Consider the following 50,142-nt stretch of genomic DNA (forward strand, 5'->3'; position numbering starts at 1 on the left):
CGTCGCATCCGAGAATGCGATATTCGTCGGCCCCTCCGGATCACCGGGTCCGGACCCATTCCATTTTTCGATCTTTTCGATACCGAAGCTCTGGAAGTATGTCTCGATGCGGGTCCAGTCGTTCCCCCAATCCGAGTGAAGCGCGAAGAGAGCGGCGGCCACATCGTCATGGATGTAAGCCGTGTCGTTGGTGCTGATGTTGACACCGTCCGCATTAATTTCGCCGGAGATCAGGTCATTGACGTTCCGAACGAAGTAGACGTCGTTTCCAAAGCCGCCTTGCAAAGTATGGGCGACAGCACTGGATCCACCGTCCAGAGTATCGTCAAGGTGACTTCCCCGAAGGGTATTGGCGTAGTTATTTCCGATCAGCCATGAACCTTGGCTCGCCTCACCGCTCGCAGCCAGGAGTTCGATGCCGACATCGTCCGCGAGATGATACTTGAGACCGGAGACATACGCGACGTCATTGCTGCCGCCTGCAGTATCAACGCTTTCGATGATGATATCGCCGCTATGAGTGATGAAGTAAACGTCGTTGCCGGCACCGCCCGCCAGGGAATCCTGGCCGCCGTTGGTGGCACCGCCTCCATCGAGCGTGTCGTCAAAGCCGCTTCCGATGATCGTGTTCGCCAGGTTGTTACCCGAGACGCTGCCGCCGATCGTCGAATTGGGATCGATGATGAGGAATTCGACGCCGACAGTGTCATTCAGATCATACGATGTGAAACCTTTGCTCGCATCGAAGAGGATGTAGGCCGTGTCAATGCCGCCACTCTCGTCCGTGGTCTCGACAATAACGTCACCGACATCGTCGATGTAGTAGATATCATTGCCGGAGCCGCCCACCAGCTGATCGTTGCCGGCGCCGCCGTTCAGCACATCGTTTCCTGATCCACCAATGAGGAGATCGTCGCCGCCATTGCCGATGATGAGGTCGTTGCCCTTGCCTCCGTCGAGCGTATCGCTGCCTTCGCCACCGATCAGCGTGTCATCTCCGTCGCCGCCGGTCTGGGTCGTTTCTCCCGTCAAAATGATGACGTTCTCGACATTCTTCAGGATGTTGCGCCAGTCTTCTTCTGAACGGCCATCGACCATGACATAGGCCGTGTCGGTTCCACCGGCAGCACCCGCTTCTTCCCTCACGACGTCATCGAGACTGCGAATGATGTAAGTATCGTCGCCGGCACCACCAACGAGTGTGTCGCCACCCCCGCCACCGTCCAGAATATTGGCGGAGCCATTTCCGGTAAGGACGTTCTTGCCCTGATTGCCTTTCAGAGTAATCCCGGGGCTCACAGCGGTTTCGTCAAGCGTCAGGTTCTCAAGCGGGGAATTGTCGCTGAGCGTATAGTTTCCAAAGACAATCGCCGTATCAATTCCGCTTTCATCGATAATGGTCGGGGCCGGGACACCCACTTGATTCCTGATGTAATAGGTATCGTTGCCTCCGCCGCCATCGAGCGTGTCGGATTCCATCCCGCCATCCAGGACGTCGTTTCCTGAACCACCATAGAGCTTGTCGGCGCCAGTGCCTCCATAGAGGGTATCGTCGCTGTCATCACCGTAGAGGACATCATCCCCGGCATCGCCATAGATCAAATCGTTGTCGTCGCCGCCATGGAGGGTATCATGCCCCCCATTACCGGTAAGGGTGTCGTTTCCGTACCCGCCCTGAATTTCATTGTCATTGTTATCGCCGATAAGCTCATCGCTATATTCGGACCCGATCAGGCCTTCGATTGAAGTATAGGTGTCTCCGCTTGCGTAGCCCGTGCCGCCCCCACCCAGAAGGCTCGCTTTGACACCGGTATCATTGTCAGCAGCGATCCAGTCGCCATACGAGGCAAAGTCGAACCCCTCGCCGCCGTCCATCGCGTCTTTACCGGCCCCGCCTTCGAGCACGTCGTTGCCAAAACCACCTTTCAGCAGGTCGTCGCCGTCGGCGCCGAAGAGATAGTCATCGCCTTCATCACCATGGAGTGCGTCGTCACCGTCCTCACCCATGAGATAGTCGTTGTTAGTGCCGCCGTTCAGAACGTCGTTGCCGGTCCCGCCTTTGAGAAAGTCATCGCCGCTCTCGCCGTAGAGCTCGTCCTTGCCATTGCCGCCGTCAAGCAGGTCGTTCCCAAGTCCGCCGCGAAGCGTGTCTTCACCGATGGCACCGTAGAGGCTGTCATTTCCCAAGCCGCCAATGAGAGAATCGTTACCGTCCAAACCCTGGAGGTTATTGTTGCCAAGATCTCCGACCAGGACGTCATGAAACTGCGAGCCAATCAGGCCTTCGATGGAAATATAGCGATCATTGAGAGCATCGCCCACATTTGTGACCGATCCATCAAGATAAACTTCAACACGCTCGCGTGCCGTCACATAGGACGCAAAATCGTTTCCGAAGCCACCATCGAGGGTATCAGCCCCCGTACCACCGATCAGCACATCGTTTCCGGAGCCGCCACTGAGAGTGTCGTTGCCGGCACCGCCATCGAGGGAGTCGTTTCCGAGGTTCCCTTTCAGATCATTGACTTCGCCGCTGCCGATGATCGTGTCGTTTCCGCTGCCCCCGCTAACGCCTTGAATGTTGACGAGAACATCACCTTCCGCTTCGCCCCCGAATCCCTTCCCGGTCGAGAGATCAACCTTGACGGCAGTCCCGGCATAATGGGCGAAGTTAAAGCCGCTCCCACCACTCAGAACGTCGCCGCCTGCGCCGCCCTCAAGTGTATCGTTGCCCTCATCGCCCTCAATCGTATCCGCGCCTCCAAAGCCAATCAGGAGATCATCGTCGCGGTATCCATTAAGGACATTCGCATTGTCATCGCCGCCGAGCGTGTCGGCAAACGCCGTTCCAATTAAGCCCTGGATATCAGAATAGACATCGTACTGGGCATCTTCGGTATTGAGACCCGAATTATCCAAGTACGCGGCCAGCCCCTTACCGCTTGTCAAATAGACGGCATAATCGAAGCCTGCGCCACCATCGAGCGTGTCAGCTCCCGCACCGCCATGCAGATAGTCGGTATCACCACCGCCTTTGAGTATGTCGTCTCCGTCACCACCATAAAGAGCATCACTCTTATCGGCACCTTCGAGAGTGTCGGCGAACTTCGATCCTGCCAATCCCTCGATCGAGGTGTAGGTGTCGTTTTTGGCGTCACCGCTGTTCAGGTGGGGAGAGGTGAAACTCGCATATACGCCTTCGCGCGATGTGGCATATGAAGCGATGTCAATGCCATCACCTCCATCGAGAATATCAGCTCCGTTACCGCCACGCAGCGTATCGTTACCCTCGTTTCCGTAGAGCTTATCGCTGCCGGTGTTGCCGCCGTCGAGAATGTCATCGCCAGTTCCGCCAGACAGATAGTCATTGCTATCGCCGCCGGACAGGTCATCGTTTCCGTCCCCTCCAAGCAGCGTATCGTGATAAGCCGATCCAATTAGCGTGTCGTTATCAGGCGATGAGGACGTCATGACAAAACCCGTTTGGGTGCGGGTATCAAAAATCTGTCCGTGGATATCAAAGCTCGAGAACTGGTTGTCTGGAGCCGTGGCCCAGGTGACCATAAAACGGCCGTCAGCAAGCTCCGCAATGTCGTAATGCGACTGAGTGCCAGTCGGATTCGTGCTAACGATGAAGTCAGACCTAATAAGCGATCCGTCTTTGTCCAGAATTATTGCATGTATGTCGGTAGTATACTCATAAGCAAATACGATATGTCCGTTGGACAGAATTTTTATCTTGTAGTCACCATCCGTATTAAGAAGTATAGGGTTGCCACCACCAATTTTTACATATAATTTGCCAGCGTGATTGAAGACATAAGCATATTTTCCACCTGCGAGTGGTATTAGTTCTCTAAGGCCGAATCCAGCATCGCGAGCGACATCCATACCGAATACAGGATCGGCCGAGCCTCCGCCGGATACCAGAACCCCGTTCGCGTCATAAATTTTTATCTTGGTATAATAGTTAGCCCTATTACCGCCGAAGTAAGCCGCCCCCCATTGAACCAATGCTATCCTGCCATCGCTCAATGTTACCGTAACGCTTCTGCCCTGCGCATCGGGCAGATCTTCCGTAAAGCCTGTGAGAGTCTGTACCTGGGCGGTTTGAGATGCCTTCAAATAAGCCGACGTGAGCGTCATGCCTGGACCCCAGGCATCAACGAGAATACCGCTGTCCCCAACAGCGCTCACTTGTCCTAACAATCTATCATCCGTCTGCGACGACACGATAATGTCGGGTATTCCCAGGACGGTTCCCGTCAACGGGTCAAAACTCTGCGCCATGATGCGCGTCGGACGCAGGTGCCCAACAGACTCATCCTCGAAAACGAGGGAGACCTGGCCGTTGCCAAGCTGCACGACGTCAAAATTGCCGAGTGTCGCCGTCGCGGGAATCTCGCTGTAAATTGTGAATGCGGATCCGGTGCGACCTCCGTACGGATCAAGAAGCTGGCCCTTGATCGTGCCATCACTCCCATCACGGTAAACAACCAGAATATTCCCGTTGCGAAGACCAATAACCCGGGACTCATACTCACCCGATCCCGATTGCGAGGTGATCGTCCGTTCAATCCCCCACGCGAATGGAGGCACGAGCGACGCGGACGCCGTGGCGATTGAAGCGGAATCGCTTTCCTGGATTGAAGGATAAGACACTTTACGCCCCCTCGTATGGTGTATGGCAAATTTGCTTGCTGTTATTGACTACGCAGCAAGGCGAGAGAGCCGCTGATGCGGCGGAATTAACGTACGGCGACGGCTCGCTTGTGTTTTCGGTTGTGAGCCGATGCATACTGATAAGAGCATCACGCCACGGCGCGCTTTCGCGCCGCGGGGAACTCTCCCATTCAAAGCATCGTGCAACCAAGTCTGCCCCCGCCACATCGATATCAATCGATGTTTATTCATTCACCGGGCATCAATGCACGAAAGACAAAATTTGAAACCAGTCATTTAAATGGAGTTTTGGCTCTTAAACATCAGCATTCGCAGCAGGCGGGCATTTGACGGGAGCCAACCACATGCTCGAAAGATCAAGGTCTTGAGAGGGAAACATTGCGCTGCAAAGAAAAACGATCTTTTCTTTGCTTGAACGAAGGAAAGGCCATCAAAAGGGCCGTATAGGAGAAGGGCTTTCCTTTTGTCTCACGGCAGGCCAGCCTCATCAGGCCGCCTGTCGCCATTCACCAGACGAGCAGCCGCGACTCTTGGACCATGGCAGAGGACGAGGTTGGCAAAGGCGGACGGAAACCGTCACCTGAGTGCAGGCCGGTGGCGGCGACGCGACGGGCCGGCATCGGCTAACGTGAGGCCCCGCGCGAGGCTTACGGTCAAAAAGCCAGAGTAAAGATGGGGAGGGTCGCTGCATTTGAGATCATCAAACAATGCCGAATCTCATTGAGATTGTTCGGGCGACGCAACTTCTTTCCAGGTGTGATCGGGATTGAACGACGTCATCTGGGCGGCGATTTTTGCCGTCTCCAATCCCAGATCCTTCTCATAAACCTTGCCGCCATGGCTGACGAGGAAGGTCATGACGCCTGAGTTTCCGTATTCCGCCGGGTACGCGACAAGGGCAAAGCCGCCGATCATTTTTCCGTTCACCACATAATCAAGCGCGCCACCGGGAGCGGCGGGGCCTTGCCTGGTGAGAATTTTGTAATAGTAGCCGCGAAGGGGTGTCCGCTCGCCGGTGATGCGATAGCCCTCGCGGGTCGCCAATCCGACGAGAGCACCGAGCGGGCTGGGGTCATCCCCCTTGGAAATAGGCCAGTACAGGCCATCCTTCTTTCCCTCACTGCTTATGAAGCGCTGCGCATAGATACCACGGCCCGCACCTGTGCGATCCTTTTCGGCGTAGTCACTCTGCGCGTCGACATAGGCGAGGGAACTCTGGATCGCATCGAGCTCATTGCGGCCGATACGGCGATAGACAATCTCCCGGCGACCGGCGGTCGTATCGAACCGCCATTGCCCGTCTTTTTTGACGAGCGGAATAGGGAACGGGAAATCCTCCGCCCCGACCATCAACGTCGCCTTGCCGCCGTCCACGGTGACCTGATGACGGGTATCGAAGGCTGCGAGGAAACGCTCGCGCGTTGCGCTATCGGCCACCGCGTCACCGGATGACACGATATCTTCGCCAGACGAGCCCAGAACCTTGAGCATGCCATTGCTGTCGCCGCGTCTGGCTGCCGCCACAAGCGCATCGGCGGCCTCCTCCGGCGTTCTGAAGGATTGCTGCGCATTGGCTGCAGGTGCCATCACGATCAGCGCGACAGCCGCAATCAGAAAGACCGTGCTCATGCGGCATGAGTTTTGGAATAGAACAATCGACATGGCCTTCGTGTCCTTATGACGCTGAATGCTGACGGGCCCCTTCTCGCGCCTCGTCCTTGCCGGCTAATGCGAAATTCGAGGTACCCGTGCGCCGGAGACGACCCATTGGTCATAGGTCTGGAACGGCAGTCCGAGCTTGTCGTAGAAGACGCGCAAGTAACCGTCCCGACCGCGCGTGACGGCACTGGGGATCACGTTCTCGACTTCCTGCGCGATGACGCCGACGTAAACCTTGTCACTGCCGTTGTATGCGAAGCGATAGAAGCCGAGACCGTTGCTGAGATAGCCGAGGAGAACGACATCGTGCTTAAGCTGAATATCGGATCGCCGCCCTCCACCTCGGAAGCCCCCTCCTCCACCCCGGAAACCTCCTCCGCCACGGAAACCTCCGCCTCTGACGGCCCCCGAGAAACCTCGATGAGCGCTCGCGCTCCCGAAGCTCACCCGTCCGCGCTGGGCCTGCATGTTCGCCACCCGTCCGGATTGAATGTTGCCGAACGCGTTGTCGCGCCCACGTCCAGGCGGCCTTGCGTTACGCGAAGGGCCTCTTGGAGCATTGGCACGCGCAGCAGGCCTTTGACCCCGACCGCCGGCGGCAACGTTTTGGCGGGTCGTCGGCTTGCGCGCCGCGCGGTTTGCGGCTGAGCCACGATTGGCGACGTTGGACTGTCGCCCGCCAGCCGGATTGAGAGCCTGCTCACCGCCGCGACCGCGAAAGTCCATTCGTGCGTCGCGTCCCGCCTGAATGTTCCTGTTCGCAAACCGCTGCTGCACATTGGCGTTGTCGTACCTGACGCCTTGGCGGTGCTGCGGATTGTGCTCCCAATGCGTCACGCGATTACGATTGTAATAGATATTGTTCCCGCCCCATCCGATTCCACCGCCCCAATAAGCTCCGTTCGATGCCCAGCGCCCGAGAGCATAGGCTCCGCCGAACGCAAGACCGGTCGCAATGGCTCCGGAAGCGATATAGCCAGGAGCACCGAAGTAGTATGGCGGATACTCCGCATAAGGCCACCCGCCATAGACGACAGCCGGATCATAATAGGGGACGGAAATCGTATTGGGATTGGCGGGTTCGATGACGATTATCTGCCGGTTCTGTTCCTGCTGAACCGTGACGGTCTGCTCCTTGTTCGATGTCAACCTCTTGTTCTCATGCGCCTTCGATCGCAACCGTTGAACCGCGTCCATCACGTCCGTTTGCTGCGCCAGAACGGCATCGCCAAGGTCTTTCGTCCAATCGAGATTCTTGCTCATCATTTGCAGCACGGACGGCGTTGCGACCAGCGACTTCACGCTGGAATCCCAACCCTGTTTCTCCGCCGCCGACTTGAGCTGATCTCCCTTTAGCTTCTTGTTGGCGCTGAGCCAGCGGTCAGCCTGAACCACTTCAAGCGGATAGGTCGCTGCCATCATGACCTCGGCCAGCAGTGAATCCGGGTAGAGCGCGATAGGCGCGAGAAGCGCATCGAGCTGTCCAGATTTGCGGAGTGGCTGGTCAACTGCCGGGGCAGGGGCCGGAGTCGAGCCAGAGCCTTGCGCGAAGGCCCCGAAGGACGAAGAGAGAACGAATGCGATCACCAGCAGGTATTTCATTTGGAGGGTCATCCAAACCTCCCGATCATGGCGACATGCGATCCTCGTTGGGAACAGGCATCATCGAGCCACAAGAATTCGTGCCGCTATCCCATAACTAGCTTCGCCATCCCCGCCGGCAAGGCTCTTTACGTGCGATGCAGACTGCAGACGGTGCACATGAAGCAAAGCGAGCAATTTTCCCCGGCATCGCATTCGTCAAACAGAGCCGTTTAAAAAGACATCATCGCGACGATGACTGGCCCCCAGGCCGTCAGCAGAATGTTTCCGATGGCATAGGGGATGGTATACCCCAATGCCGGAACATTGCTTTGTGCCTCATCCTGCACAGCACGCAGCGCGGCTGTGATCGTCCCTGCGCCGGCACAAGCGCCCAGCACAATGAGCGGATTCATCTTCAAGACGAAGCGCCCGAAGAGAATGGCGAGCGTGTGCGGCGTGAGAGCCGAAATCAGACCCACAAGAACAAGGCTTAAACCCGACGCCCGCAACCCGGATACGAAACTGGGACCGGCGCTTAGACCAACAATGCCGATGAACGCACAAAGACCTACAGTATCAAAGATCCAGATTGCCGCTTCGGGAATGCGGCCGAAAAATGGATAGACCGATCTGAGCCATCCGAAGATCAGACCCATGATCAACGCCCCTCCGCTCGCAGTAAGCGTCAACGGCACCTTCCAGACCACAATGGAGAGAAGACCGAGTAGACCTCCCAGGAAGATGCCGATCCCGACGAAGACCATGTCCGTCGCCGCTGTTTTCCGGTCAGGATAACCCAAATCCTTCGCCGCCCGTTCAACTTCGGGCATGGTTCCGATCAGGCGCATCACATCGCCCCGGTCGATCTGGGTCTCCGGAGAGATTGGAATATCAATTCCCGAGCGCGTGAATTTCGAGAGAAACACGCTGCGCGCAAAAGGAAGCCGCGACAACTCCGTGAGGGACTTTCCTTCCACGGACCGACTTGTGACGACAACATCCAATGACTCGAGTGGGATATCGAGAAGGTCGGGGTCGCTCACTTCAGGACCGATTGTGGCGCCGCGCGTGACGTGAATTTCCTGTCGGCCGATCACCGCAATGGCATCCCCTTCCTGGATCACAAGATCGGGGGCCGATTCCAGAATCTTTCCGCCCCTGCGAACACGCACGATGAAGACCCGGATCGTCTTCGGCATGCTCTCGAGCTCGGCTACCGTCTTGCCGACCAGATTGGGATTGGCGACGCGATAGGCCCGGACGTCGAACGAACGCGAAGCGGACGTGACGCCGTCTTCAGCCTCGGCAGTTTTCTGTCCGGCCGTGCGAAGAGCTTCCTCTCGAAGATCGATCCCCATGAGCCTGGGGCCGATCTTGGGGAGGAACCAGACCAGCGTGGCCGTTCCCACGAGGTAAGTCACGGCATAGGCGACCGGAATGTTATTAACGAGAGCAGTTCTTTCCGCCTCCGGAATGGCCAGGCGCTGGATCGCATCTCCGGCGGTGCCGATCACAGTCGACTCCGAGAAAGCCCCGGCAAGGAGCCCTGCGGCGGTGCCCACGTCGTACCCCATCAGCTTTGAGAAACCGAAAGCCGTCAGCAGGCACGTGACGCACAAAAGAACCGTCAGGGCCACTTGAGGAAGAGCATCGCGTCTGAGACCACGGAAAAACTGAGGCCCGACCTTGTATCCCGTCGTGAAGAGAAAGAGATCAAAGAAAACGGTTTTGACGAGGGGATGAACCTTGATGTCGAGCTGGCCGATCAGCACGCCAGCCAAAAGACAGCCGACGACCGTTCCGAGAGTAAAGCTCCCCAGCGTGATGCGGCCGATCAGGAAACCGAGCGCCAGCGTCAGGAAGATCGCAAGCTCCGGATTGTTGCGAAGAGCCGACACGAGGAAATCCATGCTTCACTCTCCTCACGCGTCTCGCCCGTCTCGGCTCCCTTACGCTTTTCAAGCAGTCTGCATTTTCTTGGACGCCAGCGTGTAGGCGTCGAAGACCTGTCGGTAGCTTCTGGCCACGTCCCGGGTGGCGCGGGCTCGATCACAACAGGCTATGCGGGGCGATAAACTTGCGTCTTTCGCCAGGACTACTGGAAACATTCTTTCCCAATTCACTTGGAAGAAGCCCGTCTGTTTTCAATGGCACAAACGGAGTAGCTGATTTTTAGGAGGCCGCAGAACCGTCAAACTTCGAAGGCGGATTGATAATTTTGGCAAGAAAAGGCCATTTATTGCTCGCGCAAGAACAGGCTTCTTTCGAAAGAAACGCATCACACCAAGGGCGGCAAGAAAGTCGAAAATGCAGATCGCAAAAGTCTGCACGGCAACCGCCGGCCACAGCAGCACGCCAGTCAACCCACCTGCAACGCCGAGGTAGGCGAGATATGGAGCAACAACGTACTGTATGTCAGCATCCCGGCAGGCGATGCCTCTCCCGGCTCCGGACCCGCCGGAAAACCCAAACTCTCCACTGAGGGAGCGGTTCCGACCTAAATATCTGCGTCGGGTCAAAAGGAGACTTTCCTCTGCTCTCTATGAGGGTCTGCTTAGCGCTGCAATTCGGAATCTCATTAGTTAGGGTTGTGCCGTGAAAGGCTATTGCGGGCGTATGCTACGGAACTGGTCGCAATGTGCGGCAGGCCACCGCCAAGTGCGAAGCGCCTCACATGCCTGAGGCACGAAGGCGCTTCACACATCTCCTCATCGCCCTAGCAATCACATACTATGAGCGCTCCTGCTTCTTCTTGCGCCAGGGTGCATTCGCCTCCCAATCGCCGGCCATGATGCAACCATGGGGCAACACCTCATCGACGATCTCGGCCAGCCTTGCAAAGCAGGTCATCGACGACATCGCGCAAGTCTCGCCGGCGACGGAGGTGAGATCGCACATCGTCGAAATGAAGGATCCATGGGATTTCAGCGAGGTCTATACGAGCCTGCGCGATTTCGCCCATTCCTATGTCTTCGATCCCGAACGTGAGGACTATCTGGTCAACATCACCACCGGCACGCATGTCGCACAGATCTGCTGGTTCCTGCTCACCGAGGCGCATTTCATCCCCGCTCGGCTTCTGCAGCTGTCCCCGCCGAAGAATCGCGAAGGTGACGACTGTTCCGGTACCCATTCGATCATCGACCTCGATCTGCCGCGCTACGACGCCATCGCCACGCGCTTCGCCGCCGAGCATGAGGAGGCAACCTCCTTCCTGAAATCCGGCATCGCCACACGCAGCGGCGCTTTCAACACCATGAGCGCGGCCGGCCGCGAGCTTTTCGCCATCTCGCGTCTGCAGAAGAGCAGCGGCAACGACGCAGATCGCCTGCGCAAATATCTGCTGCGCTTCGATCTGAGTTTCGAAAGCCTGAACCGCACATAATCCGTTGAGAGTGGTGGAACGCTTCCGCCAGCAGAAGGATGCCAAAAACAGCGTCAATCGATTACATCACGCCAAAACACAATCCACGTCGTGCGGGTTCCAGGATTATGTATCAGGAGAGCCTCTCTCCGTACCGTCACACCTTCAATCGTCGCCTCAGCTTGCGCGCGGTAGATGGGCCTTTTTGCTCCAAGAAGAGGGCCGAAACGGGCGATGAAGGGCGATAATTCGGCATATACACCACGGTCTCGCGCCTGCACAAGAAGTTCGGCTTCACCTTCTTGAAGACCTGGCAACTGACGCAGCACGATCGGAGGGGCGAATCTCGGATCGACGCCACGCAAGTTTGTCCATACCGTAAAGACAGCTTCGAGATCACGAGCGAGAGGGCTCGCACGATAATCGGGATCCAGAAGGCCACGCACAGTTTCGAGATCCTGACGAGTTCGACGCAAAGCGTCCAGCCGCCGCACAAGTCGCTCAGCTACAGCACCGTCCTCAACAACAGCACGCAATAAATTGACGACAAGATCTGGATCACCGGAATTCAGGTCGACCTTTCCGGTTTCAGGAACGAGCGATATGAGCACATCCCCGCCTGTGAAACGCCAACGTGCGGGCTCTGACCTGTTGAGCAGACGCGCCCAAAGACGATCGTCCGATGTCTCTAGAGCCGCGATGGCTCGAACCAAGCCTGCATCCGCAAGAGCCGTCGCTTGCACGAGCCGACGTTCGGTGGAAGCATTTGCGCGGCTCGAACGAACTTCCATTGTCAACGAGACCACAAGAGCCGACACTACTCCAATAACGAGCACTACTGAGAGCAACACAAAGCCACGCGTGTCGTTGTTGTGAGCTTCTTCGAACAGGCACTCAGCGCTGGTCAACCGGCGGATCCAACAAAACATCGATGTTCTGCTCTTCACTCTGAAGACGAATTTTGCGCGCCGCGATCATCGTAACCTGCCATCCGTCCAGCATATCACCTTCTTCGACTCGCAGCGCCACCCCGGCGCGTTCTACCACCGCGATCCGCTGCTCCTCTGTTAGAATAACGCCGAGGAGTCGCACGTTGGAGGTTGAGCCCTTCTCGGGAGACAAGCTCTCTGAATCAACAGGCAATGGCCGGGCGTGAAAGAGTGTGCGGGCGAGCTCCGGATGCTCAGGTTTTTGAACAGGGGGCGGCAAGGAAACGGAACTTACCTTAAAGGTCGAACCCGCCGACAAGTCGGTAGACAGCAACTCGCCTATGAATGGTCCGAAGGTAGCCACAAGCACTATGTTGATGCCAATAAGTAGAATGCGTCGCAATCTCATGGCATGGCTCCCTCGGCTACCTGTGTCTCACGATAGACGAGAATTGATGCCATCAAATCGAGCATAGGCGGTTCGTTGTCGGCGTTGGTCCCCAGCTTATAGGCGGCTCGAAGTCGCTCTACGAAAATTGCGGGATTTCCAGTCTCCAAGGATTTCACAAGAGATCCAAAGTCTTCATCGCGGACGACAAGATGCAGGCTTCCGCGAACGACAGAAAGTTTTCCCTCTGCCATCCCCTCCGCAGCAGAAATCGCCAGAACCTCAGCGTTGTGGTTCTGCGCAACCGATCGGATATAAGTTTCCAAGCGGGACACGGCATCGCCGTCCCTCGCAACAAGAAGCCCCGCTTGTGGATCTGGCGCAGCCGCGAGCACACGCTTGATGGTTTCGACATCACGTGGGTCAAGGCGCTGCGCTCGCAGCTCAGAAAGACGAAACTGTACGGAGGCAAGCGCGGAACGCCGATCCACCCATGCCTCCCCGAGCGCAAAGAAACCAACGCCAGTGAGGAGAACGGAAATGACGACGGATAACGCGAGCGATCGATGCCACTTCATGGGACTTTTCTCGCTAGCTCAAAGGTTACGCCGCTCGAATGCGTCGCACGCATCGGTTCGATTTTCAGATCGCTAAGGATCGATATCGTTCGAAGCGCCTGCAAGATTTCATCTGGATCGCCGCCCGAGAGCTCGAGTCGCCCTTGTCCATTACCGATTTCAAGCGTCTTGACGGCCACACCATCAGGTAAATGCTGAGCAAGAACCACTAGAAGCTCATATACGCTGATCTCTTTTGCTCGTCTCTCCGATACAGCTAAACGGCGCGCCGCAAATGATGTGTAAGCCGCCTGGAGAGCTTCCGCTTTTCGAAATTGAGCTATTTCTGATCGAAGCACGATCTCCGCATTCTCAAGCCTGCTTGAAAGAAGAGCCACCTGAAAGGAACCAAGAAGGACAGCAAGCGAAACTGCAATGGCAGCCAGCCCCCCATCAACGCGACGTGCTCGCCGTATACGGTCCAACTTGGATGTTGGCAGCGTTACGGAACAGTTCGATTCAGTGTCGAGAACGATTCGGTCTACGGTAAGACCGATGGCATCGAGACGCGCGAGCACAGGGTCGATCTTAGCTCTCAAGGCATAGTGGAGACAGACCATGGCTTGTTCTGACTGAACCCGAGTCACGCTTCCATTCACGTATACGTCGTTATCTTGAAACGGGCTCCAAGACGGAAGGCCATATTTAATTGCGTCAGACAGATTTGTGAGAGCGGCCCTCGGAAACGTTACGCTATGAGAGAGGATAAAATCCGGTGGTAGTTCGAGATCGACTGGTCGCTCCTGCGCAATGCGGAGAAGCTGGCGAAGGGAAGCTTCGGGCTGCCAGCGGCCGCCCTCCTCTTGCCAGTGAATTTTAGAGGCTTTCTTGAGCCGCGAAGACATGGGAGTTGCTGTAAATCCCCCCTGTACGATCCGGACCACCACGCATGCGCGCTCTCGTTGCACGATGCGTTTGAACGCCAGTGGAAGAAATGACGCCCATAGATTTACCTGCTTCTGCACGACAGAGCGCTGCTCAATCAGGCTCGTCCGCGAAAACGTGTTCATCGACTAACCCCTTCTCCGATACAGCCTACCTGTCGTGGATTGCGCAGACAGGTCGCCGGGAGATCCGCCTGTATAGGGATTACGACCTCGCGGGAGGTTGCAGCCCTAGCGAAACGAAGCGCTAAGCGTATCGCTGTCAAGGATCCATCCTCAGCGCGCCACCATGATTTCCAGAGTGGCGCCGAGGAAGCGCGCGTAGAAGGCAAATAAGCGAAAGTGAAATCAACTACATCCTGCGCAATAAGCTCGCGTTGCTCTCGCCCCACTTCGTCGACCCACACGAGGATTAGATCCGATACGGAACCTCGCGCCTCCCTGCGCAAGGTGAACGGCCTTGCTTGCGCAAGACCAAGGATCGGAGGCCCCATCGATATCACAGTGAGTTTCTGATCATCGCCCACAATTCCGGATCGCAGCGATGTCCCAGGCACGAATGGGAGAGCACCCTCCAAAAGAATACGCAAAACTCGTTCTACAGCGAGTGTTTCTTCATACTCCCGCATACGCCGTGTTGTCTCGGCATTGTTGCGATCGAGAAAAGCCACCAGGCCCACGAGGACAGAACCGGCAAGACCAGCCACAGCGACAGCGACTAGGAGTTCGACGAGCGCGAACCCCGTCTGGCCCGCGATCCGTTGCCGGCGTTTCATTGGGACGCTCTCCTAAGCGTGAATACCTCAACCGGAGACTGTCTAGAGGCGCTCTGCGGCAGGCGGACATGAACCTCTAGCAATGGTAACTTCGGTTCGCTCGGTGCTTCTGCGTCCTTAAACGGCGTAATGAGAACGGACCAAGTCTGACCGTCGTCGAATGTGCCGGATTGCGTGCCAATCTCCAACGGAAGATCGCGGCCAATTCGCGCAAGAAGACTTCGCACATGCAATGTAGCGGAGAGATCAGCGTCGGCATAAGTTTGAGCACGCCGGTTCGTCGCAATGAGCGTCATGATTGACGCGGTCGTGCCCGTCAAAATTGTCAGAGCGACAAGCGCTTCAAGCAAAGTAAAGCCGGCATGGAATTCATTAGTGGTTCGCACGGCGTATCAATCCGGTGAGCCACCCGATGTGTCGGACGGATGAATAGGCTCCTGCCTGCATAGTAATCACTACTTCAGAGCCGGTACCGTCAGGCAAAAAGGCGATGACAGGGGTTGATCCAGTCGCCGGCCTGCGATGCTCAAATGACAACGCCACATCAGGCGGTAGAGCACGCCATGCAGCATCGGAGACCCGATAGCGTCTCGCTTCCATGTCAAACTCCACCCAACGCATGCGCCCCTCTCTCCGCGCCTGCCCACGAAGATCTGCAAGCATGCTGTCAAGCCAAGCGCCGACCTGTGTGAGCCTAACGCGATCACGTGCGTTCGGCAGGCCGAGCGCGGTCACCGTTCCGACGAGCGACAAGATCACCAGAACGACAAGGACCTCTAGCAATGTAAAGGCTCCTTCACTGCTCGATCCAGTTCGCCACATCACGATTCTCTTTCTCACCCCCGACGGTTCCATCAGCCCCCAAGGTGACAAGGTCGTACTCGCCATGCTCGCCAGGCGATTTGTATTGATAGGGGCGGCGCCAAGGATCCGCCAGGATTCCCTGACTCCGAAGATAGGGGCCGCGCCAGTTGCTTACATTGACGGGTTCGACGAGCAGAGCTCGTAAGCCCTCGTTTGTCGTGGGCAGGCGACCAACGTCGATCCGGAACAAGTCAAGTGCGGTCATAAGTTCTTGCACTTGAAGACGGGCTGTATCGGTCTTTGCGCGACCCAGATAACTCATTAGCTGAATCGATCCGAGTGTCGCAAGAAGACCAAGGATCACCATCACCACGAGAATCTCGAGGAGCGTCATGCCACAACAATCGTCACGAAATCGACCACACGCTCGGCTAACGTTGCGAGTTCTGACGGAGGTGAGTCGAGATCTGATCATGAGCTTGCAAGTTCGTTGATGCCAAGAATGGTCGACAGCATGGCATAGACGATGACACCCGCTAGGGCCCCGAAGACTATGGTCATGACAGGCGTCAGCATTGCTGTCAGTGCTTTCAATTTCCGTGTAGCGCGTGCCTCGTAAAAACTTGCCATTCGCTCTAGAGCTTCAGCGAGGCGGCCAGTTCTCTCTCCGACCCGGATCAAGCCGATCGCATCTTCGCTAAACACGACGCTCGCCGCGATCGCATCAGCGATGGCTGCCCCAGAGACAACGGATTCGTGAGCCAATCCGAGGCCAGCACGTATTTGACGGTTCGTAACCGTTTCAAGAGCAATACGCATAGCAGGAGATACTGCCACACCCCCGGTCAACAAAGCTCCGAAGGTGCGTGCGAAGCGGCCCGTCTCGATGATCTTGATCAACGACCCCAAGAGAGGTGTTTTCAGGATGAATGCGTCGAGACGCGTACGTCCCGTGGGCGTCAGAATGAGAAGCGAAACAACGATCGTCGACACGACGGTCGCGGTTGTTAATACAACTCCATAATCACGCAGGATATGGCTGATTGCGAGAACCAGGCGCGTTACTGCGGGAAGCCTCTCATCGCCTCCCTCTCCTATCAGGCTCTCAAGAGTGGGCACTACGACGAGTAGAAGAACCATGATCCCGGCGGTCGCCGTGACGAGCAGGAACAAAGGATACAAGAGCGCATTACGAATTTCTTCGGCAATCGCTCGACGGGCGATTAGATCGTCTCCAAGACGTCGAAGGGTCGGCCCGAGATTACCTGCCACCTCCCCAGCCTGGACAAGGGCCCTGTACACTGGCGGAAAAGAGCCGGGGAACCGACTTAACGCCTCGTGGAGAGCCATACCTGCCTTGACCGCCTCCCTGATGGTAGCGAGCACTCGCCGGGTACTGGATCGGCTCGTATGATCGAGCAGCGCGAGACTCTCTTCGAGAGGGAGACCGGCTTCGACGAGGCCAGCCCATTCCTGAGACAAACGAGCCAATTCCGCAGATCGGACCTGGGGACCCAAGGTCACATCTTGATTGAGGATGTTCCAGAGTGACGAGAGACGAGTGGGTTTTCCTATACGAATGACATAGAGTCCACGCCCTCGCAGAACCGCGAGAGCCTCCTGCACGGTCCCGGCTTCGATAATGCCGTCGCGTATCTCATTTCTTCCCGTGGCTGCCACATATCGGAAGTTCGTCATTACATGGACCCGATGATCCGGACGAGTTCGTCCATCCCGATGAGCCCTGCAGCGACTTTTGCAAGACCGTCGTCGAGCATTGTCTCGAATCCTTCGCTCTGCGCCTCTCGGGACAAAGTCGTTTCATCCGCCTGCCGCAAGAGGTGCGATCTAAAGGAAGCCGTCATAGGCATAAACTCAGCAATAGCGACGCGGCCCGCATGACCCAATCCACCGCAGGATGCGCAGCCCACCGAGTGGAAGCAGAACTCACTTTTCAGACGCGAGCCCCAGAGGTCCTGGAAGAAAGGCGTTATAGGTTGAGGTTCGCGACAGGATTGACAAAGCCGCCGTGCAAGCCGTTGCGCCATTGATGCACGAACTGTCGAAGCAAGGAGATAAGGTTCGACCCCCATGTCGATGAGCCGCGGCAAGGCCGCCAACGCATTGTTGGTGTGAAGGGTCGCTAGCACCAAATGCCCCGTTAATGCTGCCTGGTTAGCGACAGCTGCCGTCTCGCCGTCACGAATCTCTCCGACCATGATCACATCTGGATCTTGCCGAAGAACTGCGCGGAGGGTGCTGGCAAAATCGAGGCCAATTTTTCGATTGACCTGGATCTGATTGACTCCTCCAAGTTGATATTCAATCGGATCTTCCACCGTTACGACGTTCAGTTCCGGTGATGCGATAGCCTCGAGGGCTGCATAGAGCGTCGTAGTTTTTCCTGAGCCAGTTGGCCCCGTAACGAGTAGGAGCCCGTGAGTCTGCGACAGGACATGGCGAAGCAACCCGATGAGCAACGGCGACAGACCAAGGTCTTCAAAGTCCAATCTTATATTTGATCGATCCAGGACGCGCAGTACTGCACCCTCGCCGTTCAGGTGCGGCATAGTGGAAACGCGAAGATCGATCTCACGTCCACGCCAGGGCACACGCATGCGTCCATCCTGAGGCAAGCGCCGTTCCGCGATATCGAGACCTGCCATGATCTTCAATCGGGAGATAATGGCGGCGTGGAGGTGCGCCGGAGGCGTTTCGGCATCCTGCAGAATTCCATCGATGCGATAGCGAATACGAACTCCAGTGCGAGTGCCCGAAATATGGAGGTCCGATGCCTTTCGCTCGATTGCTTGATCGATAAGGCGGTTGACGATTCGGATCACAGGTGCGTCGCTAGCGAGATCACGAAGCCGCTCTACATCGAGGTATAGACCCGATCCGACATCGAGGCCTTGCTCGATGTCTCCTTGATCGGCAGAGGAGTGATAGAGGCGTGCGAATGCGGCTGCGAAATCACCCGGTCGTGCCAAGAACGGGATAACGGTGAGGCTGGCCTTCTCCTCAATAGCGGCAGGAGTAAACCGGTCTAGCGGATCGACCATAGCAAGATGAAGGGTCTCTCCATCGACACGGATCGGCATTGCTTTCGCATGATCAAGGAATGGTACCGGCAACGTCTCGGTCAGAAGAGCCTCTTCCGGATAATCGTCGATCGTAACGATTCTCAATCCCGTGACAGCGGACCAAGCCTCGGCGAGCGCGGTGTCAGGAACTAGTCCCAGCTTATTAAGAGCGCGATCATGACGTTCACCGCTTTCAACGGCGGCCCGGCGGCCACGCTCCAATGCCTGGACGGTCAAGACCCCGCGCGTGACGAGAGCGTTCAGTACACGCTCAACCAGCACATCATCAGCTTCATGAGAAAACTGATCCAGAACCGCCGTCATGGAGGACTGACCCATGGAGCGTGCCCCGCCACCTGAATGCTCCATACAATCATGGTCCCGGCGCAAAGGAATGGACCAAACGGTAATTTCTTCCGCCAATTAGAATGCCCATTCACAACTGCTCGAAGCACAAAGAAAATGAGCGCTGACAGAGATGCAACCAACAACAGCGGAGCGAGCCCTTGCCAACCGACCCAAAGGCCCGCTCCAGCCATAAATTTTACGTCGCCTAATCCCAATCCTTCTTGCCCCCTCATGTTCTGATAACTTGATCGAAATACCAAGAGTGCCGCGAATCCAACTGCGCCGCCGATCATCGATGAAAGCAGCGATGTTTTCAGAAGAGCTGCGAAGGCGAATCCGCCACCAAGATTCGCAACGTTCAATGTATTCGGGATCACCAAGCGACGCGCGTCGACAACAGAGATCGCTAGCGACACAGAAGCGAGGTAGAGCGCCGCGATAGATAGAAGAACGTTGTCATGCGTCACGTTGAATGCACACTCAATTCGCTATGATCGTTCAATCTCTTGACCATCAGATGATGAAAAAATCTTTCAGGCCCAAGTCGGGTTTGTTCTTGAAGATTGCGAGAAGAATTGCCGGCTTGCTGCCTGTGCCATCCAAATCAGCATACAAAAGGCCCTTGCTCCGATCATAAATGATGCGGTCATCTGAATCCGCAGATACCGGTGAACCGCCATTGATTTTTAGGAATGACTTAGCCTTCAGCGTTCCCTTTTTGAGGCCGAACGCCTTTCCGGAAAGGTGGATCTTGTCTTCCTTGACCTTGAAGTCGAGAACGGTGTCACCGACGCCGTTGCGGCTATCGAAAACAAAAACGTCCTTTCCTTTATTGCCTTTGAGAGTGTCTATACCGCTAGCGCCGTTGAGAGTATCGTTCCCTAAACCGCCGTCGAGTTTGTCCCGTCCTGCACCGCCGAGCAGAATGTCATTCCCGTCGCCACCGTAGAGACGATCATTCCCCCCGAGGCCTTTGAGCACGTCAGCACCGCGGCCGCCTGTCAGGATATCCGCCGAAGCGCCACCGATTTTAATCTCGTCTGCACCTGTGATTTCGAACGTAACGGTGGTCGACGCCTCATCACCGGTATCGTTCCTGGCTAAATAGGTGAAAACATCGCGCGCTGACTCGCCGAAAATCAGATCGTCCGCATGATCAGCACGATAGATGAAGCTCCCGTCCGAGCTCAGAGTGAGCGTCCCATAAAGACCGGTCAGAACGAGTGGGCTCGTCATAGATTGAGGAGATGGGATTGTTGTGCCAGACGCCGCACCAAGTACCGAGATAATTGGACTCAATGGAGATGGCCGGTCTGGATCGATATCGTTCCCCACGACATTCCCAGAGATCGTAGCATCTTCCAAGACAACGTTCGCATCAGCAACCGGCAGCAACGGATCATCGACTGGGGTAAGCTGGAATGTAGCCGAATCGGATCCGAAAACTTGGGTGCCGATGCTGGCAGTTACTACGATCGTCCGCGCTGTCGGGGTTAGGATCTCGAGCAGATTGTTATACTGGACGCTTCGCAAGACCGCGGAAATCGCAGCGTCGCTCGCAGTCTCATTGAGACTGAGCTCAAGGGATGCGGCTGAGGATTGAACCAAGGTGCCGATCGTGTCCCCGGAAAAGCTGACATTCGAACCTGAGACGCCAACCTGACCTGCACCTGATCCCTGGTTCAACAGCCCTAAGCTTTCGCCTGACACTGCTCCACCGATACTGATTGTGAGCTTGACCCCACTCCAACCGATTCCGTCCGCCGTGACGACAGCGTCCTGATCAACCAGGATCGGGCCTGATTGCTCCCTATAATTGAGAGCGTCACCGTCGAAATTCGAGAACGTGAACAAAGTCACCACTGGAGGGTTTTCGACAGTAATCGTGATCTTGGCTGAGGCCTCTCCTCCCGCAGAGCTCACAATCCTGTAAGTGAACACGTCCTGCGCGGCGCCACCCACTGGGATCGAGCCGGAATTGTTCGCAAAATAGGTGTAGGTACCATTCTCATTCAGTATCAGAGTGCCGAACGCGCCCTGGACGCTCGCGCCTGGCATGGCTTGCGGGTCTGCAGCTGACGAACCCGCACTAAAGCCGATCACGGTCAGGGCTGCCCCAGCATCATCCGGGTCGTAGTCATTCTCCCCAACTCTGCCGGCTAGAGAGCTTCCAGCGGTCACTGTCCCGATGTCGTCGCCAGCGACGGGATCGTCCGCAGCATTCTCTGCAAGAACCGTCAGATGAGAGATCGACAAGATCGTATCGCCCTGAGCCAACGTGATGGCCACAGCTTTGTCGGAAGGGGCTTCACTCGCATCGGCATATGCGATGCGACGAAGCAAAGCCGTGAGCGCGTCTGCGCTCGCAAACGCATTGAAGACAACGCTCAGGAGCCCACCCGGCTCGCTCGTCAACAAGCCGATCTCCTCGCCCCCGAAGGTTAAAACCCCTCCAGTCAAAACGTTTATCTGACCGGCTCCACTGCCTTCAGAAATCACGGAGAAGACTTCGGAGCCCGAGGCCTGATCTACGGAGACCGTGAGAACGACGCCATCGAAAGTTGCCAACGTGCCGTTAACAAGGGCGGCTTCGCCGGTATCGAGCAAAAGGGGAACCGAGTGCTCCGGATAAGTCAGAGTATCGCCGTCAAGGTTTGCGATTTGAAACGAATCCGATCCAGTCACATCGAATGTGATCTTCGCCGTCGCCTGCGAACCGTCCAGGCCCTTGATCGCATAACTGAAAACATCGATCGCCCTTTCTCCCGCAGGGATCGAGCTCGTGTTGTCTGCTGCATACGTAAAACTTCCGTCCGCATAAAGCGTCAGCGTGCCGTAGATCCCGACAATGGGGACCCCGATCATCTCTTCCCCGGGTAATGGGTCCCGGTAAGTTTCGCCTGCGTTGAAGCTCACGACATCGAAGAGAGCAGGCTCTGAAGGCTGGTCCGGATCGAAGTCGTTGTCCGTGACATTGCCGATCCTGACATCGCCAGCAGCAAGGGCAAAGACGTCGTTACCGGCCTTCACCGGATCATTCACCTGAGTGGTATTCACGCTCACTTCGGCGTTAGCCAACACGCCAGAATCGTCCGAGAACGCAATGCTGATGCGGCTGGTCGTTTCAGGTGCATCACCGACATCCTCATAAGTCAGATTATGCAGCAATGCTTCGACCGCGCCGATGTCACTCGTCGACAGTGTGATCGTTAGCGGAGTACCCGTGCCACCGGTCACCTCCCCGATCGCGGTGCCATTATATTTGATGACCCCATTTTGAAAACTGATCTGCCCTGGCCCTGCCCCCTGATCGCGCACAGAAAGGATCTGAGTTGGCGCCATGCCGGCGATCGCGACAGTCAGGATCACCTCGGCAAAGCTCTCGATCTCCGTGGAAAGAGAGGCGGCTGCCCCCTGATCGACAAGGACTGGCCCCGATTGTTCAGAATAGGTCAGGATGTCACCGTCGAGATCCGAGATCGTGATGTTCGAGGTCAACGCAACAGAACTCGGGCTCAGAACAGGACTCATCGAGCATTCTCCAATGCAGGCTTCGCTACAACCGTAGTTAATGGTATCGTATAACAAAACCTAAAGTTGTGACTTTTCAACAAGAAGGCACGGCGAGTCCCGGATCTCGATCGGGCGGTTCTCCCCGTCCCAGATGATATTCCGCCCGCTCCCGCCAAGCAGGTTGCCGTTGTTGTCGTAGAACTGCGTCTCGCCGTTGACCGTCAACGGTGCATGCGGGTGCGGCGACAACGGCGAGGGGAAGGCCGCGCCCATCGGCGTCGGGCCGGACTGCGCCACCATGTTCCCCGCCACGTCGTAGACGAAGTTCTGCCGCTCCCCGCCCCGCGTCGACGACAACAGCCAATCAGACGGGGTGTAGGTGAAGGTGCAGAAAGCCAACCCGCAGCGCCTTAGGTCCAGTGAAAAATCTATAACTCGCCTTCAGAAGGGTCGTCTCCAAGATCGTATAATGCGATCTTGATTTCGACGCCCATTCTATAGCAAAGCGCCAGCATCGATTGAGGAAGCATGAGTTTAGGAAAATCGAATTGCTTTTTTACAATGATCTCGAGCTGAACTTGGTGTTTTAAAGCCTTGATGACTTCAACTCTCGACTCGAGAAGAGGTGCCAGCCTCGCCCATTGATTCTCAAGATTTGCATCGGGAACATCCTCTTCTGGCGCACTAAGCACCCAAAGATTCACTCGCGGAATGCCTCCTTGTGGGCGCGGGGCGCCCTTACGACTGATGCTCGTTGGTTGCAGCCCAATGATAGACGTTATCTCATCAGGGGACACGTCGTCCGCTCTGACAACGAAGTCAATTCGCATGCAATGGGGTGTCATTTTTTCTAACGCTTTTCCGCAATGTTGCCATCCGCCCGCTTGATCTCGTAGGTGTCCGTGGTCCGCCGCCCGTTGCCGTCATAGCCGTAGCGGATCGTCGCCGCCGCGTTCGACAGCGACACCAGCTTGCCGCCATTCGCGCCGCTTCCCGCTTCGCCATAGGTGCTCGTGGTTACTGCTGCAAAAAATAAACCCGGCGCCGGAAATATTTTCCTAGTTTAGAGTTGCAATGCAGAATGCACAACCGTCAATCCATCCTTCCTTAAAAGAACTGCGAATCCAAAATGTTTCGCCATTTTCTTACCGGGCCTCAATGTTCTTGCAGCAAAAGCGCCGCTATCTGTGAAAATAACCTCTATATTATCCCCCTCATCATAAACCCAAACTTCATAATATTTCATATCTTCAATTAGCTGCGGGTCAAATCTTAAGGCCTCTGCCTCTGCGGCTCGAATAGCTGACCACTGAAGCGAGCTTATTTTGAGACTTGAACGCGGTTCCGCATGGGCAGATGCAGTCAGCAATGCCATACAGAGAAGCGTGATCCTGATCATTTTAGGTTCCCATAACGTCCTGAGAAAGGTTTACCTGAGCCCGGCTCGTAAGTCAGGTAACCGGCTGATGGTGTTCCAAGATAAGATGTGTATCCAGCATACCCAGAAATGCCACGTAGCTGGTGGGCGCCCTCAATGTCTTGAGGGGAGAACACATTCACGGAATGAGTTGCCTTCTCGGCGCCGTGTGTGTGCCAATCCCCCGTCATAGTAGTGCCAGCGGGATTTCTCGCGGGGTTCGGGTCCAAAGTGTCGATCGTCCCACTAACAGCGGTGTAACCATACTTACCTTTTTGCTCGTAAAAGAGCCCACCGAATTCAATATTAAACATAATCGACTTGGCATTGTAGATTTCCAATGCAGCCATTGCTGCAAGGTTCATAGAAGAGAATCCAAATCCTCCTGGCTGTACAACGCCTGGAGGAATAGCAGCTGTTGCTCCAGGTACTGGATTTTGGTGCAGCGTCGGTAGGGCTGCCCCGGCCCACCACGCCTGAGCAACCGCATTGATTTCGTTGAAGATATGCTCTTGCGTTGCGGACCATTCATTATTCCCAGCAAGCTGACTCGCAAGGCCAGGATCGTTGTTAGCCACCGCCGCCTCGTAATCGCGGGTAGCGTCGGAGGGGCTCTCGCCCGGTAGGTTCGCCTCGTTTCCGCCCGGATCCCTCAAGTTGATGGGATCATTGAGCGAATACGCATACCGGTTCGTCCCGACGCCCGGCAGGGTCGGGTCGAGGCTGTCCGGGGAGAGGAAGCGGCCCGTCTTTGGGTCGTAGACGCGGGCGTTGAGGTAGACGAGGCCGAGCTCGGCGTCTTCGCGTTCGCCGATATAGCCGTGCGTGTCGAGCGCCGCCGCGCCGGAGACCACGATCTTCTCGCCGAAGGCCCGGTGGATCGTCGCGGCGAGCGGCGTGCCACTGACCGCCCTCGTCAGGCGGCGCGGGCTTGCGAGGTGGTCGCGGTGGACCACCGCGCTCTCGCCGCCGGCACCGGGCTGCAGGCGGATGTCGGGATGCGGATAGAGCGTCCATTGACCCCGATCCGGCGTCGCCGTCGGACCCGGCGCCCGCTCGAAGTCCGGACCCAGGAACAGCGTCGTGCGCCCCACATCCGACGAGTCGGTCTTCACCGTCTTCTTCAGCCGCGCCCCGTCAGGGCCATACACGAACGCAACGATGCCGCCCGCCCGGATCTCGATCGGACGGTTCTCCCCGTCCCAGATGATATTCCGCCCGCCCCCGCCAAGCAGGTTGCCGTTGTTGTCGTAGAACTGCGTCTCGCCGTTGACCGTCAACGGCGCATGCGGGTGCGGCGACAACGGCGCGCTGCGGTGTTACGGTCTTCACCAATAAATCACGCGCAAAATCTAATAAACTAAAGTCAAATTACACAACCAATCAACGATTAAAATTTGAACCCAAAACGCGAAGATCTTTTTTACTAAGCCGCACGGTAAAAGATACTTTTGGGCCGCACTGCCCTCTACAGCTCTCTGGGGAATTTGGATCCCCTATCGTCACAGAAATTTCGTTTTCTCGCTCCACTACAAAAAATCCATATCCTTCTATATCCTTTATGTTATTCCTCTCCATCTCCGGCAAAGCCGCTCTAATAGCCAAGAATTCTGACGCAAATATCAATTCTTTTCCGAAAATTTCCTCTGCAGAAACAGATATCGTTGCTATTCCAGTCAAGAATATAGAAAGTATCTTTAAGGTACCAATTTTCAATGCCTTGGTTTCCATACTTATAAGCGGATCTATTCTTCGCTGTCATTCAGAAATTTCCTAAGCAGTTCAGTCGAATGCTTCAAATCAACGCTTTCGGCTCTCCATGTTCTGCTACTGAAGACCACTCCTTCTGCATCGGCGAAGGAAAGTCCTTTAAATTACAAAGACCGTATCGCGAAGGCGTGGCTGTAGCCCAGGTTCTTCAGCACCGTCAACAGCCACTCGACGTCGCGCCTGGAGATGATCTGGAAGGCAAAAAGCAACCGAAGCATCAACCTCTCCCACCAGACTGGGATAGGTCTGAAGTCTTTTGTTAAGAAGCTCATCTGAAATTCCATTCCATTGCGCGGTTGGGATTTGCTCCCCTCGCGGATCGCCGTACCTTTCATGGGTCCATCCCACTGGAACTGGGTTCTCAAATCAGTCCTGACCTGATCAGCTACCGACTTTACCGTCCCAAGATTGTCGCGCAAACTTCTCACTCCCGGGCCTTCAATTGCCACATCATTAAGCGTCAACGCCCGGTCTTGGAACGAAACACCTCCGCGCACAGTGACCGCGGTGCGCCGCCCCAGGGTGTCGTAGGTGTGGGACCAGGGACTGCCGTAAGCCTTCCAACGGCAGTATCAAATTTTGATATCGAGCTTCCGATTGTGTCGAAGGATTAATCTCTATCCTTATTGGTAAGTAAAAATCCCAATATCGTGTGGGTGATGAAGAAAAATATAAAATCTACCAGTGCCACAAAAGCTAAAAGGCACCACCCATACCGTGTCGCCTCATAATTCTGCACTAACTGATAACCAGCCAAAGTGTACGATTTAAATCCGCCAAGCAGCGTAATGCGCCACAAGGGGAGAGCCACTGCAAAGTGTACGAACGCGGCCAGTAACGCGTTTGATGCGGCCCAAAACACAGACGATGCAATTTGTGGGATCATCAACACCAGCACTAACCATAACGCTATAAAAGGATGAAGCACTACGGCGTACACGGCCCCAAACTTGAAAATCGAAACAACCGCCAATGTAAGCGTAATTAGTTTCACCATTTCCCCCTTTTCGCATCATAACCCCAAACAGTACCTCCATAGAGTGAAGTTTGCGCACTATCAACAACAGCATTCGAAGTTGACGATGCCAATGCATTATTTGCTGAGCCAGCAATACCGTTCCCTACTCCCACCGTCCTAACAGAAGTAACTCCGTCACTAACAACAACTTGCAGACTTACTCCACCTGGTGCAAGCCGATGTGCGTCAAGAGTTAAATTGGTAATTGTAAAATTCTTCACATCAACAATTGTTAATACTGGGCCAACAGTAACGCCAAATATGGCGGGTGTCGAGACTACTCCAGTGTCTGCACGGATACCGGGGCTCAAACCGGGCGCAAAATTCCCATTTCTCAGCGCTTCAAAAACGCTACGTCTCGAGGCCGTCGAGGGCTTCCCCAGTTGAGGATCCCAAATGACCTTATCGACAGTATATGCGTGGAATGTCTTTTCGTCGTCTGGTTTAACGCCTGCTCGCTCCACCATAGGGTTTTTTGCCAAACTTTGCTCAGTGACAATTTCTGCAGGATCAGTGTCTTCACGGTTGCGAACTTCTCCTTCTGGCCCTGCTGTCGCGCCCTCCGCTTTTTCATCGCGCTCTAACTCCCTACCAGTTTTAGCATCTATTTGCGTTTCGCCTGCGTCTGCCTGCCCTGTCGGATCCATCCGGTTTATTGGATTGTTAGAAGCATACGCATACCGGTTCGTCCCGACGCCCGGCAGGGTCGGATCGAGGCTATCCGGGGAGAGGAAGCGGCCCGTCTTCGGGTCGTAGACGCGGGCGTTGAGGTAGACGAGGCCGAGTTCGGCGTCTTCGCGTTCGCCGATATAGCCGTGCGTGTCGAGCGCCGTCGCGCCGGAGACCACGATCTTCTCCCCGAAGGCCCGGTGGATCGTCGCGGCGAGCGGCGTGCCGCCAACCGCCCTCGTCAGGCGGCGCGGGCTTGCGAGGTGGTCGCGGTGGACCACCGCGCTCTCGCCGCCGGCGCCGGGCTGCAGGCGGATGTCGGGATGCGGATAGAGCGTCCACTGACCCCGATCCGGCGTCGCCGCCGGACCCGGCGCCCGCTCGAAGTCCGGACCCAGGAACAGCGTCGTGCGCCCCACATCCGATGAGTCGGTCTTCACCGTCTTCTTCAGCCGCGCCCCGTCCGGGCCATACACGAACGCCACGATGCCGCCCGCCCGGATCTCGATCGGACGGTTCTCCCCGTCCCAGATGATATTCCGCCCGCCCCCGCCAAGCAGGTTGCCGTTGTTGTCGTAGAACTGCGTCTCGCCGTTGACCGTCAACGGCGCATGCGGGTGCGGCGACAACGGCGAGGGGAAGGCCGCGCCCATCGGCGTCGGCCCGGACTGCGCCACCATGTTCCCCGCCACGTCGTAGACGAAGTTCTGCCGCTCCCCGCCCCGCGTCGACGACAACAGCCAATCAGACGGGTTGTAGGTGAAGGTGAAGCTCTCCGCACCGGACGGGCTGCGGATCACCCCGATCCGCCCGGCGAGATCTCGCTCATACGTCAGGTCGAGCCCCGGCCCGGAGAGCTGCGTCAGCCACCCGCGCCTCGCATCGTAACTCCGCCGCATCGCCGTGCCGTTGGCATAAGACGACACCAGCGGACGGTCGCTCGCGTCATAGGTGATCGACCCGATCTGGCCCGGGATCGCCGTCAGGCGTCCGGCTGCGTCGTAGCTCCAGTTCTCCAGACGGCCAAACGGGCCGGTTTCGTAGCCGTGTCGAAACGAAACCGAGAGTGAGCAGCATCTTGTCAGCCTTGCCCTAAGCAAAAGGCATCGCTATGCATCACGAGCAAATGGCCGTCCCTGTTCTCCCTCAAAGGCGAATCACTTTCAGGTCAATCAAGGTTACCGGTTTAAAAGGCCATATTCCGAAATAAGCTTATATAAATATTCGCACGCCTCAGACTCAGCTTTAAACTCTTTCTGGAAACTTTTTATTCCTCTTTCTACATAATAAACTCTCCAGATACCTGTGTCTTCATATATAATGCAAAAGGCATCATCAGCGCCATAAGCCTCGGACAGAACTCTGATCGTGTGCGGGTATTTTATAGAACTTCTCAAATTGAGGATATCGCTCAGGTTCATTATTTCATCTCCTTCAAAAAGCCCCCTCTTACCAAATCCTGAACAGGCACAAGGCTTTGATATTGGGTACCACCTCCTGGCTGTCCATATGCTGGGGCAACAGGACCTGCGCGAACTGGGAATGGCTTTGCAACTTCGTATTCGCTGTAAATCCTGTCTTCAGGCAGACCCGGCAGGCTGCGAGCCGAAAACGAAGTTCCAGCGGGTGACATGAATGTGCCGGAGGGCGCGCCATACCTGTCAATACGTGCGCCTGGTTGTAAATCAATCCAAGACGGGGTTGCTACAAACCCGGCGTTAGGGGGGTAGCCATCCTGCAAACTCACAGCTGGCAGGTTAGGCACCGTACCCTGATTTCTCGGCGGCCCGATAACTGTCGGACCGAGATTCAGTGGGCGTCCTGAAGGCGCAAGCTGCGGAAACTGAGGTGAATAAGGGCCTAAAGCACGCCCGAAGTTTCCTGTTGCCCGTCCGCGCATCGAATTGAACGGCATCGAAGGCCTGACCATGGGACCAGCCTGCGCAACGACTATCCTCTCCTCCTCAGGCTCAAGTTCCTCTGTGCTCTTGTCCTGATCTTCGAGGCCAATCGCCTCAAAATCCCGCTTTGCCTTACCGGCAGATTCATCACCGTCGCTTTTCGTGGCATTGGCGCTATTCCCACTCGGGTCTTTCTTATTCACCGGATCGTTCAGCGAATACGCATACCTATTCGTCCCGACGCCCGGCAGGGTCGGATCGAGACTGTCCGGGGAGAGGAAGCGGCCCGTCTTCGGGTCGTAGACGCGGGCGTTGAGGTAGACGAGGCCGAGTTCCGCGTCCTCGCGTTCGCCGATATAGCCGTGCGTGTCGAGCGCCGCAGCGCCGGAGACCACGATCTTCTCGCCGAAGGCCCGGTGGATCGTCGCGGCGAGCGGTGTGCCGCCAACCGCTCGCGTCAGGCGGCGCGGGCTCGACAGGTGGTCGCGGTGAACCACCGCGCTCTCGCCGCCGGCGCCGGGCTGCAGGCGGATGTCGGGGTGCGGATAGAGCGTCCACTGCCCCCCGCCTATGCTCCCCTAAGTACAAATTTCGGGCATGAGCGCGATAACATTTGCGATCAACGTTATTTACGAAAATCTCTTTATATATCTCATGAAATAAGAATTATATTAACTGATACCATCATCATCATGAAATATTGATGGCAAAAAAACAATACTTTTATGCAATTTAGTTTCAAGACACTCTATATGGCAAAAAAGCATCTGACGCTCTTTATCATAATCTGAAATATAAAATTTCCCCCCTACTCGCATAACGAGTGGTTCGGATAAATTCTCTACTATACCATGACCACAAAAACAACAAACTACTTCATTATTAAGCTTCGTCATTTCTTATTTCCATCCATAATTATTCCCGCGGGATGCGGTAGAGCGTCCACTGACCCCGATCCGGCGTCGCCGCCGGACCCGGCGCCCGCTCGAAGTCCGGACCCAGGAACAGCGTCGTGCGCCCCACATCCGACGAGTCGGTCTTCACCGTCTTCTTCAGCCGCGCCCCGTCAGGGCCATACACGAACGCCACGATGCCGCCCGCCCGGATCTCGATCGGGCGGTTCTCCCCGTCCCAGATGATATTCCGCCCGCCCCCGCCGAGCAGGTTGCCGTTGTTGTCGTAGAACTGCGTCTCGCCGTTGACCGTCAACGGCGCATGCGGGTGCGGCGAGCCCGGCGAGGGGAAGGCCGCGCCCATCGGCGTCGGACCGGACTGCGCCACCATGTTCCCCGCCACGTCGTAGACGAAGTTCTGCCGCTCCCCGCCCCGCGTCGACGACAACAGCCAATCAGATGGGTTGTAGGTGAAGGTGAAGCTCTCCGCACCGGACGGGCTGCGGATCACCCCGATCCGCCCGGCGAGATCTCGCTCATACGTCAGATCGAGCCCCGGCCCGGAGAGCTGCGTCAGCCACCCCCGCCTCGCATCGTAACTCCGCCGCATCGCCGTGCCGTTGGCGTAGGACCAGCAACTACAGAGCCTTCACCTCCGCGATCTCACGATCCCCGTCCAAGAGTTTGAACTCGCATTTTTTTAGCCAGTCGTGAGGGGCGTCTGGGGAGAGAAACTTTGCTCTGCCGATCGAAACCGATTCGGATAATAAGGGCGCTTCATTGAAGCTAAGTACGACACTCCACGCCTCTTTTCGCCAGTCCGAGTATGGTTGATGCGGAAACCTTGCAACTGTCGAAAGCAAAGGCACCCTATATCGCTTTTGATTGCTTAACCATCGAACAGAAACATCAACATCACTCATGGAACGAGTCCCCTCATTTGCACAGCCCCCCAGAGTATCTCTGTCTACTGTGAAGGCTGGCCCGCCCGCGAGCGAACATTCCCGCCGTTTCACCCGCCCGCCCGGCTCGTAGCCGGTGATCAGCACGTGTTTTTCCGCGATGCTGCCATCGGCCTTCTTGATCTCGTAGGTGTCCGTGATCCGCCGCCCGTTGCCGTCATAGCCGTAGCGGATCGTCGCCGCCGCGTCGGTGACCAGATCTTGTCGCCAAAGGCCCTTGGGATGCAGGAGAGGATAGCGAGCTGTTTCTCAGCTCAGTGACCTTCCTACCTCTCCATCTATGACTGAAAATCAGATCAGTTTACCGGGTGCGAGTGAAATGCTGACACGGCGAGCTTGTATAGAGCCCGAAAGACCAAAACAGGGTTGAATGCTTAACTCATAGGCGCTTTTTGAGGGCGGTTGAGTTGGTCGAAGCCATTGCATGCCAAAAGTTGGAGCGTCTAGATGCAATCGGCGTAACTCTAGATTACCGATCACATTCTGCGAGCTGAAGCCCTCAAGATGGAGATCTAGAATATCCTCCATCGTGAAGGTTACGACAACATGCCGGTCGTGAATACCGTAACCTTTTTTATCAACATCCCGCGTAACGTTCCACGTGTAGACTTTAAGAGTACTTAATCCGCCGCGCTCAAGATGAAGACTCAAGATTTCAGCGTCGTGAAACGATGGGGTGTAACCGAACCAATTCAATAGGTCGACCCAACCCTCAATCGACTGTAAATCCTCCATTTTAAGCCTCTACATAGAGCATTCGAAAATGAAAAAATTCTTTGATATGTACTATATGCCACGTGACTAAGCGCTACCAGCCCCAAGCGGTGAATCCTATGTCGCCCCCTCTCTTACCTCCTACCCAAGAATGCATCTCTGCTGCGTTGTGATGTCCAGGAATGTCGACATCAAGTACTGCCCAGCCTGTAAAGTCGTAGAACCGAACGGTTTTAGTGCTGACCACCGCAAATCCTCCTCCCAGCTGGTATCTCGCTGTGCCGCATGCCACCTCAGGGCCAAGTGTGGCGCCAGGCGGGGGAGCAATCCCGGTGATCCGTCCATAGACACCACCCCAGATGGATCCGCTTGTGGCGAATTCGAACTGCTCTGTTGACCAATCGCCGCCTTCGGGGCCTTTTGCGGGGCTGACGTCACCGCGCGCCTCGGCAGCGTCGTAATCCCGCGTTATATCTGTCGTGCTCTGGTGCCCGTCATTGATATCCCCGCTAGCACCATAGTCAGAGCTGTCGTCCGAGGCATTGCCGCTCGGATCGAGGCTGTCGGGCGAGAGGAAACGTCCCATCTTGGGGTCGTAGACGCGGGCGTTGAGGTAGACGAGGCCGAGCTCGGCGTCTTCGCGTTCGCCGATATAGCCGTGCGTGTCGAGCGCCGCCGCGCCGGAGACCACGATCCTCTCGCCGAAGGCCCAGTGGATCGTGGCGGCGAGCGGCGTGCCACTGACCGCCCTCGTCAGGCGGCGCGGGCTCGACAGGTGGTCGCGGTGAACCACCGCGCTCTCGCCGCCGGCGCCGGGCTGCAGGCGGATGTCGGGGTGCGGATAGAGCGTCCACTGCCCCCCGCCTATGCTCCCCTAAGTACAAATTTCGGGCATGAGCGCGATAACATTTGCGATCAACGTTATTTACGAAAATCTCTTTATATATCTCATGCAATAAGAATTATATTAACTGATACCATCATCATCATGAAATATTGATGGCAAAAAAACAATGCTTTTATGCAATTTAGTTTCAAGACACTCTATATGACAAAAAAGCATCTGACGCTCTTTATCATAATCTGAGATATAAAATTTCCCCCCTACTCGCATAACGAGTGGTTCAGATAAATTCTCTACTATACCATGACCACAAAAACAACAAACTACTTCATTATTAAGCTTTGTCATTTCTTATTTCCATCCATAATTATTCCCGAGCCTATCCAATCCGGGCCATACACGAACGCGACGATGCCCCCTGCCCGGATCTCGATCGGACGGCTCTCCCCGTCCCAGATGATGGTAGGAACGTATCAGATAAAGGTTTCAGGCTCCCTTGCGAGTTTCAAATCACGGAGCAATGAAGCGTTAAATTTCTCCAAGCATTGATCTAAATTTTCTTTGTAATTAATGGCATAAGTTTTCTTCGAGAAAGTAAGACTCGATATTTTTCGGTGTTAACCCGAAATTTTCGTCCTTCAGAGGAAGAGGCGATTCTGAATCAATTGCGATGTCGTCGCAATAAGTCATTTTTACATCAGTAGTCATAATGCCCATCGCCGTAGTTAAAATGAGGTCCTCTGTTTTGTGGACAGGCGTCCGGCTGCGTCGTAGCTCCAGTTCTCCAGACGGCCAAACGTGTCGCCCGCGAGCGCCCATTCCCGCCGCTTCGCTCGCCCGCACGGCTCGTAGCCGGTGATCAGCACATGCTTTTCCGCGATGCTGCCATCGGTCTGCTTGATCTCGTAGGTGTCCGTGATCCGCCGCCCGTTGCCGTCATAGCCGTAGCGGATCGTCGCCGCCGCGTTCGACGCAGCGAATCGTACAGTTAACAGTAGTCCTTATCATTCTCGAATCTCGATGAGCGTAACAAGCGCCTCGTTCAGTTCGCGGGTACCAACCTGACTGAGTGGTGAGAGGAGCGAGCCTCTTTCCAACGGAAGACGCTCTAAACTGTCCAAAAAAAAGTCTTTCGTTACGCCAAATCGAATTATTTTTTGAGATTCATTTTGCAACAACTCTGCCTCTTCAAAAACAGAACGAGCTGGCACTTGATTGACGATAGCTAAATGGGCGCTTTGCAAGAAATTTTTCGGAAATGCTCGTCGCCCAAGCTCAATTATGCCTTCTAAAACGTGTTCCTCCACTAATGCATAGACAGTAAAACATGCCCAGCCCGCATTCTTTTTATAATGTCTGTCCAACCACTCGTCGACTTGGGTTTCCGTATAACCTAAAAGCGCACCCTCTTGCCGCTCAAGAGCCTCATTCCAGCGGCATTTTTCCGAAACTTTTCTGAGAAGCAAGTAGGCTGGAATTCGCCATGCTTCGTCCTTTAATGCATACAAACGAATCCGGTAACCCACAGCAACCTTACCATGAATAATAGCAGGCTCATCCCAAAGATCGAACATCTCGTGGGTAACGAATGTACCGGCTTGCACGAACTCTGAAAATCCTTGCTCGCATTCGCCGCTATCCCCTTCAAAGACAACTTTGGAGAAAACGGATAAAGGCTTTCGCCGTTCCCGCATTAATCCCAGCTCATTCCCTGTATGCACTTCGTAACTTAAGTCTTCTAACATATTGCTCGTCCCAAGGCCTGCTAATCCCTGAAATTCCTCAGTTACCTATAAAGCGATCTCGATCCTTCGCTTTTCTAATATCAATATCATATGTTTTTAATGCACAATCCTCACATATGAAGCCTGAGCCAGTTGGGTTTTTAATTACGCCACCGATTGGTTTTCCGCAGTCCGCGCATTTGACTGTAGGCGATTTTGTGCTGCCCGTCTCATCAACATCAAGCTCCTCGGTGGACGCTGCTAAGCTCGGTGTCTTCAGGTTGCCCCCCGGCACTTTTCCAACAAAAGCTCCTACACCATGTGTAGCAAAGGCCTCATCCTCCTTTGACCAGTCTCCACCCTCTGATCTGCCAGCAGGGCTCGGATTCTTGCCTTCATAGTCGCGCGCTACATCCGTCGTGCTCTGGTGCCCGTCATTGATGTCACCGCCAGCACCATAGTCAGAGCTGTCGTCCGAGGCATTGCCGCTCGGATCGAGGCGATTGATTGGGTTGTTAGACGCATACGCATACCTATTCGTCCCGACGCCCGGCAGGGTCGGATCGAGGCTGTCCGGTGAGAGGAAGCGGCCCGTCTTAGGGTCGTAGACGCGGGCGTTGAGGTAGACGAGGCCGAGCTCGGCGTCCTCGCGTTCGCCGATATAGCCGTGCGTGTCGAGCGCCGCCGCGCCGGAGACCACGATCTTCTCGCCGAAGGCCCGGTGGATCGTGGCGGCGAGCGGCGCGCCACTGAGCGCCCTCGTCAGGCGACGCGGGCTCGACAGGTGGTCGCGGTGGACCACCGCGCTCTCGCCGCCGGCGCCGGGCTGCAGGCGGATGTCGGGATGCGGATAGAGCGTCCACTGACCCCGCTCCGGCGTCGCCGCCGGACCCGGCGCCCGCTCGAAGTCCGGACCCAGGAACAGCGTCGTGCGCCCCACATCCGACGAGTCGGTCTTCACCGTCTTCTTCAGCCGCGCCCCGTCCGGGCCATACACGAACGCGACGATGCCCCCCGCCCGGATCTCGATCGGACGGTTCTCCCCGTCCCAGATGATATTCCGCCCGCCCCCGCCGAGCAGGTTGCCGTTGTTGTCGTAGAACTGCGTCTCGCCGTTGACCGTCAACGGCGCATGCGGGTGCGGCGAGCCCGGCGAGGGGAAGGCCGCGCCCATCGGCGTCGGGCCGGATTGCGCCACCATGTTCCCCGCCACGTCGTAGACGAAGTTCTGCCGCTCCCCGCCCCGCGTCGACGACAACAGCCAATCAGACGGGTTGTAGGTGAAGGTGAAGCTCTCCGCGCCGGACGGGCTGCGGATCACCCCGATCCGCCCGGCGAGATCTCGCTCATACGTCAGGTCGAGCCCCGGCCCGGAGAGCTGCGTCAGCCACCCGCGCCTCGCATCGTAACTCCGCCGCATCGCCGTGCCGTTGGCGTAGGACGACACCAGCGGACGGTCGCTCGCGTCATAGGTGATCGACGCGATCTGGCCCGGGATCGCCGTCAGGCGTCCGGCTGCGTCGTAGCTCCAGTTCTCCAGACGGCCGGACGTGGCGCCCGCGAGCGCCCATTCCCGCCGCTTCACCCGTCCGCCCGGCTCGTAGCCGGTGACCAGCACATGCTTTTCCGCGATGCTGCCATCCGCCTTCTTGATCTCGTAGGTGTCCGTGGTCCGCCGCCCGTTGCCGTCATAGCCGTAGCGGATCGTCGCCGCCGCGTTCGACAGCGACACCAGCTTGCCGCCATTGGCGCCGCTCCCCGCTTCGCCATAGGTGCTCGTGGTCACCTCGGGCCGCGTCGTGCCCACCCGCACTGTCTTGGTGGTCAGGCGTCCGAGAGCGTCATAGACGAAAGCGGTCTTCTCTCCCCGCCCATCGGTCTGCTCCACCAACTCGCCGGCGTCGTTGTAGACATAGATCCATGTGCCCCGGTCGGGATCCTTGACCGCGGTGCGCCGCCCAAGGGTGTCGTAGGCGTAGAACCAAGGGCTGCCGCGCGGATCCGTAACCGACGTCAGGCGCCCGAGCCGGTCGTAAGTCATCGTGGTCGTCAGGAAGTCCCCGCCGGTATAGGGCCGGTCGGCCCGCACCGTGCGGCCATCGACATCCCGGTGCACGCGCGCGATGCGGCCGAGTTCGTCACGGGTTTCGACCATGTCGAAGCTGACGGGACTGGCCTTGTAGGCGCTCGTCACCGCCGTAGCGTCAGGCCGCGTAACCTTCACCGGCCGGTCGAGGCCGTCATAATCGAACTTCGTCAGGTAGCGTGAAGTGCCCTCGTCATAGGGCAGCGTCCGGCTCTGCTGCTCTCCACGCGGGTTGTAGTCGAGATCGACCAGGATGCGTCCGCCGGGCGCGCTGCGCGCCGTGCGCCAGACCCGCCCGAACCCGTCCCGGTAGGAGGCGGCGGTGATGGTGCCGCCGTCGAGCGGCGTGATCGTATCGATGTGCTGCAGGTCGGGATCGCCGAGGCTGTTATACGTCCAGCGCGTCGTCTCGCCGCCGGGCTTGGTCACCGAAGCAGGACGGCAGAGGGCGTCGTAGGTCAGGGTCGTGGCAAGGCCCGTCAGGTCGGTCGTGCTCGTCGGCTTGCCGCACTGGACATCCCAGATGGAGGTTTGAACCGTCACCCCTCCCGTGACCGCCTGGACGGGAAAGATGCGATAGGTCGGATCGTAGGTGGTGACGGTTTCTCGGCCGATCTCATCCGTGGTCTTGATCCGGTTGCCATAGCGGTCGTAGCTCGCCGTGCGGCCGACAAAGGTATTCTTCTCCTTCAGCCAGCGGCGGGTCCAGGTCACGTCGCCCCGCACGGGAGGCGTGCCGTAGCTGCTGGTCTGGCCGTCGTAATAGAAGAGAGTGCGGGCGATCTCATTGTCGGGATCCGGCGTATCCGCCGTGCCGTTATAGACGCGCTCGATGCCAGGCCGGTTGACGATGTAGGAAGCCTTGTTCGGATAGAAGCCCCAGCGCGTGGTGCGGTTGGCGCCGGTCCCGTATTCCGTCAGGGACGTTCGATTGCCGTAGCCATCGAAGGTGCGCTTGACCTTCTTCGTGCGGGTGCCGCCCACCAGCGTGTCCGTCGTCGTCGTGGCGGTGTTGCGCGACCAATAAGGAATGGTCGCCGTATTGACGGTCCATTCCTCGTCGAGGACGCGCAGCGTACTGGTGCCCGAGATCGGGCCGGCCGAGACGGTGAGTTTCTCGATCTTGCCCGCCGAGGCGACATCCTGCCGGAATTCGTAAGTCCGCACCGGGCATGCTGTCTCGCCAGCGATGCAGGGCAGCTTCATTGCGACGTTCTTGAAGCCGAAGAAACGACGGTGCGCATAGTCGTAGAGGCCTCCGGAATAGGAGAACCCGGTCTTCGTGATATTGCCGCGCCCGTCGTCCCGCTTGATCGACGAAACCCGCTGCAGAACGAACGGCAAGCGGGTGTTGGGCGTTGTCGTGGAAGGTTCGTAGGCGATATCCGTGATGCCGCCCCAGGCATTCTTGACCTTGGTGAGAAGGTCCTGCGGCTTTCCGGAAGAGGTCCAGACTTTATCCGTAAAAAAGTCCGTCTTGCCGTCCCCATCGAAATCGCCGACCCGCGCGACGACATTGCTGCCGGTCACGTTCGGCAGAGTTTCCTGAACGAGCGTGGCGCCTTTGTAGCGGATGACCTTGCCGGCCACATTGACCCAGCTCGAGGGAATGAAAATATCGGAACGGCCATCACCTTCGAGATCGCCCACGAGGGCGCCTTGGACTGCAAACGTAAGCTGGAGGCGCGGACCGTTGATGAGCCGGCTGCCGTTGGACAACAGAACACGGGCCGTAAAGAAATCCTTGTTCAGGAGAACGAGGTCGCTCTTGCCGTCGCCGTTCAGGTCCCCGACCATGATCTCCGTCGCGACATCCGCCTCGGCGTTGATCTTCAACGCCTCCTGCGCCTGGAAGCGGCCAGTGGCCTCGTCCCGCAGGAGGATCGCCACGGACGTGCCGAGCGACACGTCCGCGCTGTGGCAGACGAGGTCGGTCTTGCCGTCACCGTTAAAGTCGCCGGTCTGGGTCTGATAGTTGAAGAGTCCGCCGCAAGCGGGGAGCGGCCCTACGATGTAACGACCTTCGACACCTGCCGGGACGAGTAAGTGATCGAAGAAGAGTTCCGTCTTGCCGTCGCCGTTGAAATCACCCGCTATCGCCTTGTTGGCAAGATCACCGATCGGCAGGCTGAACCAATGCTCCCCTAGAATCATCTCCACCCCGGCGACGCTCCACCGGTAGAGGGTGGCTTGTGTTCCCACCTCCGTCGTGCACCCTCCATCTTTGGAGCACTTCTCATCACTCCAGGAGATGATCCGCATCAACTGCTGTTTGCCATCGCCGAGAAAATCGCCTGTGAGCCAGCGATCTCCCGTAAGGGTATGCCCCTTGGCGATATCGGATTGTGCCGGCGCTTTCTTCCAATCGGTCGCGGTGGCGGCGTTTATCGGATCCGTCGAATGAACAAAGTGGCAGAGGTCCGATTTGCAGAAATAACCGACGACATCGCTGCGTTGGTCACCGTTCAGGTCAAGAACCACGTGGCTCGTATAGTCCACCGGGATCTTCTCCCCCGATGCCTCCTGGAACCCGATCGCGTCGGACGAATAGGTGAACGCGGTCGCCGGCAATCGCGAACCGTCAACCACGGTGCCGGCGTCGAGGGTGACGTTCTTGCCGAATTCCTGCACTTTCGTGAGCCGGCCGGAGCCGGTTATCGGTGAAGCCTCATGGGTGAGCTTGTAGGCCCGCACAGGCTTGCCACCCGTGCGTACGAGAATCGTCTTGAGCCGGAATGTGATCTGCCCGAGATCGTTGCCGCCATTGGCTATCGTCATCGCGCTGGTTGGCAGTGCCTCGCGATAGAAGATGATGTCGGTCCTGTTATACGCGATCTTCGATGGATAGCAGACGGCTCCGGACGGACAGGCATAGGTATATTGGACGACGTTACCGTGCCGGTCCGTCGCGGAGGTGAGAAGGAAGTTATATCGATCCTGAAGGTTGGCGTCCCCCGAGAGGCTCGGGTTCACCACGCCGGAGGCCTTGTAGAGATAGACGGTGCCGTCCCGCGCTGTGACCTTCCATTGCCTGTCCGCGACCGAGTAGGAGAAGCGCCGGTAACTCTCGACCTTGGAGACGTAATTGCCCCCGCTCGCACAGCTCGGCGCTGTTGAATTGATCGGACATGGGACGAGCTCTTCCCCGTCCAACAGAAAGACGTCGGCACCGTCGAAGTTCGGCGTACCGCGGCCCTGAGAGACACGAACGATGCTGGATACGCCGTCGAGAGACCAGCCGGTCCCCAGAAAACCGGCAAGCGTCCCACCGCCTCTTAACCCGCGCCCCGAATCGTACGTGAGACGCAGATTGGGTTCCAACCCCCGAAAGCCGGGAACCTGGATGGCAATCGAATGCGTATAGCTGCCGCTATAGGGAGCATCGGGAAGTAATGCAGCCTTGTCGTCCACTTCGCCCTTCGCGGCTTCGGGCGTACTGTCCGCGCCTGCCGTTAGGCCAGCTCCCTTGGTCTTTGTGGCGGGAGCGGCGTTGCTGGAGGGCGTTGCTCCGGTTGTCTTCGCTCCCGGTGCGGCAGGGGAAGAATTCTTCTCCACCAAAGCGGCACCGGATTTACCGCCCGAATCGACCGAAGTGTCCGCGCCGCTCCGGCTGGCTTTAACGTCCGAAGAGGTTGAGGGTGATGCTGTCGTAGTGGCAGGCGTGCTCGTGCCGCCTTGAGTCCCCACACTCATTACCCTGGAAGAGTTGGCGGCAAGCGGGGCTGGAGAACCTGCTGCCTCCGCGAGGGCCACTGTCGTTGGCGGAAGGCTAACGAAAGCTGCGAGCAGGAAGGCCATTCCCACCCGAACGGGCCGGGAACGGCAGCTGGAAACAGGAAACAAATTCACGCTCAGACTCGGACATTGCTAGGTTCGTGTTCCTAGATGCACCAGCTGGACAACTGTTAGTTGATTTTTTGCGATGTTATTATCTTTATCCACAACCATTACGTGCACAACGATGGCGCATCCGGTGCTACCTGTGGATGAAGTGGCGCCCTCACCCGCCCGAACATCACGGACTAAGGGGAGTAGATTGGACTGTCTTGAGGTGCATCATGAATGGCGTAATTGGCTTCGCAGCCTTTGCCGGAGCGATCGTCCTGTCAGGGTGCATGTCTCCCTCACCCGAAGGAGAGAGTTCCCGTTACAGCTTGCTGGGTCCTCAAGCATCATTCCTGACCTCAGGGCGCCCTGAGCGCGGCAATGATGGCCCAATTGTCGCCAAGGAAGTTGACCGTAGGACAGGCTACACGGATCTCGGGCGAGAAGCTACGGGAAGTGGCGAACAGGCCAGCGAGCCGGTTCAGATCACGGAGAACGGATCGAAAGTTAGCCTGAACTTCGTGAATGCCGATCTTCAAGATTTCGTGCGTCTCGTCTTCGATGATGTTCTGAAGGAGAACGTCATTGTCGACCCCGCCCTTACAGGGCGCGTAACAGTTCGAACGACTGACGCCGTAACGCGCCAAGCCGCCGTATCCCTGGTCCGCAATGTCCTCCATCTCCATGGAGCGGCATTGACGAAAGCCGACGGTGCATTCCGTGTCGCCGGGCGAAGCAATGGCGGAGACCGGGGACCGGTTGGAGAGAATATCCGTATTATGCCCTTGCGTTTCTTGAACGCAGAGCAAGCGCGTGCGGCACTTCAACCGTTGGCATCGAGTGGGACGGAAATCGTATCCAACGTCGAAGGGCGGTATCTTATTCTCTCCGGCGCCCCGACGGATCTCGATCCACTCGTTCAGCTTTTGGGAACGCTTGATGTGGACCGGATGCTAGGCATGTCCTTCGCGCTTATGCCGCTGAAGGACGCGAATGCTGGGGCGGTAGCGACGGAAGTCGTCCAGATGTTCGGCGCGGGTAACGACGGTGCCTTTCGAGCGCTTCCGATTCAAAGGATGAACGCAATTCTATTGATGACGAGGTCTTCAGCGTCGCTTGAACGTGCCAGAACTTGGATTCAGAATCTCGACCAATCCGATAGCGACAGCAGGCAGGTCCGAGTATTCCAGATCCAGAACCGCCGTGCCGCCGATATAGCCAAGATCCTTAGTGGAATGCTTCTCGGACAAGGGGACGCTTCCTCCAATGCCGACTCAACCTCTCCCTCAAGAAACGCCATAGGCGCCAGCGGCGCTGCAAAGATAGAGCCTGCTGCCCTAAATGTCGCTCCTGGTCAGGGGGCGCAGGAGGGAGACCATCCGCTGCAGGGTGTCCAGGTACGCGCTGATACCTCCACCAATTCCCTTGTCGTCATGGCGCGCCCCGAAACATATGCCCTTATCGAATCGGCGATCCGTCGGCTCGATGTCCTTCCGACGCAAGTCCTAATCGAAGCAACAATCGCTGAAGTAGGGCTCAATGACGCGTTGCGTTACGGCGTCCGCTGGTATTTCCAACAGGGTTTACACGGCGTTTCGTTGAACGACGGGGTATCAAATCCATCCTCAACTCTCGCGGGCTTCAACTACGTCTTCAACGTACCGCAGGGACGTCTTGTTGTGAATGCGCTCGAGAAGGTTACCAATTTAGAAGTCATCTCGTCGCCGGCGCTCACAGTTCTCGATAACGAGACAGCAACTCTAAAGGTAGGGGACCAAGTCCCGATCGCGACGCGGGCCGCTCGCAGCGTAACGAACCCAGAAGCCCCTGTCGTCAATGATATCGAGTTGAAGGATACGGGCATCATCCTGACGGTTACCCCCCGCGTGAATGCAAGCGGCCTCGTGATGCTCGATATCTCTCAAGAGGTTAGTGACGTGGTTCCCACATCCACCTCCAACATCGATTCTCCGACGATCAGGCAACGGAAGATCAATAGTTCTGTCGCGGTGCAAAGCGGCGCAGAAATTGTTCTTGGGGGCCTCATCTCATCGAATCGTCAGACCGGTAAAGACGGCATCCCGCTTCTGAAAGACATTCCAATTCTCGGAGCCGCCTTCACCAGTAACGCTGTCCGCGACCAAAGGAAGACGGAGCTCTTGGTGATCATCAGGCCAACCGTGATCGCCAATCGCGATGATCTCTATCGTGTCACCGAGGAAATTAAAGCAGGCATGAGAGGAATCGCAAACATAAAGCCCTAGTCGCCTGACTCTCAAACGCTAGGCATACCCTCAGTACAATTACTGCAGCAGTCACGAAGCGTTCCCAGCTTGGGAATAGCAGCACCGACGGATCAATCATGGCGAAGATTACATTCAACCAGAGCATCGACCCAAACGATGCGCTCTTGAACATTCCGAACGAGATCGACCTGGTTACGACAGCGATCTCCAGCGTATTCGAAATTGGAGATGCGAGGTTCACGTTGCTTCGACTTGAAGGGGCCGATTTTACATATTCGGCCCCTGGCGTCCCGAGCAGCGGCATCCTTACTGGCTTCTCTCTTGTTAAAAACGGCATCGTAGCCGTCACGGTAACCGGGTTAGCACCAGGTTTAACTTTGCCGCAAGTTGAGAGATTGCGCCTCGAAGGTAGTCCGGGCGCCTTGTTGAGATACCTTCTCGCAAGCGATGACGAGGTGATCGGCGGAGCTGGTAATCAGGTCATTTTGTCCGAGGGCGGCAACGACACGCTAGATGGAGGAGAGGGTGCAGATTACATCGCCGCAGGGGACGGAGATGATCTGGTGATCAGCAGACTCGGGCAGGGTCCGACGGGCGGTGCGATGGAGATCTTGATCGGCGGTGACGGCATTGATTACCTCATTATCGATCGTTCCGATCAGGAGCTCTCTTTTGTGTTCGACGTTTTGGTCAAGGACACTACGACGATGCTCGATGGAACGCGCCTGAGCGGGTTTGAAAGAATGGAATTCTATTCTGGCTCTGGTGATGATGTTCTCGCCGGAGGGGGGCTTGCAGACATCATCAACGCTGGTGCGGGAAGCGATCGTATCAGCGGCAGAGGCGACAATGATACACTGTCAGGAGGAGACGGCGCCGATCATATTGATGGTGGCTCGGGAAATGACCTGATCACAGGTGATGAGGGAACCGATATCCTTGACGGAGGCAAGGGTAACGACACTATCGACGGCGGCGCGCAGGCCGACAACCTCTTCGGGGGAGACGAAGACGATGTGCTCAATGGTGGGGACGGCGCCGACTATATTGAAGGAGGTTTGGGGAACGACCTTTTAGACGGTGGTAGGGGACCAGACGTTCTTTGCGGAGGTCATGGCAATGATCTCTACAATGTAGACAATCCCAACGACGTCCTGTTCGAAGCGGACGGTGAGGGTTTTGACGTCGTTATCGCGTCCGGTTCCTATGACCTTACCTCTGCAGCCGAGATCGAACTTCTGCGCACCGTGGATCCGAAGGGCAAATCCGCTCTTAATCTGAAAGGTAACGGTTATGCCAACATCATTGAGGGCAATGCTGGCGCCAACACTATCAACGGCCTCGGCGGTTCCGACACATTAAAAGGAGGCCGCGGTCGCGACATATTCGTATTCAATACCGAACTGAATAAAAAGAACGTCGACAAAGTCCTGGATTTTCGCGTGAAGGATGACTCCTTCCGCCTTAGCAAGGCCGTGTTCAAGGAGATCACTGGCCACAAGGTTCTAGATGCAGCAGCTTTCTGTGTAGGCCAGAAAGCTGCTGATGCCGATGATCGGATTATTTATAACCCCCGCACGGGAAGACTATACTATGATGCGGATGGATCTGGCGAGATCAAGGCAATCCTTTTCGCAAAGCTCACCAAGGGATTAAAGCTCACAGAGCTGGACTTCTTGATCTAAGTACTCTCGCGCAAAAAAGCGGTGTTGTCCCGTTAACTCGTGCGTCCGCCCGACTGCGGCGCCCTGATAACGCCGCGCGACCATTCTGAAAATACTTTGACAGCGCCTGTTTGAGCGCTTGCCTTGGCACGCAGAGTCCACCAGGCCCGTCCAGTGCCGATCAACAGACCCATGCCGCTGGCGCGAGCGCTGAGCCAGCGGGGGGATCGCATCCTAGGATCAAGGTTTCCTTGAACTTCGGCCGTGGGATCAGATCACGAAGAAGTCTCTATAGGTGAGCTTGAGGTTCTTGGAGAGCGTGGCGATCTGGACCTGAGCCTGCGCGCCGGTGCCGTCGGCATCGTAGTACAACGCACCCGTCTTCTTATTGTAGATGATGTGATCATCCTTATCGTGCGCCTGGGTGCCCTTGTAGAACTCCGAACTCTTGATCACACCCTTCTTCGCCATCTTCTTGAACACCGGTTTGGCTAGATGGATCGTATCGTCCTTCACCTCGAAATCCGTGATCTTGTCGATGTTTTTCCGTCCCGGCTTGGTATCGAACACGAAGATGTCCTGACCCAAACCTCCGGTCAGTATGTCCTTGCCCACGCGACCGTAGAGCTTGTCGTTGCCATCGCTCCCCTGAAGACGATCATTTGCTTTGCCGCCTTGCAGAATTTGATTGCCTTGTGTGTCAACCGCATCGGCAGTGGCAGGCTCGAAGATGTCGAGAACATCGAAGGTAAAAGTTTTGACGGTTCCCGCCCCATAGCCGTTATGGGCCTTGATGGTGACGTTGTATTGGGCCTTGGTTTCGTAATCCAAACTTCCGGCCAGAATGAGGTTGTTGCCATCGATGGCAAAAGGGCTATCCGTCGTGACAAGCGTGTAACGGATGTCGTCCCCGTCCATATCGACGGCCGACAATGTAGCAACGATCGTGGAGGCCAAGGTGTTTTCCTTGACCAGACTGGAGGACAAAGCGAGTTCCGTCGGTTCGCGATTGGCGGTTCGGAACATCAGATCGGCAAATTTGAGCTCCTGGACATCCACGAGAATGTCGGTGCCCCCGCGTGACTTGACGCTGTCGGAGACTCGCAACGATCCGTCGGCTTGGGTGATGATCGTGTAGCTGGAGAAGCTGCCCTCATAGACCGCCGTGTTCTTGCCCCCGCCACCTCTCAGGACATCATTGCCGCCCATACCGATCAGCGTATCGTTGCCGAGGCCACCGGAAAGGGTATTGGCCGCACCGTTCGATCCAATGAGTAGGTCGGCATAGTCAGAACCGACAATGTTCTCGATCGATGAGAACGTGTCGCCTGTGGCTTCACCCGTATTCTGGGTCGGATCATCGAGGCTAACGGTCAATCTCGTCTTGGCACCCGCGTAATCGGCCGTATCGATGCCGGCACCACCTATCAGTTGGTCGGCGCCAGCGCCGCCCTCGAGATTATCGTCGCCCTCACCACCCTGGAGAACGTCGTCACCATCCCGTCCCCGCAGATCGTCATCGCCGCCTGCTCCCGAAAGAGTGTTCGACAGGCTGTTGCCCGACAGAACGTTGGCGCCGCCATTACCGGTCAGATAAATTCCGGCGATGCCATCGCGCGCGACAGCGTTTTCGATCCCGCTCGCAAGCGTGTAAACACCGGACGCCATCGCTACGAGAGTGTCGCGGCCTCCCGCATCTTCCACCACGTCGTCGGCATCGACCTCGAAGCGGTCACTCCCTTTGCCACCTTGGAGAGTGTCGAGACCGCCGCCGCCGGAAAGCGTATTGCCGGAATCGTTACCGACCAGCGTGTTGGCGCTGGAGTTGCCGGTGAGCGAGAGAGAACCAGCTTCGCTAGCCGCGCGGAGAATCTCTATCGAGACAGCTGAACTCAGAGTGTAGTCTAAATGGGCAATGACAGTGTCCGTCTCGCGATAGAGCTCGGGGTATGGATCAATCTCAACAATAACGTTATCCAAGGAACGCACATGATAGGTGTCCTTGCCGAAACCGCCAATCAGCGTATCCCCACCACCGCCGCCGTCTAGAGCGTCATCGCCTGACCCACCATAGATGGACTGGCCATAGCTATTTCCGGTGATAGTAACACCTAGCGTGGAGCGGTCATCAGCACGAATGATCTCGACTTCGGAACCTTCGCGAAGAGCAAACGAAGGGACGCCGATATTGCCCCTTAGCTGTACGGTGTCGATACCTTCCCCAGCTTTCTCTACGATGAGAACATCCTCAAAACCCACATAATAGGTGTCGTTTCCCTTGCCGCCTTCCAAGGTGTCTAGGGTTTCACCCGGTATGTAAGTGCCTGTGTAGAGGGAGTTGTCGGCAGCATTGCCGACGAGGTGATTGGCTAACCGATTGCCGATGAGATCCATCGCGACGGTCGATGATGGCAGGGCAATCATGTTCTCGACATTGTCGGGGAGTTCTCCACCCCATTCGGTCAAGACCGTGTCGATCCCACCATCGGCATCCTCGCGGATTGTATCGGAGATATACTCCCACCCATTGGCAGTGTACTTGTCTCTAATAATGTAGGTGTCATTGCCTGCCCCGCCAATCAGCGTGTCAAAACCATCACCCCCGTCCAGCAGGTTGTCTCCTGCATTGCCTTTGATGGTATTGTCGAGGCTGTTGCCGGTTAGTGCGATGTTGCCCGTTCCGGTCGCCGTGAGCGTCTCCACGTCTGTGCTTCGGATATCATAGCTGACACTTGTATAGACTGTATCGATGCCTGCATTGGCAGCCTCCACCACGATGTCGGCGGAATCGTCTACATAATAGACGTCGTTGCCGAGCCCGCCTGTCATGCGGTCCTTGCCGTCGCCGCCATCCAGGACGTCGTCTCCATCGCCACCGTCGAGGGTGTCATTGCCCAATAGGCCTGACAGTGTGTCGTTTCCACCGCGTCCACGAAGATCGTTGGCGACATCGCTTCCGCTGATGCGGTCGTTGCTAGTCGCACCGCCGATAAAGCCTTCGATGGAGATGAGCTTCATGTTCATGTTGTTGCTGCCTGTCTTCAGGTCGACAACAAACCAATTACCTTGATGCTCACTTTGGGCGATATCAAAGCCCTCGCCACCGTCGAGGACATCGACAACGCCTGCATCATATACCAGAGTGCTCGCAACGAGGATGTCATCGCCGCTGCCTCCCAAGAGAGTGTCAGCCCCAGTACCATCGAAAAGCTGGTCGTTTCCTCCCTCGCCCGACAGTATGTCGTCTCCTCCTAAACCCTGAACATAATCGTCACCCGCGCGTCCGGCATAAGCTTCCGACTTGTCGGTCCCTGTCCAATGCACGAGACCACTCTCGGCGCGTGGATCGAAGATCTGCGAACGGATGATGGAGGTACCGCTGGCATCTCCTGCCTTGTCGGTCCAACTGATCGCAAATCGGCCATCCTGAAAGGCCGAGATCTGGGGATCGAGTTGGTCGCCGGCGGTTGAGGTGTTGACCAAGAATTCCGTGCCGTATTTGCGGCCATCCGCATAGAAAACCTGTGCGCGAATGGATGTGCCGGACGTATCGCCGCCTGTCGCGCTCGAGTCGACCCAGGTCACCACGAAACGCCCGTCGGATAAGGCTGTCGTTGCGGGATCGCTCTGTTGTCCGGGGCCCGTTGTGCCGATAGTGAAACTGCTCAGCACCGAGCTTCCGGTACCGGAGAAGATCTGACCGCACAGTTCGCCACCGTCTGTGCGCCACGTGACGACGAAACGGTCAAACTGCAAGGCAGAAACGGTTACACCACTGGCACGCCCCTCAGCAGGGAGATACAGAGGTTCGGACGCTTTGCGTCCCACATTGTCAATGATGTTGATCGTGACGCCATAGAATGGCTCTGCATCCGCCGACCCCGGAATGTGGTTGCTGTAGGCGACGACGCTCTTGCCACTCGTCAACGTCGCAAGATGCGCGGCTCCGGACTGTGCCTTGAAGCCCGCGCCCCATTTGATGTCGGTGCCGGTCCGGTATAGATTCGCGTCGAAGGTAGAAACGCTGTCACCGCTCCATGCGACGGTAAACCCGCCAGACGGGAGTGCCGAGACGCTTGAGAGGTTGTGATAAATGCCCGTACCGTCCGAAATGACGGTCGAGGAACCAATCAGCTTGCCATCGGCACCGATCAACTGAGCCCGAACCTCCCTCGACTGCGCGCCCATGACGTCCCATGTCAGCAGAAACCTGCCGTCAGACAAGGCCGTCACGATGGGGCTCGGGTCGTTTTGGGTTAGCCCTCCGGAGCCAACCCATTGATCGGCGCCGCCGACAGGCGAGCCCCGATAGTCATGAGCTCTGAACCAAACTGAATTATCCGTGGGGGACACATAGGCTCTGATCGTCGTGCCCGTCTGCCCACTGATTGCCGACGTCGATGACAAAAATGTCCCGGAGTTGCTGACCTTGGTCTCGGAACCCCACTTCACAACTTGAACCATGCTTGCCCCGACTAAACTGTCTTAGTTATTGACCGACAGTCATGGCATGGCACTCGATCTGAGAAACTCCGCGAACGAATAGCTTTTGTTCGATTCGCTTAACGACTCGGCGCTCGACGCGGCTTTGGCGGCCCCTATCGCGCGCGAACGCAGCCCGAAGCTGGAGCATTACTTAGCGATATGCGACCATGCTCAAGTATCTGTTCGCCGGCAAAAGCTACGATGCCGATGCGGTACCGCTGCATCCGACAGCCAGGCGACGGTGATTCCGTGTCGCTGCGCCGAAAGCGCCCGATCCGTTACGACGGTCTGTGTCAGGGCTTGCCTGACGGCGCAATCGTGGCGCTGGAACCGCGTTTCAGCGACGCTGAGAATTCCAATGAAGCGATCCAGTTTTTAGGGATCAGCGCATTAGTAACAGGCCACTGTGTAATGTCCCTGGCTTTGTGTCGCCATGCCGCTCGCCGCCCCCATCGTGCGAGCCGCCAGTGCGCCGCCCGGTCCGGCAAGACTGACGGCAGCCATCGCACCGTTCGTCGCCATGTTTGCCGCCTGCGTGGCTCGCGAATGGGCCTGAAGCTGATCGATGCACGATTGCGCAGAGGCATAGCCCTTGGCGCGTTCTATATCTTCTGGTGTGGCATCGGGGCGGCTGGCCGCCACTTCGGCAGCGGCCTGGCGACTGGCCATGTCGGCGCGCAGCGCACTCATTCGGGCATCGCTGCTGTTACAACCCACAGCAAGCAGGCAGAGCGCAGCAGCGAAAAGACATCTTGTATTCATGATTGAAAGTACCTTCTCATAATGAGATTTCGAAACATCTGATGACTTTCGCCGTCACCGGTACGTTGCCATTCGAAGGCCCAGGAGACGTTTCCGATCATGACACCTCCCCTTTCCAGCCGCGTCCAACTCTTTGCCAACCCTATCCGCAGACCTGCCATGGTTCGTGCAGAGTGTTGCGAGCACCCCGAAGCCCAGCCCAAGCGCGTAGGCGGCAAGTTTTGAGTACCCAAAATCTGCGTAGATCCTGAACGGCTCAGTACTCTTGTCTGGGATGGAGGCACTCGGATCAGACCACGAAGAAGTCCTTGTAAGTCATCTTGAGGTTCTTGGAGAGGGTTGCGATCTGGATCTGGGCCTGTGATCCGGTGCCGTCGGCATCGTAGTACAGCGCCCCCGTCTTCTTGTCGTAGATGATCCGGTCGTCGTGATCGTGCGCCTTCGTGCCCTGATAGAACTCACCGGACTTGAGCACGCCCTTCTTCGCCAGCTTGGTGAACGCGCTCCTGGCGAGATGGATCGTGTCGTCC

34 protein-coding genes and 3 pseudogenes are annotated in these 50,142 nt (G+C 56.7%); 4 read left to right on the top strand and 33 right to left on the bottom strand.

What is annotated here, in order from left to right:
- From DQW91_RS17255 to aspT, 4 genes and pseudogenes are all read right to left on the bottom strand, one after another.
- Nucleotides 1-4,662 (bottom strand): annotated as a pseudogene (locus DQW91_RS17255) (hypothetical protein); the annotation flags it as partial.
- Between the two features lie 738 nt (nucleotides 4,663-5,400).
- On the bottom strand, nucleotides 5,401-6,312 hold the full coding sequence (locus tag DQW91_RS15830) for a DUF2950 domain-containing protein (protein WP_112664625.1): 912 nt from the start codon (nucleotides 6,310-6,312) through the stop codon (nucleotides 5,401-5,403).
- Nucleotides 6,313-6,408: 96 nt separating this feature from the next.
- Nucleotides 6,409-7,956, bottom strand: coding sequence for a DUF3300 domain-containing protein (locus DQW91_RS15835; protein WP_245411076.1), 1,548 nt, complete (start codon nucleotides 7,954-7,956; stop codon nucleotides 6,409-6,411).
- A gap of 200 nt (nucleotides 7,957-8,156) precedes the next feature.
- A complete protein-coding gene (gene aspT, locus DQW91_RS15840; RefSeq protein ID WP_112664626.1) occupies nucleotides 8,157-9,836 on the bottom strand; it encodes an aspartate-alanine antiporter in 1,680 nt (559 codons plus the stop codon).
- A gap of 944 nt (nucleotides 9,837-10,780) precedes the next feature.
- Here aspT and DQW91_RS15845 point away from each other — a divergent pair.
- Nucleotides 10,781-11,185 (top strand): annotated as a pseudogene (locus tag DQW91_RS15845) (RNA repair transcriptional activator RtcR family protein); the annotation flags it as partial.
- A gap of 179 nt (nucleotides 11,186-11,364) precedes the next feature.
- On the opposite strand, the gene DQW91_RS16695 reads toward DQW91_RS15845, so the two are convergent.
- The 26 genes from DQW91_RS16695 to DQW91_RS15975 all read right to left on the bottom strand — a co-directional run bounded on the left by DQW91_RS16695 (nucleotide 11,365) and on the right by DQW91_RS15975 (nucleotide 40,185).
- Nucleotides 11,365-12,198 (bottom strand): hypothetical protein, encoded by an 834-nt coding sequence (locus tag DQW91_RS16695; RefSeq protein WP_157961475.1) that lies wholly within the window; start codon nucleotides 12,196-12,198, stop codon nucleotides 11,365-11,367.
- Nucleotides 12,185-12,628, bottom strand: a complete 444-nt coding sequence (locus DQW91_RS15855; RefSeq protein ID WP_112664628.1) for a hypothetical protein — start codon at nucleotides 12,626-12,628, stop codon at nucleotides 12,185-12,187. The genes DQW91_RS16695 and DQW91_RS15855 overlap by 14 nt, the downstream gene beginning before the upstream one ends.
- Nucleotides 12,625-13,185: a GspMb/PilO family protein gene (locus DQW91_RS15860; protein ID WP_112664629.1), complete on the bottom strand. Its 561-nt coding sequence runs from the start codon at nucleotides 13,183-13,185 to the stop codon at nucleotides 12,625-12,627. Before DQW91_RS15860 ends, DQW91_RS15855 begins: the two co-directional genes overlap by 4 nt.
- On the bottom strand, nucleotides 13,182-14,234 hold the full coding sequence (locus tag DQW91_RS15865; protein ID WP_112664630.1) for a hypothetical protein: 1,053 nt from the start codon (nucleotides 14,232-14,234) through the stop codon (nucleotides 13,182-13,184). Before DQW91_RS15865 ends, DQW91_RS15860 begins: the two co-directional genes overlap by 4 nt.
- A 1,022-nt stretch (nucleotides 14,235-15,256) precedes the next feature.
- Entirely contained in the window at nucleotides 15,257-15,772 is a 516-nt protein-coding gene (locus DQW91_RS17360; RefSeq protein WP_112664633.1) for a prepilin-type N-terminal cleavage/methylation domain-containing protein, read from the bottom strand.
- Entirely contained in the window at nucleotides 15,681-16,163 is a 483-nt protein-coding gene (gspG, locus tag DQW91_RS15885; RefSeq protein WP_112664634.1) for a type II secretion system major pseudopilin GspG, read from the bottom strand. The genes DQW91_RS17360 and gspG overlap by 92 nt, the downstream gene beginning before the upstream one ends.
- Entirely contained in the window at nucleotides 16,160-17,386 is a 1,227-nt protein-coding gene (locus DQW91_RS15890) for a type II secretion system F family protein (protein ID WP_112664635.1), read from the bottom strand. Before DQW91_RS15890 ends, gspG begins: the two co-directional genes overlap by 4 nt.
- Nucleotides 17,386-19,095, bottom strand: a complete 1,710-nt coding sequence (locus DQW91_RS15895; protein WP_112664636.1) for a GspE/PulE family protein — start codon at nucleotides 19,093-19,095, stop codon at nucleotides 17,386-17,388. Before DQW91_RS15895 ends, DQW91_RS15890 begins: the two co-directional genes overlap by 1 nt.
- Nucleotides 19,092-19,586, bottom strand: a complete 495-nt coding sequence (locus tag DQW91_RS15900) for a prepilin peptidase (protein WP_157961477.1) — start codon at nucleotides 19,584-19,586, stop codon at nucleotides 19,092-19,094. The genes DQW91_RS15895 and DQW91_RS15900 overlap by 4 nt, the downstream gene beginning before the upstream one ends.
- Nucleotides 19,587-19,632: 46 nt before the next feature.
- A complete protein-coding gene (locus DQW91_RS15905) occupies nucleotides 19,633-22,650 on the bottom strand; it encodes a VCBS domain-containing protein (RefSeq protein WP_112664638.1) in 3,018 nt (1,005 codons plus the stop codon).
- Between the two features lie 60 nt (nucleotides 22,651-22,710).
- Nucleotides 22,711-23,031 (bottom strand): hypothetical protein, encoded by a 321-nt coding sequence (locus tag DQW91_RS15910; RefSeq protein ID WP_112664639.1) that lies wholly within the window; start codon nucleotides 23,029-23,031, stop codon nucleotides 22,711-22,713.
- 29 nt (nucleotides 23,032-23,060) lie between these two features.
- Nucleotides 23,061-23,477 (bottom strand): DUF4279 domain-containing protein, encoded by a 417-nt coding sequence (locus DQW91_RS15915; protein WP_112664640.1) that lies wholly within the window; start codon nucleotides 23,475-23,477, stop codon nucleotides 23,061-23,063.
- A gap of 218 nt (nucleotides 23,478-23,695) precedes the next feature.
- Nucleotides 23,696-24,031: a hypothetical protein gene (locus tag DQW91_RS16705; RefSeq protein WP_157961480.1), complete on the bottom strand. Its 336-nt coding sequence runs from the start codon at nucleotides 24,029-24,031 to the stop codon at nucleotides 23,696-23,698.
- Nucleotides 24,028-25,329: an RHS repeat-associated core domain-containing protein gene (locus DQW91_RS15925; protein WP_198411890.1), complete on the bottom strand. Its 1,302-nt coding sequence runs from the start codon at nucleotides 25,327-25,329 to the stop codon at nucleotides 24,028-24,030. The genes DQW91_RS16705 and DQW91_RS15925 overlap by 4 nt, the downstream gene beginning before the upstream one ends.
- Nucleotides 25,330-25,432: 103 nt before the next feature.
- Nucleotides 25,433-25,780, bottom strand: a complete 348-nt coding sequence (locus tag DQW91_RS16710) for a hypothetical protein (RefSeq protein WP_157961481.1) — start codon at nucleotides 25,778-25,780, stop codon at nucleotides 25,433-25,435.
- A 143-nt stretch (nucleotides 25,781-25,923) separates the two neighbouring features.
- Nucleotides 25,924-26,238: a hypothetical protein gene (locus tag DQW91_RS15930; RefSeq protein ID WP_112664643.1), complete on the bottom strand. Its 315-nt coding sequence runs from the start codon at nucleotides 26,236-26,238 to the stop codon at nucleotides 25,924-25,926.
- 191 nt (nucleotides 26,239-26,429) lie between these two features.
- Nucleotides 26,430-26,816: a hypothetical protein gene (locus tag DQW91_RS15935; RefSeq protein ID WP_112664644.1), complete on the bottom strand. Its 387-nt coding sequence runs from the start codon at nucleotides 26,814-26,816 to the stop codon at nucleotides 26,430-26,432.
- Nucleotides 26,810-28,606, bottom strand: a complete 1,797-nt coding sequence (locus DQW91_RS15940; protein WP_112664645.1) for an RHS repeat domain-containing protein — start codon at nucleotides 28,604-28,606, stop codon at nucleotides 26,810-26,812. The genes DQW91_RS15935 and DQW91_RS15940 overlap by 7 nt, the downstream gene beginning before the upstream one ends.
- Nucleotides 28,607-28,926: 320 nt before the next feature.
- The gene (locus DQW91_RS15950) at nucleotides 28,927-29,904 is read right to left on the bottom strand and encodes a glycohydrolase toxin TNT-related protein (protein ID WP_112664646.1); all 978 of its coding nucleotides are present in this window, start codon (nucleotides 29,902-29,904) and stop codon (nucleotides 28,927-28,929) included.
- 174 nt (nucleotides 29,905-30,078) lie between these two features.
- Nucleotides 30,079-30,303 carry a hypothetical protein gene (locus DQW91_RS16715; RefSeq protein WP_157961482.1) on the bottom strand — a complete coding sequence of 75 codons (225 nt, stop codon included), beginning with the start codon at nucleotides 30,301-30,303 and terminating at the stop codon, nucleotides 30,079-30,081.
- 19 nt (nucleotides 30,304-30,322) lie between these two features.
- On the bottom strand, nucleotides 30,323-30,910 hold the full coding sequence (locus DQW91_RS15955; RefSeq protein WP_112664647.1) for a hypothetical protein: 588 nt from the start codon (nucleotides 30,908-30,910) through the stop codon (nucleotides 30,323-30,325).
- 643 nt (nucleotides 30,911-31,553) lie between these two features.
- Nucleotides 31,554-31,997, bottom strand: a complete 444-nt coding sequence (locus tag DQW91_RS15960; protein ID WP_112664648.1) for an Imm50 family immunity protein — start codon at nucleotides 31,995-31,997, stop codon at nucleotides 31,554-31,556.
- A gap of 73 nt (nucleotides 31,998-32,070) precedes the next feature.
- Nucleotides 32,071-32,769, bottom strand: coding sequence for an RHS repeat-associated core domain-containing protein (locus DQW91_RS15965; RefSeq protein ID WP_157961483.1), 699 nt, complete (start codon nucleotides 32,767-32,769; stop codon nucleotides 32,071-32,073).
- 174 nt (nucleotides 32,770-32,943) lie between these two features.
- A complete protein-coding gene (locus DQW91_RS16720; protein ID WP_157961482.1) occupies nucleotides 32,944-33,168 on the bottom strand; it encodes a hypothetical protein in 225 nt (74 codons plus the stop codon).
- Nucleotides 33,169-33,824: 656 nt separating this feature from the next.
- Nucleotides 33,825-34,565, bottom strand: a complete 741-nt coding sequence (locus DQW91_RS15970) for a hypothetical protein (RefSeq protein ID WP_112664650.1) — start codon at nucleotides 34,563-34,565, stop codon at nucleotides 33,825-33,827.
- 37 nt (nucleotides 34,566-34,602) lie between these two features.
- Entirely contained in the window at nucleotides 34,603-40,185 is a 5,583-nt protein-coding gene (locus tag DQW91_RS15975; RefSeq protein ID WP_198411891.1) for an FG-GAP-like repeat-containing protein, read from the bottom strand.
- Between the two features lie 503 nt (nucleotides 40,186-40,688).
- Here DQW91_RS15975 and gspD point away from each other — a divergent pair.
- On the top strand, nucleotides 40,689-42,719 hold the full coding sequence (gene gspD / locus DQW91_RS15980; RefSeq protein ID WP_157961484.1) for a type II secretion system secretin GspD: 2,031 nt from the start codon (nucleotides 40,689-40,691) through the stop codon (nucleotides 42,717-42,719).
- Nucleotides 42,720-42,817: 98 nt separating this feature from the next.
- Nucleotides 42,818-44,386, top strand: a complete 1,569-nt coding sequence (locus DQW91_RS15985; protein ID WP_112664653.1) for a calcium-binding protein — start codon at nucleotides 42,818-42,820, stop codon at nucleotides 44,384-44,386.
- A gap of 249 nt (nucleotides 44,387-44,635) precedes the next feature.
- Here DQW91_RS15985 and DQW91_RS17260 read toward each other — a convergent pair whose 3' ends face one another.
- A complete protein-coding gene (locus DQW91_RS17260; protein ID WP_198411892.1) occupies nucleotides 44,636-48,598 on the bottom strand; it encodes a cadherin domain-containing protein in 3,963 nt (1,320 codons plus the stop codon).
- Between the two features lie 642 nt (nucleotides 48,599-49,240).
- Nucleotides 49,241-49,372 carry a hypothetical protein gene (locus tag DQW91_RS17265; protein ID WP_281024047.1) on the bottom strand — a complete coding sequence of 44 codons (132 nt, stop codon included), beginning with the start codon at nucleotides 49,370-49,372 and terminating at the stop codon, nucleotides 49,241-49,243.
- A 24-nt stretch (nucleotides 49,373-49,396) separates the two neighbouring features.
- Here DQW91_RS17265 and DQW91_RS16725 point away from each other — a divergent pair, with 24 nt between their 5' ends.
- Complete coding sequence (locus DQW91_RS16725; protein ID WP_157961485.1) at nucleotides 49,397-49,618, top strand: hypothetical protein; 222 nt, start codon at nucleotides 49,397-49,399, stop codon at nucleotides 49,616-49,618.
- 283 nt (nucleotides 49,619-49,901) lie between these two features.
- Here DQW91_RS16725 and DQW91_RS16000 read toward each other — a convergent pair.
- Nucleotides 49,902-50,142, bottom strand: a pseudogene (locus DQW91_RS16000) (calcium-binding protein); the annotation flags it as partial.

Source organism: Microvirga flavescens (genome assembly GCF_003290125.1).
Classification (GTDB): Bacteria; Pseudomonadota; Alphaproteobacteria; order Rhizobiales; family Beijerinckiaceae; genus Microvirga; species Microvirga flavescens.

Excerpts from the sequence above, each read along its gene's own strand:
- DQW91_RS15830 (WP_112664625.1), bottom strand. The coding sequence starts at position 6,312 with ATGAGCACGGTCTTTCTGATTGCGGCTGTCGCGCTGATCGTGATGGCA.
- DQW91_RS15835 (WP_245411076.1), bottom strand. The coding sequence starts at position 7,956 with ATGACCCTCCAAATGAAATACCTGCTGGTGATCGCATTCGTTCTCTCT.
- aspT (WP_112664626.1), bottom strand. The coding sequence starts at position 9,836 with ATGGATTTCCTCGTGTCGGCTCTTCGCAACAATCCGGAGCTTGCGATC.
- DQW91_RS15855 (WP_112664628.1), bottom strand. The coding sequence starts at position 12,628 with ATGAGATTGCGACGCATTCTACTTATTGGCATCAACATAGTGCTTGTG.
- DQW91_RS15860 (WP_112664629.1), bottom strand. The coding sequence starts at position 13,185 with ATGAAGTGGCATCGATCGCTCGCGTTATCCGTCGTCATTTCCGTTCTC.
- DQW91_RS15865 (WP_112664630.1), bottom strand. The coding sequence starts at position 14,234 with ATGAACACGTTTTCGCGGACGAGCCTGATTGAGCAGCGCTCTGTCGTG.
- DQW91_RS17360 (WP_112664633.1), bottom strand. The coding sequence starts at position 15,772 with ATGGCGAGTACGACCTTGTCACCTTGGGGGCTGATGGAACCGTCGGGG.
- gspG (WP_112664634.1), bottom strand. The coding sequence starts at position 16,163 with ATGATCAGATCTCGACTCACCTCCGTCAGAACTCGCAACGTTAGCCGA.
- DQW91_RS15890 (WP_112664635.1), bottom strand. The coding sequence starts at position 17,386 with ATGACGAACTTCCGATATGTGGCAGCCACGGGAAGAAATGAGATACGC.
- DQW91_RS15895 (WP_112664636.1), bottom strand. The coding sequence starts at position 19,095 with ATGACGGCGGTTCTGGATCAGTTTTCTCATGAAGCTGATGATGTGCTG.
- DQW91_RS15905 (WP_112664638.1), bottom strand. The coding sequence starts at position 22,650 with ATGAGTCCTGTTCTGAGCCCGAGTTCTGTTGCGTTGACCTCGAACATC.
- DQW91_RS15915 (WP_112664640.1), bottom strand. The coding sequence starts at position 23,477 with ATGACACCCCATTGCATGCGAATTGACTTCGTTGTCAGAGCGGACGAC.
- DQW91_RS16705 (WP_157961480.1), bottom strand. The coding sequence starts at position 24,031 with ATGATCAGGATCACGCTTCTCTGTATGGCATTGCTGACTGCATCTGCC.
- DQW91_RS16710 (WP_157961481.1), bottom strand. The coding sequence starts at position 25,780 with ATGGAAACCAAGGCATTGAAAATTGGTACCTTAAAGATACTTTCTATA.
- DQW91_RS15935 (WP_112664644.1), bottom strand. The coding sequence starts at position 26,816 with ATGGTGAAACTAATTACGCTTACATTGGCGGTTGTTTCGATTTTCAAG.
- DQW91_RS16715 (WP_157961482.1), bottom strand. The coding sequence starts at position 30,303 with ATGACGAAGCTTAATAATGAAGTAGTTTGTTGTTTTTGTGGTCATGGT.
- DQW91_RS15955 (WP_112664647.1), bottom strand. The coding sequence starts at position 30,910 with ATGCGGCGGAGTTACGATGCGAGGCGGGGGTGGCTGACGCAGCTCTCC.
- DQW91_RS15960 (WP_112664648.1), bottom strand. The coding sequence starts at position 31,997 with ATGGAGGATTTACAGTCGATTGAGGGTTGGGTCGACCTATTGAATTGG.
- DQW91_RS16720 (WP_157961482.1), bottom strand. The coding sequence starts at position 33,168 with ATGACAAAGCTTAATAATGAAGTAGTTTGTTGTTTTTGTGGTCATGGT.
- DQW91_RS15970 (WP_112664650.1), bottom strand. The coding sequence starts at position 34,565 with ATGTTAGAAGACTTAAGTTACGAAGTGCATACAGGGAATGAGCTGGGA.
- gspD (WP_157961484.1), top strand. The coding sequence starts at position 40,689 with ATGAATGGCGTAATTGGCTTCGCAGCCTTTGCCGGAGCGATCGTCCTG.
- DQW91_RS15985 (WP_112664653.1), top strand. The coding sequence starts at position 42,818 with ATGGCGAAGATTACATTCAACCAGAGCATCGACCCAAACGATGCGCTC.
- DQW91_RS17265 (WP_281024047.1), bottom strand. The coding sequence starts at position 49,372 with ATGGCGACGAACGGTGCGATGGCTGCCGTCAGTCTTGCCGGACCGGGC.
- DQW91_RS16725 (WP_157961485.1), top strand. The coding sequence starts at position 49,397 with ATGGGCCTGAAGCTGATCGATGCACGATTGCGCAGAGGCATAGCCCTT.